Source organism: Pseudomonas sp. (assembly GCF_049301935.1).
Classification (GTDB): domain Bacteria; phylum Pseudomonadota; class Gammaproteobacteria; order Pseudomonadales; family Pseudomonadaceae; genus Aquipseudomonas.
Genome location: NZ_JBAQLP010000037.1, coordinates 1 through 57,136 on the forward strand (window position 1 = coordinate 1; position 57,136 = coordinate 57,136).

47 protein-coding genes and 1 tRNA gene are annotated in these 57,136 nt (G+C 63.5%); 24 read left to right on the forward strand and 24 right to left on the reverse strand.

Going from position 1 to position 57,136, the window contains the following annotated elements; genetic code table 11:
• Positions 1-191: 191 nt before the first annotated feature.
• The 3 genes from WA145_RS05110 to WA145_RS05120 all read left to right on the forward strand — a co-directional run bounded on the left by WA145_RS05110 (position 192) and on the right by WA145_RS05120 (position 3,041).
• Positions 192-1,217: a LysM peptidoglycan-binding domain-containing protein gene (locus WA145_RS05110; protein WP_422580525.1), complete on the forward strand. Its 1,026-nt coding sequence runs from the start codon at positions 192-194 to the stop codon at positions 1,215-1,217.
• A 96-nt stretch (positions 1,218-1,313) separates the two neighbouring features.
• Positions 1,314-2,429 (forward strand): DNA-processing protein DprA, encoded by a 1,116-nt coding sequence (gene dprA / locus WA145_RS05115; RefSeq protein WP_422580526.1) that lies wholly within the window; start codon positions 1,314-1,316, stop codon positions 2,427-2,429.
• A gap of 54 nt (positions 2,430-2,483) precedes the next feature.
• On the forward strand, positions 2,484-3,041 hold the full coding sequence (locus tag WA145_RS05120; RefSeq protein ID WP_422580527.1) for an L-threonylcarbamoyladenylate synthase: 558 nt from the start codon (positions 2,484-2,486) through the stop codon (positions 3,039-3,041).
• A gap of 4 nt (positions 3,042-3,045) precedes the next feature.
• Here WA145_RS05120 and WA145_RS05125 read toward each other — a convergent pair whose 3' ends face one another.
• A complete protein-coding gene (locus WA145_RS05125) occupies positions 3,046-4,023 on the reverse strand; it encodes an NADPH:quinone reductase (protein WP_422580528.1) in 978 nt (325 codons plus the stop codon).
• 276 nt (positions 4,024-4,299) lie between these two features.
• Here WA145_RS05125 and hemF point away from each other — a divergent pair, with 276 nt between their 5' ends.
• The 3 genes from hemF (at position 4,300) to WA145_RS05140 (ending at position 6,865) form a co-directional block, all read left to right on the forward strand.
• A complete protein-coding gene (gene hemF, locus WA145_RS05130) occupies positions 4,300-5,208 on the forward strand; it encodes an oxygen-dependent coproporphyrinogen oxidase (protein ID WP_422580529.1) in 909 nt (302 codons plus the stop codon).
• A 191-nt stretch (positions 5,209-5,399) separates the two neighbouring features.
• Entirely contained in the window at positions 5,400-6,224 is an 825-nt protein-coding gene (aroE, locus tag WA145_RS05135; protein ID WP_422580530.1) for a shikimate dehydrogenase, read from the forward strand.
• A gap of 5 nt (positions 6,225-6,229) precedes the next feature.
• On the forward strand, positions 6,230-6,865 hold the full coding sequence (locus tag WA145_RS05140; protein WP_422580531.1) for a class I SAM-dependent methyltransferase: 636 nt from the start codon (positions 6,230-6,232) through the stop codon (positions 6,863-6,865).
• A gap of 74 nt (positions 6,866-6,939) precedes the next feature.
• On the opposite strand, the gene WA145_RS05145 is transcribed toward WA145_RS05140, so the two are convergent.
• The gene (locus WA145_RS05145) at positions 6,940-11,010 is read right to left on the reverse strand and encodes a molybdopterin-dependent oxidoreductase (RefSeq protein ID WP_422580532.1); all 4,071 of its coding nucleotides are present in this window, start codon (positions 11,008-11,010) and stop codon (positions 6,940-6,942) included.
• Between the two features lie 545 nt (positions 11,011-11,555).
• Between WA145_RS05145 and nirB the strand changes: the two genes are divergently transcribed.
• The 6 genes from nirB (at position 11,556) to WA145_RS05175 (ending at position 18,287) form a co-directional block, all read left to right on the forward strand.
• The gene (gene nirB / locus WA145_RS05150) at positions 11,556-14,111 is read left to right on the forward strand and encodes a nitrite reductase large subunit NirB (protein WP_422580533.1); all 2,556 of its coding nucleotides are present in this window, start codon (positions 11,556-11,558) and stop codon (positions 14,109-14,111) included.
• A complete protein-coding gene (gene nirD / locus WA145_RS05155; protein ID WP_422580534.1) occupies positions 14,111-14,488 on the forward strand; it encodes a nitrite reductase small subunit NirD in 378 nt (125 codons plus the stop codon). Before nirB ends, nirD begins: the two co-directional genes overlap by 1 nt.
• 260 nt (positions 14,489-14,748) lie before the next feature.
• On the forward strand, positions 14,749-15,495 hold the full coding sequence (gene modA / locus WA145_RS05160; RefSeq protein ID WP_422580535.1) for a molybdate ABC transporter substrate-binding protein: 747 nt from the start codon (positions 14,749-14,751) through the stop codon (positions 15,493-15,495).
• 12 nt (positions 15,496-15,507) lie between these two features.
• Entirely contained in the window at positions 15,508-16,188 is a 681-nt protein-coding gene (gene modB / locus WA145_RS05165) for a molybdate ABC transporter permease subunit (protein WP_422580536.1), read from the forward strand.
• Entirely contained in the window at positions 16,185-17,327 is a 1,143-nt protein-coding gene (modC, locus tag WA145_RS05170) for a molybdenum ABC transporter ATP-binding protein (RefSeq protein ID WP_422580537.1), read from the forward strand. Before modB ends, modC begins: the two co-directional genes overlap by 4 nt.
• Positions 17,328-17,543: 216 nt before the next feature.
• The gene (locus WA145_RS05175; protein WP_422580538.1) at positions 17,544-18,287 is read left to right on the forward strand and encodes a hypothetical protein; all 744 of its coding nucleotides are present in this window, start codon (positions 17,544-17,546) and stop codon (positions 18,285-18,287) included.
• Between the two features lie 195 nt (positions 18,288-18,482).
• Here the strand turns inward: WA145_RS05175 and WA145_RS05180 are convergent, their stop codons facing one another.
• Positions 18,483-19,007, reverse strand: coding sequence for a DUF962 domain-containing protein (locus tag WA145_RS05180; protein ID WP_422580539.1), 525 nt, complete (start codon positions 19,005-19,007; stop codon positions 18,483-18,485).
• 89 nt (positions 19,008-19,096) lie between these two features.
• Here WA145_RS05180 and WA145_RS05185 point away from each other — a divergent pair, with 89 nt between their 5' ends.
• Both WA145_RS05185 and WA145_RS05190 read left to right on the forward strand, forming a co-directional pair.
• Entirely contained in the window at positions 19,097-19,780 is a 684-nt protein-coding gene (locus WA145_RS05185; RefSeq protein ID WP_422580540.1) for a Crp/Fnr family transcriptional regulator, read from the forward strand.
• A gap of 92 nt (positions 19,781-19,872) precedes the next feature.
• Positions 19,873-21,855 carry an alkaline phosphatase D family protein gene (locus tag WA145_RS05190; RefSeq protein WP_422580541.1) on the forward strand — a complete coding sequence of 661 codons (1,983 nt, stop codon included), beginning with the start codon at positions 19,873-19,875 and terminating at the stop codon, positions 21,853-21,855.
• A gap of 45 nt (positions 21,856-21,900) precedes the next feature.
• Here WA145_RS05190 and WA145_RS05195 read toward each other — a convergent pair whose 3' ends face one another.
• The 4 genes from WA145_RS05195 to WA145_RS05210 form a co-directional block, all read right to left on the reverse strand.
• A complete protein-coding gene (locus WA145_RS05195; protein ID WP_422580542.1) occupies positions 21,901-22,785 on the reverse strand; it encodes a serine hydrolase domain-containing protein in 885 nt (294 codons plus the stop codon).
• A gap of 186 nt (positions 22,786-22,971) precedes the next feature.
• Complete coding sequence (locus WA145_RS05200; protein ID WP_422580543.1) at positions 22,972-24,285, reverse strand: NAD(P)/FAD-dependent oxidoreductase; 1,314 nt, start codon at positions 24,283-24,285, stop codon at positions 22,972-22,974.
• Positions 24,286-24,324: 39 nt separating this feature from the next.
• The gene (locus WA145_RS05205) at positions 24,325-24,471 is read right to left on the reverse strand and encodes a hypothetical protein (protein ID WP_422580544.1); all 147 of its coding nucleotides are present in this window, start codon (positions 24,469-24,471) and stop codon (positions 24,325-24,327) included.
• Positions 24,472-24,560: 89 nt separating this feature from the next.
• Positions 24,561-24,965, reverse strand: a complete 405-nt coding sequence (locus WA145_RS05210; protein ID WP_422580545.1) for a MerR family transcriptional regulator — start codon at positions 24,963-24,965, stop codon at positions 24,561-24,563.
• A gap of 77 nt (positions 24,966-25,042) precedes the next feature.
• On the opposite strand from WA145_RS05210, the gene WA145_RS05215 reads away from it, so the two are divergent.
• On the forward strand, positions 25,043-26,272 hold the full coding sequence (locus WA145_RS05215; RefSeq protein WP_422580546.1) for an NADH:flavin oxidoreductase/NADH oxidase family protein: 1,230 nt from the start codon (positions 25,043-25,045) through the stop codon (positions 26,270-26,272).
• Here the strand turns inward: WA145_RS05215 and WA145_RS05220 are convergent.
• From WA145_RS05220 to WA145_RS05235, 4 genes are all read right to left on the reverse strand, one after another.
• Positions 26,269-26,925, reverse strand: coding sequence for a cupin domain-containing protein (locus WA145_RS05220; protein WP_422580547.1), 657 nt, complete (start codon positions 26,923-26,925; stop codon positions 26,269-26,271). The genes WA145_RS05215 and WA145_RS05220 overlap by 4 nt on opposite strands.
• Positions 26,926-27,005: 80 nt before the next feature.
• On the reverse strand, positions 27,006-28,736 hold the full coding sequence (locus WA145_RS05225) for a methyl-accepting chemotaxis protein (RefSeq protein WP_422580548.1): 1,731 nt from the start codon (positions 28,734-28,736) through the stop codon (positions 27,006-27,008).
• A gap of 98 nt (positions 28,737-28,834) precedes the next feature.
• The gene (locus tag WA145_RS05230) at positions 28,835-29,905 is read right to left on the reverse strand and encodes an FAD-dependent oxidoreductase (protein ID WP_422580549.1); all 1,071 of its coding nucleotides are present in this window, start codon (positions 29,903-29,905) and stop codon (positions 28,835-28,837) included.
• Positions 29,902-30,915 carry an AraC family transcriptional regulator gene (locus WA145_RS05235; protein WP_422580550.1) on the reverse strand — a complete coding sequence of 338 codons (1,014 nt, stop codon included), beginning with the start codon at positions 30,913-30,915 and terminating at the stop codon, positions 29,902-29,904. The genes WA145_RS05230 and WA145_RS05235 overlap by 4 nt, the downstream gene beginning before the upstream one ends.
• 99 nt (positions 30,916-31,014) lie before the next feature.
• Between WA145_RS05235 and WA145_RS05240 the strand changes: the two genes are divergently transcribed.
• On the forward strand, positions 31,015-32,085 hold the full coding sequence (locus WA145_RS05240; RefSeq protein ID WP_422580551.1) for a fatty acid desaturase: 1,071 nt from the start codon (positions 31,015-31,017) through the stop codon (positions 32,083-32,085).
• A 4-nt stretch (positions 32,086-32,089) separates the two neighbouring features.
• On the opposite strand, the gene WA145_RS05245 is transcribed toward WA145_RS05240, so the two are convergent.
• The 5 genes from WA145_RS05245 to arsS form a co-directional block, all read right to left on the reverse strand.
• Positions 32,090-32,800, reverse strand: coding sequence for a DUF3047 domain-containing protein (locus tag WA145_RS05245; protein WP_422580552.1), 711 nt, complete (start codon positions 32,798-32,800; stop codon positions 32,090-32,092).
• Positions 32,800-34,941, reverse strand: coding sequence for an FAD-dependent oxidoreductase (locus tag WA145_RS05250; RefSeq protein ID WP_422580553.1), 2,142 nt, complete (start codon positions 34,939-34,941; stop codon positions 32,800-32,802). Before WA145_RS05250 ends, WA145_RS05245 begins: the two co-directional genes overlap by 1 nt.
• The gene (locus WA145_RS05255) at positions 34,934-35,902 is read right to left on the reverse strand and encodes a hypothetical protein (protein WP_422580554.1); all 969 of its coding nucleotides are present in this window, start codon (positions 35,900-35,902) and stop codon (positions 34,934-34,936) included. The genes WA145_RS05250 and WA145_RS05255 overlap by 8 nt, the downstream gene beginning before the upstream one ends.
• On the reverse strand, positions 35,902-37,281 hold the full coding sequence (locus WA145_RS05260; protein ID WP_422580555.1) for a sodium:solute symporter: 1,380 nt from the start codon (positions 37,279-37,281) through the stop codon (positions 35,902-35,904). Before WA145_RS05260 ends, WA145_RS05255 begins: the two co-directional genes overlap by 1 nt.
• 146 nt (positions 37,282-37,427) lie before the next feature.
• Positions 37,428-38,402 (reverse strand): arsenosugar biosynthesis radical SAM (seleno)protein ArsS, encoded by a 975-nt coding sequence (gene arsS, locus WA145_RS05265; protein ID WP_422580585.1) that lies wholly within the window; start codon positions 38,400-38,402, stop codon positions 37,428-37,430.
• A gap of 187 nt (positions 38,403-38,589) precedes the next feature.
• Here arsS and WA145_RS05270 point away from each other — a divergent pair, with 187 nt between their 5' ends.
• From WA145_RS05270 to WA145_RS05280, 3 genes are all read left to right on the forward strand, one after another.
• Positions 38,590-39,006 carry a hypothetical protein gene (locus WA145_RS05270; protein WP_422580556.1) on the forward strand — a complete coding sequence of 139 codons (417 nt, stop codon included), beginning with the start codon at positions 38,590-38,592 and terminating at the stop codon, positions 39,004-39,006.
• A gap of 11 nt (positions 39,007-39,017) precedes the next feature.
• Positions 39,018-39,452 carry a BLUF domain-containing protein gene (locus WA145_RS05275; RefSeq protein WP_422580557.1) on the forward strand — a complete coding sequence of 145 codons (435 nt, stop codon included), beginning with the start codon at positions 39,018-39,020 and terminating at the stop codon, positions 39,450-39,452.
• Positions 39,453-39,536: 84 nt separating this feature from the next.
• A complete protein-coding gene (locus tag WA145_RS05280) occupies positions 39,537-42,428 on the forward strand; it encodes an EAL domain-containing protein (protein WP_422580558.1) in 2,892 nt (963 codons plus the stop codon).
• A gap of 6 nt (positions 42,429-42,434) precedes the next feature.
• Here WA145_RS05280 and WA145_RS05285 read toward each other — a convergent pair whose 3' ends face one another.
• From WA145_RS05285 to WA145_RS05295, 3 genes are all read right to left on the reverse strand, one after another.
• The gene (locus WA145_RS05285) at positions 42,435-42,932 is read right to left on the reverse strand and encodes a DUF4189 domain-containing protein (RefSeq protein WP_422580559.1); all 498 of its coding nucleotides are present in this window, start codon (positions 42,930-42,932) and stop codon (positions 42,435-42,437) included.
• A 104-nt stretch (positions 42,933-43,036) separates the two neighbouring features.
• The gene (locus WA145_RS05290) at positions 43,037-43,411 is read right to left on the reverse strand and encodes a hypothetical protein (RefSeq protein WP_422580560.1); all 375 of its coding nucleotides are present in this window, start codon (positions 43,409-43,411) and stop codon (positions 43,037-43,039) included.
• Positions 43,412-43,507: 96 nt separating this feature from the next.
• Positions 43,508-44,221 (reverse strand): class I SAM-dependent methyltransferase, encoded by a 714-nt coding sequence (locus tag WA145_RS05295; RefSeq protein ID WP_422580561.1) that lies wholly within the window; start codon positions 44,219-44,221, stop codon positions 43,508-43,510.
• Between the two features lie 101 nt (positions 44,222-44,322).
• Here WA145_RS05295 and WA145_RS05300 point away from each other — a divergent pair, with 101 nt between their 5' ends.
• Positions 44,323-45,207 (forward strand): LysR family transcriptional regulator, encoded by an 885-nt coding sequence (locus tag WA145_RS05300; protein WP_422580562.1) that lies wholly within the window; start codon positions 44,323-44,325, stop codon positions 45,205-45,207.
• A 65-nt stretch (positions 45,208-45,272) separates the two neighbouring features.
• Here the strand turns inward: WA145_RS05300 and gabT are convergent, their stop codons facing one another.
• Both gabT and gabD read right to left on the reverse strand, forming a co-directional pair.
• On the reverse strand, positions 45,273-46,553 hold the full coding sequence (gene gabT / locus WA145_RS05305; protein ID WP_422580563.1) for a 4-aminobutyrate--2-oxoglutarate transaminase: 1,281 nt from the start codon (positions 46,551-46,553) through the stop codon (positions 45,273-45,275).
• 261 nt (positions 46,554-46,814) lie between these two features.
• Complete coding sequence (gene gabD, locus WA145_RS05310) at positions 46,815-48,263, reverse strand: NADP-dependent succinate-semialdehyde dehydrogenase (RefSeq protein WP_422580564.1); 1,449 nt, start codon at positions 48,261-48,263, stop codon at positions 46,815-46,817.
• 337 nt (positions 48,264-48,600) lie between these two features.
• Between gabD and WA145_RS05315 the strand changes: the two genes are divergently transcribed.
• Positions 48,601-48,677, forward strand: a tRNA-Arg gene (locus tag WA145_RS05315).
• 690 nt (positions 48,678-49,367) lie between these two features.
• Positions 49,368-49,817 carry a DNA cytosine methyltransferase gene (locus tag WA145_RS05320; RefSeq protein ID WP_422580565.1) on the forward strand — a complete coding sequence of 150 codons (450 nt, stop codon included), beginning with the start codon at positions 49,368-49,370 and terminating at the stop codon, positions 49,815-49,817.
• A gap of 60 nt (positions 49,818-49,877) precedes the next feature.
• Here the strand turns inward: WA145_RS05320 and WA145_RS05325 are convergent, their stop codons facing one another.
• Positions 49,878-52,436 carry a TRAP transporter permease gene (locus tag WA145_RS05325; protein ID WP_422580566.1) on the reverse strand — a complete coding sequence of 853 codons (2,559 nt, stop codon included), beginning with the start codon at positions 52,434-52,436 and terminating at the stop codon, positions 49,878-49,880.
• 183 nt (positions 52,437-52,619) lie between these two features.
• Positions 52,620-53,591 carry a TAXI family TRAP transporter solute-binding subunit gene (locus WA145_RS05330; protein WP_422580567.1) on the reverse strand — a complete coding sequence of 324 codons (972 nt, stop codon included), beginning with the start codon at positions 53,589-53,591 and terminating at the stop codon, positions 52,620-52,622.
• A gap of 216 nt (positions 53,592-53,807) precedes the next feature.
• On the opposite strand from WA145_RS05330, the gene WA145_RS05335 reads away from it, so the two are divergent.
• On the forward strand, positions 53,808-54,833 hold the full coding sequence (locus WA145_RS05335; RefSeq protein ID WP_422580568.1) for an AraC family transcriptional regulator ligand-binding domain-containing protein: 1,026 nt from the start codon (positions 53,808-53,810) through the stop codon (positions 54,831-54,833).
• Here the strand turns inward: WA145_RS05335 and WA145_RS05340 are convergent.
• The gene (locus tag WA145_RS05340) at positions 54,830-55,780 is read right to left on the reverse strand and encodes an SDR family oxidoreductase (protein ID WP_422580569.1); all 951 of its coding nucleotides are present in this window, start codon (positions 55,778-55,780) and stop codon (positions 54,830-54,832) included. The two genes, WA145_RS05335 and WA145_RS05340, sit on opposite strands and share 4 nt — an antisense overlap.
• A gap of 253 nt (positions 55,781-56,033) precedes the next feature.
• On the opposite strand from WA145_RS05340, the gene WA145_RS05345 reads away from it, so the two are divergent.
• Complete coding sequence (locus WA145_RS05345; RefSeq protein WP_422580570.1) at positions 56,034-57,047, forward strand: DUF5924 family protein; 1,014 nt, start codon at positions 56,034-56,036, stop codon at positions 57,045-57,047.
• The last annotated feature ends 89 nt before the right edge of the window (positions 57,048-57,136 follow it).

The following is a 57,136-nucleotide window of genomic DNA, read 5'->3' on the forward strand; positions in this document are numbered from 1 at the left end:
GCGCGGATCGGGAAATTCGAGGATATTCAGGATCGCCATATGCGTTTGTGATGCACTTGTGGAATAAAGTCAAAATCCGCTGCTAAGATGATGAGCAGCATTGAAAAACGGCTTCACGCCGCAGCACGACTGGGTTTTGTCGCGGCGCTAGGGCGCTCCACGTGAAGACACATAATAAAGGGATTCACCGCATGAGGAAATCACTACTCGCCCTGCTGCTGCTTGCGGCAAGTGGCTTGGCCCAGGCCGAAGTGCAACTCAAAGACGGTCACCCAGACCGTTATACCGTGGTCAAGGGCGATACCCTGTGGGATATCTCCGGCAAATTTCTCAGCCAGCCGTGGAAGTGGCCAGAAATCTGGCACGCCAACCCACAGGTGGAAAACCCTCATCTGATCTATCCGGGCGACCTGCTCAGCCTGGTGTATATCGATGGCCAGCCACGTCTGATGCTTAACCGTGGCGAGTCGCGCGGCACCATCAAGCTGTCGCCGCAGGTACGCAGCACGCCGATGGCCGAAGCCATTCCGGCGATTCCGCTGGAGGCGATCAACAGCTTCCTGCTCTCCAACCGCATCGTGGATACCCCCGAGCAGTTCCAGGGCGCGCCCTATATCGTGGCCGGCAACGCCGAGCGCGTGGTCAGCGGCGCTGGTGATCGTGTGTATGCCCGTGGCAGCTTCGATGAGTCGGCGCCGGCTTATGGCATCTTCCGTCAGGGCAAAACCTACACCGACCCGGACACCCAGGAGTTTCTCGGGATCAACGCCGACGATATCGGCTCGGGTGAGATCGTTGCCGAAGAAGGCGATGTTGGCACCATGGCCCTGACCCGCTCCACTCAGGAAGTGCGTTTGGGGGATCGTTTGTTCCCCACCGAAGAGCGTTCGATCAACTCGACCTTTATGCCGAGTGAGCCGGCTGGCGAGATCAACGGGGTGATCCTTGATGTACCGCGTGGCGTGACCCAGATTGGTCAATTCGACGTGGTAACCATCAACAAGGGCGCCCGTGACGGCCTGAGCGAAGGTAACGTGTTGGCGATCTACAAGACCGGTGAAACCGTACGTGATCGTGTTACCGGCGAGTCGGTAAAGATTCCGGACGAGCGTTCGGGCCTGCTGATGGTGTTCCGCACCTACGACAAGCTCAGCTATGGCCTGGTGCTAGGAGCGTCTCGCTCGCTTGAATTGATGGACAAAGTGCGTAACCCGTAGCACCGAAAAGCCCCGCAAATGCGGGGCTTTTTATGGCGTGCCATCCCTGGCGCCACCCTGCCGCCCCTGTGGCGCGACCGATCAAGGATGATCCGGATGTCGCAACCTTCTGCTATTTCCCCCGCTGTCTCTCCAGCTGAACGCGAAGCCCGTCTGCGTCTGCACTGCTTGCCGGAGCTGGGCCCTCGGCGTTTTCGTAAACTCCTCAGTGCCTTCGACAGTGCGTCTGCCGCGCTTAGCGCGCCGGCCAGCGCCTGGCGCTCCCTGGGTTTGCCGCAGGTGTGCAGTGACGCGCGGCGCAGCGCCGAGGTGCGTGAGCGTGCGGCGCAGAGCTTGGCCTGGTTGGACGCCGATACCCACCACCTGCTGATGTGGGATGAGACGATGTATCCGGGTTTGCTGGCCGAGCTGGCGGATGCGCCGCCGCTGCTGTTTATTGACGGTGATCCAACGTTGCTGGAGCAGCCGCAGCTGGCCATGGTCGGCAGTCGGCGTGCCTCGCGGCCAGGGCTGGATACCGCGCAGCGTTTTGCTCGCAGCCTGGCCGGTGGTGGCTTTGTGATTACCAGCGGCCTGGCCCTGGGTATCGATGGCGCGGCCCATCAGGGCGCACTGGATGCCGGCGGCAAGACGGTGGCGGTGCTTGGCACCGGTTTGCGGTGCCTGTATCCGCCGCGGCACAAGCAACTTGCAGCGGATATCGTCGCCCGTGGTGGCGCGCTGGTCTCCGAGTTGCCGTTGGATTGTCCGCCCCAGGCGAGCAATTTTCCGCGGCGTAACCGAATCATCAGTGGCCTATCCGTGGGCGTGCTGGTGGTGGAAGCCAGCCCCTCCAGCGGTTCGCTGATCACCGCGCGCCTGGCCGCCGAACAGGGCCGTGAGGTGTATGCGATCCCCGGCTCGATCCACCATCCCGGCGCCCGTGGCTGCCATCAGTTGATCCGCGAAGGCGCCACCCTGGTGGAAAGTATCGAAGATATTCTGCAGGCCTTGCGCGGCTGGCAGGCGCAGCCACCGGCAAGCGTAACGCCTAAGCCAGAGGCGTCCAGCCACCCATTGCTGGCCCTGTTGCATGTCGCGCCGCATAGCAGCGAGGCACTGGTGGTCGCCAGTGGCTTGCCGTTGGCCGAAGTGTTGGCGGCGTTGACCGAGCTGGAGCTGGAAGGCCACATTGCCTGCGAAAATGGCCGCTGGGTGGGCCGTGCACCTTGAACAGGGTCTTGGCTTGGATACACTGCGCGTCAAGTGTTTAGCGGAGAGCAGTGAATGGTCAGCAACTGGCAGATACAGCAGGCCGCACGGGTGGTGCGCCATGGTGGGGTGATTGCCTATCCGACCGAAGCGGTATGGGGGCTGGGCTGTGATCCCTGGCATGACGAGGCGGTGGAGCGTTTACTGGCACTCAAGGATCGGCCCGTGCACAAGGGCCTGATTCTGGTAGCCGCCGATATCCAACAGTTCGACTTTCTCCTCGAAGACCTGCCGGAAATCTGGCTGGCGCGCCTGGCCGGCAGTTGGCCAGGCCCCAACACCTGGCTGGTGCCGCATCAAAACCGGCTGCCCGAGTGGATCAGCGGCCAGCACAGCAGCGTGGCCCTGCGCGTCAGCGATCATCCGCAGGTGCGGGCGCTGTGTCGCCTGACCGGGCCGCTGGTGTCGACCTCGGCCAATCCGGCAGGCCGTCCATCCGCGCGTTCACGCTTGCGTGTCGAGCAGTATTTTCCCGGTCAGCTGGATGCTGTGCTGGGCGGCGCCTTGGGCGGACGCAAGAACCCCAGCCTGATCCGTGATCTGGTCACGGGCGACGTGATTCGCCCGTCGTAGGGTTTTACGGCAACAAAATGGTCGAGCCGGTGGTCTGCCGGGCGCTCAAGGCGGTCTGCGCCAGCGCGGCGTCCTTGAGTGCATAGCGGTTGCTGATCTCCACCTGCAGCTGGCCACTGGCGATCATGGCGAACAGCTCGTCCGCCATCGCCTGCAGTCGGGAAGGCGTATCGGCGTAGCCCGCCAGGGTCGGACGGGTGACGAACAGCGAGCCCTTCTGCGCGAGGATGCCCAGGTTGACCCCGCTCACCGCGCCGGAGGCATTGCCGAAGCTGACCAACAGGCCGCGTGGGGCCACGCAGTCCAGCGAAGTTTCCCAGGTGTCCTTGCCGACACCGTCGTAGACCACCGGGCACTTCTGGCCATCAGTCAGTTCCAGCACGCGCTGCGCGACGTTTTCATGGCTGTAGTCGATGGTCGCCCAGGCGCCCTGTTCTTGGGCGCGCGCGGCTTTCTCGGCCGAGCTGACCGTGCCGATCAGCTTGACCCCCAGTGCCCTGGCCCACTGGCAGGCGAAGGAGCCGACTCCGCCGGCGGCGGCATGAAACAGAATGGTTTCGCCGCCCTGCAGCGCATAGGTCTGGCGCAACAGGTACTGCACCGTCAGGCCCTTGAGCATTACTGCGGCGGCCTGCTCGAAGCTGATTGCATCCGGCAGCTTGACCAGCTTTTCGGCCGGCAACATATGCAGTTCGCTGTAAGCGCCCAGCGGGCCAGTGGCATAGGCCACGCGGTCGCCCACCCGAAAGCCGCTGACCGCCGCACCCACCGCCTCAACGATACCCGCACCTTCAGTACCCAGGCTGGATGGCAACGCCGGCGGCACATACAGGCCGCTGCGAAAATAAGTGTCGATAAAGTTCAGGCCGATTGCCTGGTTGTGCACCCGCACTTCATGAGGACCCGGGGCGGCAGGGCTGTAGTCGGTGTAGTCGAGCACGTCCGGGCCGCCGTGGCGGTTGAACTGGATACGCATGGCCATTTTCAGAGTCTTCCGCAATTGAATGCCTGGATGATGCCCGCACGGGCAGAAAAGTGCCGTTATCCAATCGTCTGCATTGACCGCCGTCAACTGCGGCCGTGGGGTGGCCGCCATGGATGGCAGGCCATAAGAAATCGTCAGGAAAGATTTTTAACGTCGCGTAGCGACGGCCCGCAGGGTGGCCGCCATGGATGGCAGGCCATAATGTTATGCTGGCCGCCCATTTTTCCCTGCGGCCACATGCCGCCTGGCCTTACCCGTTTTCAAGGTGCCGCCGTGAGTGACCGTACTGAGGCCGTCAAGGCCTACCTGCTGGATCTGCAAGAGCGTATCTGCACAGCCCTGCAAGCCGAAGATGGCGGCGCCGAATTCTTCGAGGATGCCTGGCAGCGCCCCGCCGGCGGTGGCGGCCGCACGCGGGTGTTGGAGAACGGCGCGCTGATCGAAAAGGGCGGGGTGAATTTCTCCCATGTGTTCGGCGACAGCCTGCCGCCCTCGGCCAGCGCCCACCGTCCGGAACTGGCCGGGCGTGGCTTCGAGGCTCTTGGCGTGTCGCTGGTGATCCACCCGGAAAACCCCTATGTACCGACCTCCCACGCCAACGTGCGTTTCTTCAGTGCCGAGAAAGACGGTGAGGAGCCGGTCTGGTGGTTCGGCGGCGGCTTCGACCTGACGCCCTACTACGGCAATGAAGAAGACTGCCGGCATTGGCACCAGGTCGCCCATGATGCTTGCGCGCCCTTCGGTGCCGAGGTCTATCCGAAGTTCAAGGAGTGGTGTGATCGCTACTTCCACCTCAAGCACCGTGGCGAGCCGCGCGGCATTGGTGGGCTGTTCTTCGATGACCTCAACCAGTGGGATTTCGACACCAGCTTCGCCTTTATGCGTGCCATTGGCGATGCCTACCTGGCGGCCTATCTGCCCATCGTGCAGCGGCGCAAGCTGACTCCCTACGGCGAGCGCGAGCGCGAGTTTCAGGCCTTCCGCCGCGGCCGTTATGTCGAGTTCAACCTGGTGTTCGACCGCGGCACGCTGTTCGGCCTGCAGTCCGGCGGGCGCACCGAATCGATCCTCATGTCGTTGCCGCCGCAGGTGCGCTGGGGCTACGACTGGAAGCCCGAGCCGGGCAGCACTGAGGCGCGACTGACCGAGTATTTCCTCACCGACCGTGATTGGCTGAGCTAGGCCGTAGGATGGCTTAGCCGCCCACACAAACGCGCTTCAGACTGCGTTTTGTGCGCGGCGTAAGCCATCATTGCGTTGTGCCTGCTGACGTCCTGTTGGGTTACGCGGCGGCTGGTATTGTCGTCGCGCTGTAATGGGCATGCGCCGCTAATCCAACCTACGAATGTGTTTTGCAACAGGAAAGGATTTTTATGGACCGCTACGGCGTATTCGGCAACCCCATCGGCCACAGCAAGTCGCCGCTGATTCACCGCCTGTTTGCCCAGCAGACCGGTGAGCAGCTGAGCTATGACGCCCTGCTCGCGCCGCTGGACGACTTCCCCGGCTTCGCCCGCGCATTCTTTGCCGAAGGGTTGGGGGCCAATGTCACGGTGCCGTTCAAGGAGCAGGCGTTTGCTCTTGCCGATCAGCTCAGCGCCCGCGCTCAACGCGCCGGTGCGGTGAATACCCTGAAGAAGCTGGCCGACGGCAGCCTGTTCGGTGACAACACCGACGGCGCCGGCCTGGTGCGTGATCTGACGGTGAATGCCGGCGTGACGCTCAAAGGCCAACGCATCCTCCTGCTCGGCGCGGGCGGTGCGGTGCGTGGCGTGCTGGAGCCGTTGTTGGCCGAGCAGCCGGCGGCGCTGGTGATTGCCAACCGCACGGTGGAAAAGGCCGAGCAACTGGCCCGCGAGTTCGCCGACCTGGGCCCGGTGGTGGCCAGTGGTTATGACTGGATCGACGCGCCGGTGGACCTGATCATCAACGGCACCTCGGCCAGCCTGGCCGGTGAGCTGCCGCCGATTGCCCCCAGCCTGATCCAGGCCGGGCATACCCTGTGCTACGACATGATGTACGGCAAGCAGCAGACCGCCTTTAACCGCTGGGCCAGCGAGCAGGGTGCGGCGCGAACCCTGGATGGTTTGGGCATGCTGGTCGAGCAGGCCGCCGAAGCCTTCGCCCTGTGGCGTGGTGTGCGTCCGGACAGTGCGCCGGTACTGGCCGAGCTGCGCCGCCTGCTGGTAGAGGGCTGAGACGCGTGCCGTTGAGTGCGCAGGAGCTGGCGCAGATCAGCGCGCTGACCCTGCGCCATTATCAGGACTGCGCCGAAGACTTTCGCGACGGCACCCGCGATCATGATGTCAGCCAGAATATCGCCGCCCTGCTCGCGCATATCCAGGCCGCTGCGCCCTACCAGATTCTCGATTTCGGCTGCGGCCCGGGCCGCGATCTGCGCACCTTTAGCGCCATGGGCCACAGCGCCGTCGGTTTGGATGGTTGCCCGCGCTTTGTCGAAATGGCCCGCGCCGAGAGTGGCTGCGAGGCCTGGCAGCAGGACTTTCTCGCCCTCGATCTACCGCCTGAGCGCTTCGATGGGGTGTTTGCCAATGCCTCGCTGTTCCATATCCCCCGCCAGGAACTGCCACGGGTGCTGAAGCAGCTGCATGCCAGCCTTAAACCCGGCGGCGTGCTGTTTAGCTCCAACCCCCGTGGTGACAATCAGGAAGGCTGGAATGGCCAGCGCTACGGCGCCTATCACGACCTGGCCAACTGGCGCGTGCTGCTCAGCGCCGCCGGTTTTCGCGAGTTGCAGCATTACTACCGCCCGGCGGGCTTGCCGCGCGAGCAGCAGCCCTGGTTGGCCAGTGTCTGGCGCAAGTCTGGAAAGTTGTAGTCCGTGTCCGTAGGGTGGACGTCGCTTTTCACGTCCACCGCAATGGTGGATCGATGAAGCGTGATCCACCCTACTCAATACACATCACGCAGATAGCGTTTCTGTTCGGCCAGACGGCGGATATGTTCGGCGGCTTTTTCTTCGCTCAAACCGCCGTGCTCGCGCACTACATCCCGTAGCGCCTGTTCGACATCCTTGGCCATGCGGCTGGCATCGCCGCAGACATACAGCTGCGCCCCCTCTTCCAGCCAGCGCCAAAGCTCGGCGCCCTGTTCGCGAATACGGTCCTGTACGTAGATCTTCTGCGCCTGATCGCGGGAGAAGGCCAGGCTGAGGTGAGTCAGCAGGCCGTCGTGCTGCATCGCGGTCAGCTCGTCGCGGTAGTAGAAGTCGCTGGCCGCATGCTGCTCGCCGAAGAACAGCCAGTTCTTGCCGCTATCACCCCGCGCGCGGCGTTCATGGAGGAAGCCGCGAAACGGCGCCACGCCGGTGCCGGGGCCGATCATGATCATCGGTACGTCGCCATTTTGTGGCACGCGGAAGTATTTGTTGCTCTGCACAAACAGCGGCACCTCGACGTTATCCGCACGGTCGGCGAGAAAGGTCGAGGCCACGCCCTTGCGCTTGCCGTAGCGCACGGCGGACACGGTCAGGTGCACTTCGCCGGCATGCGCCTTGGGGCTTGAGGAGATGGAATACAGGCGCGGTTGCAGGCGCTTGAGGCTGCCCAGCAGCTCACCGGCCGAGTGTTCGGCCGGATAGGCCTGCAGCACGTCGGCCAGTTGGCGGCCCCATAGCCAGTCCTTTAGCTCGGCCTTGCGCTCGCCAAGCAGGCTGCGCAGCTCGCTGCTGGCGCTGCGTTCGGCGACCAGGGCGAGGGCCTCGTTGCTCGGTCGGGCGATTTCGAAATGGCTGGCCAGCGCCTCGCGCAGCGACAAGTCGCCGACTTTGGCCAGGTTGACCAGCTGCTCGCCGTCCAGGTGCGCCAGTTCGAGCACTTCCTCGACCAGCTGTGGGCAGTTGCGCGGCCACACGCCGAGGGCATCGCCGGCTTCGTAGGTCAGGCCGGAGTCGCCCAGGGCGAAGGCAAACTGCCGGGTGTCCTTGCTCGCGCCTGCGGTGTTCAGGCGCAGGTTCAGCGCCAGCCGCGCAGGCAGCGGCTGGGCCTTGCTCACAAGCTGTGTGCTGACGGGCTCAGTTGCGGCGGCGCTGGGTGCGGGAGCCGGCGTTGTGCCCGGGCGCAATAACGGCAGCAGCTCGCTGAGCCAGTTTGCGGCGGCGTCGTCGAAGTCGCTGTCGCAATCCAGGCAGGGCCGCAGTGGCGTGGCGCCAAGTTCGGCCAGGCGGCGGTCGAGGTTTTTGCCGTGCTGGCAGAACTGTTCGTAATTCGGGTCGCCAAGCGCCAGTACTGCATAACGCAGATTTTCCAGGCGCATCTCGCTGGTCTGCAGGGCGTTCCAGAAGGCCTGGCCGTTGTCCGGCGCATCGCCGTCGCCGAAGGTGCTGCTCAGCAGCAACACCGAGCCGGCGCTGGCCAGTTGCTCGGGCGAGTAATCGGCCATGCAGCTCAGGGCTACGTTTACCCCGGCCTCGCTCAGATTTGCGGCCAGGCGTTCGGCCAGCGCCTCGGCATTGCCGGTCTGCGAGGCCCACAGTAGGGTTACTGCAGGGTTTGCGGTCAAGGTTGCTGGTGTGGCTCGACTGAATATGCCGGCGAGCATGCCGTCGAGCCACAGGCGGGTCGGCTCGGCCAGGGGGGCCTGGCTTGGCAGGCTGGGTACGCCGCCGCCGGGGTTGCTGCGCAGGCCGCTGATATAGCCGGCCATATAGGTGCGCTCGCTGTCGCTGAGGGGCGGCGGCGCGCTGCTCGTGACGCCGACCAGGGCCGCAAAGGTTTCGATGCTCGACATCGCGAGTTCCTCGGGCAGGGTGCATAAACGCGGGCTGTCGACCGCTGCAGTGGCGGGTGTATCGAGGCGTTGATGGGCAATCAACTCGATACGCCGCAGGCTGACGGCGCAGAACTTGAGTTCCGGCTGCTGCGAAATCGGGTCGACGGCGTCGCTGGTCACCGCGTTGATCGCCAGGTTGTCGCCGTACACATCGTTCCAGTGGAAGGGGGCAAAGCAGCCGCCGGGCAGCACGCGGTCGCTGATCTGCACCGGCAGCACGGCATGCCCACGCCGCGAACGAACTTCCAGCTGGTCGCGGTCACGCACGCCGAGGGCGGCGGCGTCTTGCGGGTGCACTTCGATAAAGGGCCCGGGGTTGAGTTTGTTCAGCGTGGCGACCTTGCCGGTCTTGGTCAGGGTGTGCCACTGGTGCTGCAGGCGCCCGGTGTTGAGCACAAAGGGGAAGTCGGCATCGGGCATTTCCGCCGGGTCCAGGTGCGGGCGCGGGAAGAACTGCGCCTTGCCGCTGGGCGTGGCAAAGGCTAGGCGCGGCGTGCTGCCGTCTGCGTGGCTGTGCAGCGTCTGGCTGAGGCCGTCATTCTGATAGCGGATCGGCGCGCGGCCGTCGCCCGTCTCGTTGGCGCAGGGCCATTGCAGCGGCGCCTGGCGCAGGCGCGGGTAGCTGGCGCCGCGCAGGTCATAGCCGGTTTTGCGGTTGTGGAAGCCTTTGATTTCCTCGAACACCTGCTCGGCCGAGCTGTAGCTGAAGCCGTCGGCAAAGCCCATGGCGCAGGCCACCTCGGCGATGATGCGCCAGTCGGCCATGGCCTCACCAGGCGGTTCCACGGCTTGCGCCATTAGGGTCAGGTTGCGCTCGGAGTTGACCATCACCCCCTCGGCTTCGGCCCACAGCGCGCCGGGCAGGAGGATGTCGGCGTAGCGGTTGGTTTCGGTGTCGAGGAAGGCATCCTGAACGATCACCAGTTCGGCGGCCTTGAGCCCTTCGATCACCGTGGCACGGTTAGCCATGCTCGCCACCGGATTGGTGCAGATGATCCAGCAGGCCTTGACCTTGCCGGCTGCCAGGTCCTCGAACAACGCTACGCTGCCGCCGCCCAGGCGGGTATGCAGGGTGCCGGCGGGCACGCCCCAGACTTGCTCGACAAAGGCGCGGTCGTCGTCCACCAGCACGCTGCGCTGGCCCGGCAGGCCGGGGCCCATATAGCCCATCTCGCGGCCGCCCATGGCGTTGGGCTGGCCGGTGAGGGAGAACGGCCCGCTGCCGGGGCGGCAGATCTTGCCGGTGGCCAGGTGCAGGTTGCACAGTGCGTTGGTGCTCCAGGTGCCGTGGGTACTCTGGTTGAGGCCCATGGTCCAGCAGCTCATCCACTCGCCGGCCTCGCCGATCCAGCGTGCGGCCTGGCGGATATCCGCTTCGCTGAGTCCGGTGTGGGCGGCGACGTAGTCGGGGGTGTAGGTGGCGAGGAAGTCTGGCATGACCTCCCAGCCTTCGGTGAACTCGGCAATAAAGCCCGGATCGGTATGCCCGTTCTTATGCAGCAGGTGCAGCAGGCCGTTGAGCAACAGCAGGTCGCTCCCCGGTTTGATCTGCAGAAACAGGTCGGCCTTGTCCGCCGTGGCATTGCGCCGGGGGTCGACGACGATCAGCTTGGCGCCGGCCTTGACCCGCGCCATCATGCGTAAAAACAGAATCGGGTGACAGTCGGCCATATTCGCGCCGATGACGAAGAACACCTCGGCCCGTTCGAAATCCTGGTACGAGCCGGGCGGGCCGTCGGCGCCCAGCGACAGCTTGTAGCCGCTGCCGGCGCTGGCCATGCACAGGCGCGAGTTGGATTCGATCTGGTTGCTGCCCAGGTAGCCCTTGACCAGCTTGTTGGCCAGGTACTGCGCCTCCAGCGACATCTGCCCGGAGACATACAGGGCGATAGCGTCCGGGCCGTGTTCGTCGAGAATCGCGCGCAGGCGGCCGGCGGCGGCGCTGATGGCCGCCTCCATGGCGATTTGCCCGGGGTCGCGGCTGCGTTCGCTGCGCAGGTAGGCGTGCTGCATGCGGCCGGACTCGCTCAGCGGCTGGGCGCAGGTGCTGCCCTTGGTGCACAGGCGGCCGAAGTTGCTCGGATGCTGCGCATCGCCGCTGACCTTGGCGATCTTGCCGTTTTCCACCTGCATGACGATGCCGCAGCCGACGCCGCAATATGGACAGACACTCCGAACGGTTTTGTTCGCCACACCCCTCTCCTGCACCTGAAACGCAAAACGCCATGCAACCCTCCGTCGAAACGGGAGCGGCACGGCGTCTTTGTCGTGGATGAGCAATCGGCTTTGATTACTTACGCAGAGCTATAGCAAGGCACGCGCCAGGGTTTGCCAGGGCGCCTTGAATGCCCGCCGGGCAAGGCCTGGCGGGGTGTGTATGGGGGGTAAAGGCCTAGCGTGAAGCGACTCATAATGGGGCGCGCGATGCTTCGCTCGCCTCTTTTTGGGTCTTTATCGCGTGGCTGCGGTTGCCTCAATCAGCGCCTGCCGCCCGCTGCAATGCGGGCCGCAGGGCACTGCGGGGAAACTGGCACAGGCGCTGCATAAGCCCCAGCGAGCCCGCTACATTCGGGCCGCCCATTCGATCAATGGCGATCGCCAGCCTCTATAGGCAATGGGTAATCAGGTGCCACTCGCAGGCACCGCACAGAACAGGCAAAGGCGCCTGAAACCGCAAGGTTTCAGGCGCTTTTTTTATTGCCGCAGAAAAACCTGATGAGCTTCGGCCGGGAAATGCCATGAACAGCACAGATACCTCCACAGACCAGCAGCGGCTGATCATCATCGGCAACGGCATGGTCGGCCATCACTGCGTCGAACAACTGATCGAGCGCGGCGCACTCGCCCGCTATCAGGTTCATGTGTTCAGCGAAGAGCCGCTGCGCGCTTATGACCGCGTGCACCTCTCCGAGTATTTCACCGGCCGCGATGCCGAATCCCTGGCCCTCAGCGGTGCCGAGCTGTACCAGACGCCGGGCGTGACCCTGCACCTGGGCGTGGCGGTACTGGAGATCGACCGCGAACGCCGCGAAGTGATCACCGCCGAGGGCAGCTTCCCCTACGACCAGTTGGTGCTGGCCACCGGCTCCTATCCCTTCGTGCCGCCGATCGAAGGCGCCGCAGGCGATTCGCGCCTGGTCTACCGCACCCTGGCCGACCTCGACACCATCCAGGCCGCCGCCAAGAGCGCGCGCCGTGGCGTGGTGGTCGGTGGTGGCCTGCTCGGCCTGGAAGCGGCCAATGCCTTGAAGTCCCTGGGCCTGGAAGCCCATGTGGTGGAGTTCGCCCCACGCCTGATGCCGGTACAGCTGGACGATCACGGCGGCCTGGCGCTGAAGGCACAGATCGAAGCGCTGGGCGTCAGCGTGCACCTGTCGCGCGGCACCCAGTCGATCACCCCAGGCAGCGAATACCGCTACCGGATGAATTTCGCCGGCGATGAATTCCTGGAAACCGACCTGATCGTGTTCTCCGCCGGTATTCGCCCGCAGGACGCCATCGCCAAGCAGTGCGGCCTGGAACTCGGCCCGCGCGGCGGTGTGGCCATCGACAGCCAGTGCCGCAGCAGCGACCCGGCGATCTACGCCATCGGCGAGTGCGCGGCGTGGAACGGCGGCATCTTCGGCCTGGTTGCGCCGGGCTACCAGATGGCCCGCAGCGTCGCCACCCAGCTGTGCGGCGAAGACAGCGAACCTTTTATGGGCGCGGACATGTCGACCAAGCTCAAGCTGCTTGGCGTCGACGTCGGCTCCATCGGCGATGCCCACGGCGCCACCGCCGGCTCGCGCAGCTACCGTTTTATCGACGAAGCCACCTCCAGCTACCGCCGTCTGGTGGTGTCCGCCGACGGCAAGCAGGCCATCGGTGCCGTGCTGGTCGGCGACAACAGCTACTACGACACCCTGCTGCAGTACGTGCAGAACGGCATCAAGCTGCCAGCTGACCCGTCCTGCCTGATCCTGCCGCAAGGCGAAGGTGCCCCGGCGCTGGGTGCCGATGCCCTGCCGGACACCGCGACCATCTGCTCCTGCCACAACGTCAGCAAGGGCGCGATCTGCGCCGCCATCGACGGCGGCTGCGGCGACCTGGCCGGCCTCAAGGCCTGCACCAAGGCGGCCACCGGTTGCGGCGGCTGCTCGGCACTGCTCAAGCAGGTGTTCGAACACGAGCTGACTGCGCGCGGCGTGGTGGTGGACAAGAGCCTCTGTGAGCACTTCGCCTACACCCGCCAGGAGCTGTACAGCATCGTTCGCGTGGAAGGCATCGAAACCTTCGAAACCCTGCTGGCCAAGCACGGCCGTGGCCATGTCGGTTGCGACATCTGCAAGCCGGCGGTGGGCTCGATCCTCGCCTCCTGCTGGAACCGCTCGATCACCGATCCGGCGCTGGTGCCGCTGCAGGACACTAACGACACCTTTATGGCCAACATGCAGAAGAACGGCACCTACTCGGTGGTGCCGCGTATTCCCGGTGGTGAGATCACCCCGGACGGCCTGCTGGCCATCGGCGCGGTGGCGAAGAAGTACGACCTCTATACCAAGATCACCGGCGGCCAGCGTATCGACCTGTTCGGCGCGCAGCTGCACGAACTGCCGGACATCTGGGCCGAACTGATCGCCGCCGGCTTCGAGACCGGCCACGCCTATGGCAAGTCGCTGCGCACGGTGAAGAGCTGCGTCGGCAGCACCTGGTGCCGCTACGGCGTGCAGGATAGCGTGGCCATGGCGCTGCTGCTGGAGGACCGCTACAAGGGCCTGCGCTCGCCGCACAAGATCAAGTTTGCGGTCAGCGGCTGCACCCGCGAATGCGCCGAGGCGCAGAGCAAGGACGTCGGCGTGATCGCCACCGAGAACGGCTGGAACCTCTATGTGGCCGGCAACGGCGGCATGCGCCCACGCCACGCCGAGCTGTTCGCCACCGATCTGGATGATGAAACCCTGGTCCGCTACATCGACCGTTTCCTGATGTTCTACGTGCGCACCGCCGACCGCCTGCAACGCACCTCGGTGTGGCGCGAGTCGCTGGAAGGCGGCCTGGATTACCTCAAGGAAGTGATCATCGACGACAGCCTGGGTCTCGCCGCCGAACTGGAAGCGCAGATGCAGCTGGTAATCGACCGCTACGAGTGCGAATGGGCCAACGCCCTGAAGGACCCGGAGAAGCTCAAGCGCTTCCGCACCTTCGTCAACGAAAAGGGTGGCGACCCGGATATCCAGTTTGTCGAGGAACGCGGCCAGCGCCGGCCGATCAGCATCACTGAACTGCAACGAATTCCCGCCGAGGAGGTGGTCTGATGGGCCAGTCGAGCGCAACCGCAACAGTCGAACACACCCGCGTGCAGTGGCGCGCCCTCTGCAGCCGCGCCGATCTGGTGGCCAACTCCGGCGTGGTCGCCTGGGTCGACGGCGCCCAGGTGGCGCTGTTCTATCTGCCGGGCGAGGCCAGCGACAAGCAGCTGTATGCCGTGGATAACCGCGACCCCAAGTCCGGCGCCAACGTCATCGGCCGCGGCATTGTCGGCAGCCTGGCTGGCGATCTGGTGATCGCCGCGCCGTTGTACAAGCAGCACTACCGCCTGGAAGACGGCAGCTGCCTGGAATACCCGGAGCAGCAGCTGCGCACCTGGCCGGTACGCTTGCAGGGTGACACGGTGGAAATCGGCCTGAGCTAAAACCACTGGGCAAACCGGGCTGAATAGGGCGCTACTTGACTACTGGGTCAGTAATTGGCTTTATGCACCCTAAGCCTGCAGCGCTGATACCTGTGTAACAGGGTTGTCGATTCTTTCGGCAACCCTTTTTTGTTGCTCTGCCAGATGGTTTATTGTGCAAATCGCTATATCTCGCAAGATATAGCGATACTAGAGTAGCCAGGCAAATCAGCCTCGACAGAACAGCCGATTTCCCGCAGTCGCACACCCAGGAGTTATCCATGCACACGCGCATTGCGGCGCTTTTCGCTGCGTTGGTATTCAGCAGCCACACTTTGGCTGAACAGGTGCAGGTTGCGGTGGCTGCCAACTTCACCGCGCCACTGCAGGCGATTGCCGCCGAGTTCGAGAAAGACAGCGGGCACACAGTGGTCGCCTCTTTCGGTGCCACCGGGCAGCTGTATGCGCAGATTCAGCATGGCGCGCCGTTCGAGGTCTTGCTCAGCGCCGATGCCAGCACCGCGGCCAAGCTCGACAGCGAAGGCCTGGGCGTCAGCGGTTCGCGCTTTACCTATGCAGTCGGCAGCCTGGTGCTGTGGTCGGCCACGCCGGGTTATCTGGATGGCAGCGACGCGGTGCTCAAGGCCAATCAGTACCGGCACCTGGCGATTGCCAACCCAAAAACCGCACCCTATGGCTTGGCAGCAATCCAGGTGCTGAACACGCTCGGCTTGACCGAGGCCGTGCAAGACAAACTGGTGACTGGGCAAAGTATCGCCAAGGCACTGCACTTTATCGCCACCGGCAATGCCGAGCTGGGCTTTGTCGCGCTGTCGCAGGTGTACCAGAACGGCCAGCTCAGCAGCGGTTCGGCCTGGATAGTGCCGGATGACCTGCACACACCGATCAGGCAGGATGCGCTGATCCTCAAGAAGGGTGAGCACAACCCCGGCGCTGCGGCTTTTATGGATTACATGAAGGGCGAAAAAGCGGCCGCAATCATCAAGTCCTACGGCTACAGGCTGTAGAGGGCTGCTGCGATGCCACTGACTAAAGCCGATCTTGCTGCGGTTCTGCTGACCCTGGAGCTGGCATCGCTGACCACCCTGTTGCTGCTGCTGATCGGTACGCCGATTGCCTGGTGGCTGGCGCGCACTGAGTCGCGCTGGAAGCAGCCGATTGGCGCCATCGTCGCGCTGCCGCTGGTGCTGCCGCCGACGGTGATCGGCTTCTATCTGCTGGTGAGCATGGGCCCGCATGGCTTTATCGGCCAGCTGACCCAGAGCCTCGGTCTGGGCACCTTGACCTTTACTTTTACCGGGCTGGTGATCGGCTCGGTGTTCTACTCCCTACCCTTTGTCGTGCAGCCGCTGCAGAACGCCTTCGAGGCGATTGGCCGGGGTCCGCTGGAGGCCGCCGCTACCTTACGTGCCGGGCCTTGGGATGCGTTCTTTACGGTGGTGCTGCCGCTGGCCAAACCGGGCTTCGTCACCGCAGCGATTCTCGGCTTCGCGCATACCGTGGGCGAGTTCGGCGTGGTGCTGATGATTGGCGGCAATATCCCCGGCCAGACTCAGGTGGCGTCTGTGCAAATCTACAACCATGTGGAAACCATGCACTACGCCCAGGCCCACTGGCTGGCGGGCGGCATGCTGCTGTTCTCCTTTATCGTGCTGCTGGCACTGTATTCCGGGCGCAGCCGCTCTCGGGTGTGGCAATGATCTGGCCATTCTTGCGGCGTACTCCGACGATACGCACGGTCGCCGCACCGGGTGAAATCCAGGCGCGCTTTAAGGTGGCGCATGCGGGTTTCAGCCTGGATGTTGAGTTGAACCTTCCGGGTCGCGGCGTCAGCGCCCTGTTCGGTGATTCCGGCTCGGGCAAGACCAGTTGCCTGCGTTGCTTTGCCGGGTTGGATCAGCCGCGCCAAGGCTATCTGCAGGTCAATGGCGAGCTTTGGCAAGACAGCGCCCAGGGTATTTTCGTCCCGGCGCATCAGCGTGCCGTCGGTTATGTGTTTCAGGATGCCAAGCTGTTCGCCCACCTCACGGTGTGGCGCAATCTGCAGTACGGGCTGAAGCGCATCCCCGCAGCCCTGCGGCGAATTGCCCTGGAGCAGGCGGTGGAACTGCTCGGTATTGAGCATCTGCTGGAGCGCTTGCCAGGCAAGCTATCCGGCGGCGAACAGCAGCGCGTAGGCATTGCCCGCGCCCTGCTGACCAGCCCGCGTCTGCTGCTGCTGGACGAGCCGCTGGCGTCCCTCGATCTCAAGCGCAAACAGGAGGTGCTGCCCTATCTGGAGCGCTTGCATCAGGAGCTGGAGATTCCGATTGTTTACGTCAGCCATTCGCCGGATGAAGTGGCGCGCCTGGCCGATCACCTGGTGTTGCTGGAGGACGGCCAGGTCAGCGCCAGCGGCCCGTTGAAAGAAACCCTGCTGCGCGCCGACCTGCCGTTTGTCTTCGAGGACGATGCCGAAGCGGTGGTCGATGGCCTGGTCAGTGGCCATGATCCGGCCTACGGATTGCTCTCGTTGCAATTGCCCGGCAGCGCCATCCACCTGCGCTTGCCCCATGGGCCGTTGCCGTTGGGCCTGTCGGTGCGGATCAAGGTCAAGGCCCGCGATGTCAGCCTGAGCCTGCAGCAGGCCGAGGCCAGCAGCGTGCTCAACCTGTTGCCCGCGCGGGTAATCGACTGGATCAACGTCACCGAGCAGGCCCATGTGCTGGTGCGCGTGCAGGTCGGTGGTGAGCAACTGATCGCGCGCATCACCCGTTACTCCTTCGACCGCCTGCAGATCCAGCGCGAGCAAAGGCTGTGGGCGCAGGTCAAGTCGGTGTCACTGTTGAGTAGCTGCTGAGCCTCTACCCAGGCTCCGCTGCGCGCTGCCTGCATGGCTGTTGTGGTTTTTCAGGCGTGCGTGCTGTACAAGCTGGCCGAATAGGTGCATTTTTCCGACGAAATCACTCTTTATGCTACTTTTCTCTAATATTCAGTACAGTACCCTTTAGTACCAGAGCGAATAAGCTGATCTGGTTTAGCATTGCTCACAAAAATAATAAGGAGCACCCTCCGTATGCGTTCCACAACGCTGTTTCGCCCGCTGTTGCTCGCGGTCATCGGGTTGTTGGCCGGCCTTTCGCCGCTGACCTATGCCCAGGCTGTTACCCCCCATGAAGAAGTCCAGGTACAGGCCAGCCGTGTCACCAGCAGCCTGATGTTGTTACGCGGCGAGGGTTTCCAAAAGAAACACCAGGACGCCCTGGAAACCGATCTGCAAGCCCTTGCCGCAGCGATGCAGGCCCTGCCACAGAACAGCGATGCCCTGCGCAGCGCCCATCAGGAACTGGTGGTACAGATCCGCCGTGGCGTGGCCTTTGGCCCGAAAGAGGAAGACTTGCCCTGGCGCTACCCGGAAGAGCTGAGCAAAGCCCTGCTCAGCGTGCTCGAGGAAGCCCGCAAGCTGGCCGGCCCGGATGACAGCGAGCTGGCTGCCAAACTCGAATACCTCTCCGTGCAGTACCTCAGCCGCTCCTATCTTGGCTCTTTTGAAACCGCTCGCGAGCAGCCTGACACCTACCTTGGCCAGGACGAACGCAAGATCGTGCCATCGGTGGATGCGCAATTGGCCGCGTTGGATGGCAAGACCGATCCGCAGGTGGGCAAGCTGAAAACCCGCTGGGATTACCTCAAGGCCGCACTGGTCGACCTCAACAGCCAGAGCAGCGCCCTGCAGAGCGCCTCGGGCCGGCCGTTTGCGCCGATCACCGTGTATCGCCATACCCGCTCGCTGACCACGCAATGGATGGCGATGTATTGAGGTCTGTCTTGGATCTGCTGCGCGTCGGCGATACTGCGTTAAAAATGGCCTCGGGCTGCTCATTTACAGTCGTAAACTCCGCGCCCTCGGCTATTTTGACCAGCCGAAGGCTGTTACTAACGTAGCGCCTTGTCTCGCTCTAGCTCGCGAGATCCGGATCGGTTCTAGCAGGTCATCGATGTTGGTCTAGTAGCCTCAGGCCGTGGCTTTCTTCTCGCGAATACAGGTCGGGCCGGCGCGCTCGACTATGGCGTGTTCGACCTCTTTGCGCAGGCCCAGCAGGAAGGCCGCTTCGGCGGCGACGAACAGTGGGCCGATCACCAGGCCCATCACGTCATCGACAAACGCCGGTTTGCGCCCTTCGTAGTAATGACCGACAAACTGGATGATCCAGCCGATCACAAACAGGCCAATACCGCCGCTTAGCCACACCGCCGTCGATTGCACGGCCAGGCCCGCCGCCGCCCACAGGCTGAGCACCAGCAGCAGCGCCATCAGCAGGCCGAAACGCAGGTCCAGGCATAGGTAGAAGATCCCCGCCGCCAGGGCCACCAGCAGCGCCGGGGACAGCCACAGGCCGAGCAGCTCGAAGCCAGGACGCGACAGCAATACGGCGACCGCCACCACGATCAGTGGAATACCGATAAAGTGGCTGAGAATATTGCGGTGGTCGCGGTGATACGCCGCGTATTGAGCCAGATGATCGACCAGGGTTTTCATTATGGTGTTCCTTATGCAAGACCGGTGGCCAGCATGAACCCGCGCCCGCATCCCGCTCTGTCAGCTAGCCGACAAACAGGCCGCCAGCAATGAACAGCGCCGCCAGCTATCAGGCGCGCCTGCGTCAGGGGCACTGGTTCAGCGCCCTGCCCGCCGCCCTGCAGGAGGCGCTGCTGGCTTGCGCCCAGGTGCAGCAACTGGCGCCCGGGCAGGTGCTGTTTCGTCGTGGCGACAAACCCTGTGGCCTGTATGCGGTGGTCGAGGGCGGTATGCGCATCGGTGCGGTCAGCGCCACCGGCAAGGAAGCGCTGCTGACCCTGGTCGAGCCGCCCTACTGGTTTGGCGAAATCTCCCTGTTCGACGGCCAGCCGCGCACCCACGATGCCTTTGCCGAAGGCGCGACTACCCTGCTGCTGGTGCCGCAGGCGCGCCTGCTGGCGCTGCTCGAACAGCAACCGCAGTACTGGCGCGACTTCGCCCTGCTGATGAGCCAGAAACTGCGCCTGGCGTTTATCGCCCTGGAAGAGATGAGCCTGCTGCCCGCCGCTCCGCGCCTGGCTCGGCGGTTGCTGCTGATTGCCGAAAATTACGGTGAAGGCGAGCCGCGCCGCGTGCTGCACCTGCCGCAGGAGCAGCTGGCGCTGATGCTGGCGATCTCCCGGCAGACCACCAACCAGATCCTCAAGGAGCTGGAAAGCCAGGGCATCCTGCGCCTGACCTATGGCGAGATCGAACTCCTCGATCTGCCGCGCCTGCGCCAGGCGGCGCAGTAACGTTTTGCTACATGGCGGTCAGCACGCGGGGAATCTCTGCGGTCAGCGGCGCTCTATGATTGACCCCTATCTTTACTAGAGCTGCTGTCCGGATGCCGATACCCGCCACTGTTACCCACGCCGACCTGCCCCTGGTACTGGCCGGCCCGCTGCTGCGCCGCATGCAGCCGCAGCGCTTGGTGCTCTGGCTGGTCGGCAGTAGGCCGTTGACGTTGAGCCTGCAGCTGAACCATGGCGACGCGCCCGAGCCACAGCGCTTGCCGCTGAATGGCGACAGCTGCCAGGTTATCCAGGTCGGCGAGCAGGCATTTATCCACCTGATCGACCTGAAGCTGGAGACGCCGCTGCCCTGCGATATGCAGATCGACTACGACCTGCTGATCGAACAGCCCGGTCAGGCCGCGCTGGGCATCGCCGACTGGGCGCCGCACCTGCTGTATGACGGCGCGACCCAGGCCAATTTCGTCCTGCGTGCGCAGCTGGATCATCTGCTGCATGGCTCCTGCCGCAAGCCGCATCACCTGGCGGCCGATGGCCTGCTCTGCGCCGACCGCCTGTTGGCCGAAGGGCATCCACCCGAACAGCGCCCGGCGTTGCTGCTGATGAGCGGCGATCAGATCTACGCCGATGACGTCAGCGGACCGCTGCTGCGGGCGATTCATCAGGTGATCGAACGCCTCGGTTTGTTCGGCGAGCATCTGCAAGGTGCGGTGGTCGATGACAGCACCGCGCTGTACCAGCATCCGGCCAGTTACTACCAGCGTGCCGAGTTGCTGCCGGCGCTGAAAAGCAACGACACCCTGCGCGAGCGGTTTTTCGGCGGTGTGGAGAAGCCGGTGTTTACCACCAGCAGCGCCGACAACCACCTGGTCACCTGCGCCGAAGTGCTGGCCATGTACCTGCTGGTCTGGTCGCCCGTGCCCTGGACCTTGCTGGATGCCGCAATGCCGGCACTCAGCACCGAGGAAGTGCCGCGCTACCAGGCCGAGCGTGGGCGTATCGAGGCATTTCGCGGCGGCTTGGGCCAAGTCGCCCGTGCCCTCGCCCACCTGCCGACGCTGATGATCTTCGATGACCACGACATCACCGACGACTGGAACCTCTCCGCGCAGTGGGAAGAAACCGCCTACGGCCACCCGTTTTCCAAGCGCATCATCGGCAATGCGCTGATCGCCTACCTGCTGTGCCAGGGCTGGGGCAACAACCCGGAGGTGTTCGCCAAGCCGCTGCAGATGATCCGCGCGATGACCGAGGGGCGTGATGCCGCCAACCATATGCACAGCCCGCCACAGGATGCGCTGATCGACGAGCTGCTGGGCTTTCACCAGTGGCAATTCGTGCTGCCGAGCACCCCGGCGCTGCTGGTGCTGGACACCCGCACCCGGCGCTGGCGCAGCGAGCGCAACCGCAAGCGGCCATCCGGTTTGCTCGATTGGGAAGCGCTGTGCGAGTTGCAGCAGGCGCTGCTCGATCATCCGTCGGCGATCATCGTCTCGCCGGCGCCGATGTTTGGCGTCAAGCTGATCGAGACCATCCAGAAGGTGTTCAGCTGGGCCGGTCATCCGCTGATGGTCGATGCGGAAAACTGGATGGCCCACCGTGGTGCGGCGCAGGTGATGCTGAACATCTTCCGCCACTCACGCACGCCGGGTAACTACGTGATCCTCTCCGGCGATGTGCATTACTCGTTTGTCTACGAGGTGCTGATCCGCCAGCGCAAACGCGGCCCACAGCTCTGGCAGATCACCAGCAGCGGCCTGAAAAACGAATTCCCGCCGCGCCTGCTCGATTGGTTCGACCGCCTCAATCGTTGGCTCTACGCACCCTGGTCGCCACTCAACTGGCTGACCACACGCCGGCGCATGCAGGTCACACCGCGTATCCCCTCGCGCAGCAAGGCTGGCGAACGCCTGTGGAATGGCGCGGGGCTGGGTCAGGTGTGGTTCAACGAGCAAGGCCAGCCGCGCGCGATCTACCAGCTGAATGCCGATGGCTCGCCAGCGGTGGCCTTTGTCGATGAGCGTGAACAGCGCCTGCCGTGCGAAGTGCCCGGCGAAGTATCCGCCAATCGCTAACCAGCAATGCGAGGAGGTGGCCCGCACAAGGCCGGCTCAGGCTTCTCAGTTGACGTCCAAGATATCTAATAAGCGCTCTACAGCATCTGCCTCGGCAGCACCCTGGTCAGCGCCGTCGCGAAACACGGCACAAGTCGCCGTCTTACTGCGGTATACGCAGCGGTGGACTGCCACGACACTGCCGGGCCCACTTCCCGTATGGCCAGACACTGTCAGTCCGGATTCGATCGTGCCGTGCATGAGACCAAGGCCGTAGCCCGGAGCTGCCCAGGGGCGGCCGGGAATTGGTCCTCCGAGTTTGTGAGTCGCCTGCATTTCACTCAGCAGTTCTTTCGGCAGAAGGTGGCCAGCCAGCAGTCCATCCAGGAATAGGGCCGCCTCTGCAAGTGAACCGACAAGCAGCCCGTGATAGACCCAGCCGGGATCGTATTCGCGAGCTGCTCCCAGATAAACGCCGCCTAAGTCAGCTGTTTTGCGAGCCAGGCGAATGTGCGACAAGCCGAGTGGCACCAAGGCTCGTTGGGCCAATGCCTCTTCAAGAGGGAGGTTGGTCATCTGCTCAATCAAGTTCGCTACATACATGTAGCCCACATTGGAATAGCGCCAGCCCGTCCCCGGCGCGTAGCGCAATCTGGTCGCGTCAAGACGTTGCAGCATTTCAGATGCAGACCAAGGCGTTGCATTACCGGCCACGGCGGCATGATATTCGTCCAGCTCGCCATAGTCCGCCAGCCCAGCTTCATGCCGTAGTAGCTGGCGCAAGCTGAACGGGTCGCCTGGCAACTTGTCGTCGAGTCCGATCTTCCTGTCGCGCACCAGCGACAAGGCAACGGTGGCCAGCACCGTCTTGGTAAAGCTCCACCAGGGAATGATCAAGCCCGAGGGCTGAGAAGCATGCAGGCAACCATTCGAAACGACAGCGAGATTCATCGATGAAAGCTCGGGGAAGGGCAGGCGGACAGTGTCACCGCAGCAAGCAAGGGAAGCAAACCAGGCATTGGTGTTCCGCAAACTGGTCGCCGCTGCCGCCCGCTAGCCACCATTCTCCGCCCTGGCACCTGCCGACCTAGATTGGACAGCCATTATCGGCATCGGCACTTTTAGCGCGCGGCATACTCAGCGCAGTTTTTCCAGCATCTGGTAGTACCACATGCCGGCGGCCAGCATCGGGTTGCCGAACACATCGCCCAGCGGCACCTTGATGTGTTTGCAGGCGGCAAAGGTGTCGTAGTGGCCGAGGGTGCCGGTCAGGGCGTTGGCCATGATCTCGCCCATGATGTGGCTGGTGGCGATGCCATGGCCAGAGTAGCCCTGGCAGTACCAGACGTTGTCCGAGAGCTTGCCCAGCTGCGGGATGCGGTTGATCACGATGCCCATGGCGCAGCTCCACTGGAAGTCGATAGCGACGCCCTTGAGCTGGGGGAAGGTCTGTTCGATGCCGGGGCGCAGCTCGGCGGCGATATCCCGTGAATCACGCCCCGAGTAGTTGCAGCCGCCGCCGAACAGCAGGCGGCCGTCGGCGGTCAGGCGGTAGTAATCGAGGACGAAGCGGCAGTCGTCCACGGCCAGGTCCTGCGGGTTGATCTGCTTGGCCAGCTCACCCAGCGGCGCGGTGGTGACGATGCCGCCCATGGCCGGGAAGATCATGCCCTTGAGCTTTTTCGGCTCCAGCTTGTGGTACACGTCGCCGGCCAGCAGTACCTGCTTGGCGTTGATCCGCCCTTGTGCGGTGACCACTGCCGGGTTGGCGCCATGCACAATCTCCAGCACTTCGGAGTGCTCGAAAATCAGCGCGCCCAGGCTGGCGGCGGCGCGGGCCTCGCCGATGCACAGGTTGAGCGGGTGCAGGTGCATATTGCGGGTGTTCTTTAGCGCGCCGCTGTACAGGTCGCTGGCCAGGTGGCTGCGCACGCCGCCGCGATCGAGCAGGGTCACGTCAGCCGCCATACCGCGGCGTACCGCTTCGGCGTAGGTGGCCTCAAGCTCCTGCATATGCACGGGCTTCATCGCCGCGTGCAGATGGCCGTGCTTGAGGTCGCACTGAATGCCGTACTTCTCCACGCGCTGCTTGATGATGGCGTGGCCGCGCCAGCGCAGGTGCCAGATAAAGTCTTCAACCTCCTCGCCCAGGCTGTTGCGCATCTGTTTGGCCATCGCTGCATCGCCCGACAGGCTGCCGGTGACCTGGCCGCCGTTGCGCCCGGTGGCGCCCCAGCCGATCTTGTTGGCTTCGACAATCGCCACTTTCAGGCCGCGCTCGGCCAGCTCCACGGCAGACGCCACGCCGGTAAAGCCGCCGCCGATGATCACCACATCGACGCTGACCTCGCCCTGCAAGGTCGGGTAGTCGGTTTCTTCATTGAGGCTGGCGCTGTAGTAGGACGGGCAGCGCTCGGCGGCCGGGGTAACGGGGTTGAGGGCGGCATTCATAAGCAGCTTCCTGGTAGACGACGGGAGTGGGCAGAGCAGTCAGGGCTGAACGGTCCAGTCATCCGGCGGGCGCGCGTGACGGCAATGCCACAACGCCCAGAATGCCAGGGTGTGCGGCAGTTTGACCTGGTCACGCGGCGCGGCGGCGTGCAGGGGAGCGGGGGAAAACACACGGGAAGAGCGCATGGCCACAAGGTTCACACAGGGTCATGCGTTGGTTAAATGCGGTTTTTTACATGCTTGGTTGCTGTTGGGCTAAACATTACGCGCGTCCCTCAGTCACCGCGTAACTGCGCCATCACCCGCTCGGCGTTCTCGGCGCAGGGCATGCCGTCGGGTTTACTCTCGATGCTGGCGATAATGCCCAGCAGTTGCGCCTTGTTCTGCGCCAGGCGCTGTTGCATGGCCTCGATCTCACCGACCTTGCGCTGCAGGCTGGCCAGCAGTTCCGCGTGCGCCAGGCCCTGTGAGTCGCCCTGCGGCAGCAGCCGGCGGATTTCGTCGAGGCTGAAGCCGGCCTGCTGCGCGCAGCTGATAATGCCCAGGGTCTGCACGGCCTGCTCCGGGTAGCGGCGGTAGCCGTTGGCCTGACGTTGAGCGCTGATCAGCCCACTGGCCTCATAGAAACGAATGCGCGACGCCGCCAGCCCCGTGCGGCTGGCCAGTTCACCGATTTTCATTCTCTGCACTCCGGGCTATTGACCTTAAAGTTGACTTTAACCTTAGCCTTGCGCCATCTGCTACCTCGGAGTACGCCATGCCTGCCTTTCAACCGCTGCAACTGCCCAACGGCACCGTGATCACCAACCGTATCGCCAAGGCGGCGATGGAGGAGAACCTGGCCGACGCTAGCCAGGGCCCATCCGCCGAATTGCTGCGCCTGTACCAGGCCTGGGCCGAGGGCGGTGCCGGCTTGCTGCTGACCGGTAACGTGATGGTCGACCGCCGCGCCATGACCGGTCCTGGCGGCGTGGTGCTGGAAGATGCGCGCCAGCTGGATAAATTCCGCCAGTGGGCGCGGATCAGCCGCGCTCAAGGCGCGCAGGTCTGGATGCAGATCAACCACCCCGGCCGGCAGATGCAGGCCAACCTCGGTCAGCAAACCGTTGCACCGTCAGCGGTCGCGCTGGAGCTGGGCGGCCTGTCGAAGATGTTCCCGCTGCCCAAGGCACTGGATGAGGCGGAAATCCAGGCCCTTATTCAGCGCTTTGCGCGCACCGCTCAATTGGCTGAGCAGGCCGGCTTTACCGGCGTACAGGTTCATGCGGCGCACGGTTATCTGCTCAGCCAGTTCCTTTCGCCGCTCAGCAACAAGCGCACCGACCGCTGGGGCGGCACCCTGGAAAACCGCGCACGGCTGTTGCTGGAGGTGGTCAAGGCGGTACGGGCTGCAGTGGCGCCGAGCTTCTGCGTGGCGGTCAAACTCAACTCGGCGGACTTCCAGCGTGGCGGTTTCGACGCGGCCGATGCCAAGCAGGTGGTGCAACTGCTCAATGAGCAGGCGGTTGATCTGGTCGAGCTGTCCGGTGGTAGTTACGAAGCGCCGGCCATGCAGGGCGACGCCCGTGACGGCCGCACCCTGGCGCGCGAAGCCTACTTCCTGGAGTTCGCCGGTGAAATTGCCGCCGCGGCGACGATGCCGGTGATGGTCACCGGTGGCATTCGCCGTTTGCCAGTGGTCGAGCAAGTGCTGGCCAGCGGCGTGGCCATGGCCGGCATTGCCACGGCCTTGGCGATCAACCCGGCGCTACCCAAGCAGTGGCAGGCCGGCCAGCCCAGCAGCGCCGAGCTGCCGCCGATCCGCTGGAAGAACAAGGCGTTTGCCTCCCTGGCGTACATGGCGGTGGTGAAGTTTCAACTGCGCCAGCTCAGCTTGGGCAAACGCACCCATGTGCAGGTATCGCCACTGCGCGCCTTGCTGTTGGAACAACTCAAGGCCGCGCGGCGTACCCGGCTGTATAAGCGTCTGATGGTTGCTGGCAGCTAACCGGGAAGATGCCCGGTCTTCACCCAGATCAGGCAACCCTGTTCACTGAACGGGCTGTGCTCGGACAGGTGTGGGTTGCGTAGCCAGCTGCCGGCTGGGTAATCACCGAACTCATCCTGAAAGGTGCCTTCAAGCACCAGAATTTCCTCACCGCCCCAATGCCGATGGCGGTTGAAACGGCTGCCGGGTGCCCAACGTACCAGTGCCACATGCTCGCTGCCGTGTTGATGCAGCGGTAATACGCGCAGGCCAGGCACCAGGCCCGGCAGCCATTCGGCGTGCTTGCTGTCGATCAGCACGGGCTGATCATCGGCCGGATCAAACTGCATCAGTTTGACGAAGATCGTGCAGCCTTCCCGGCTGAACGGCGCATGCTGGCTGCCGATGGGGTTGCGCACATAGGTACCGGCCGGGTAGTCGCCGCGCTCATCGGAGAACACCCCGTCGAGTACCAGATACTCCTCGCCGCCCGGATGCTGATGCGCACTGAAGTGCGACCCCGCCGCATAGCGCACGATGCTGGTGGCCCGCGCCACTTCATCACCCATGCGATCGAGCATGCGCCGCTCAACGCCAGGCATAGGTGACGCCAGCCAAGGGCTGTCATCCGCAAGGATCACGGCACGCTGGCTAAAATCGGCGTTGAGTTGCATGGTCGGTAAACCTCCGGCGGTCTTGTAATCGCTGTGCACTGTGCGCGGCGCTAACCTGGTGTACAGATTAGCTGAGACGATCACGGTTCCGGCTTGTAACCCAGGCGTAAGCCGCCCCAATGGCGGCCCTGGAGCATGATCGGCACCGAGAGGTCGTGCATCAGCTCGCCGGTGTCGCGCATATAGGTCTGCAGCAGCAGCGGTTGCTGATGGCTGCCGCAGCGGATGCCGGTGCGGTCGTTGAACAGGCGCTTGCTGCGGCTCTTCAGGGTGTCGATGGCGCGGTCGCCGCAGGGCGGGTGGTTGAAGGCGTTGTTGTGTGTCGGCACATAGCCTTCGGCGGTGCAGGCGATGGCGAACACCAGGCCTTCGTGCTGGCTGAGCAACGGCTCCTGAATGGCCGGCAGCACCTGATCGGCATAGCTGTCGAAACGCGTCTTGTACTTGGCCGGGAAACTATTGGGGATCGGCTGATAGTGGCGGTCGAACAGGTCGTTGGCGCTGATCCGGCCGCCCTGGATATCCGCCTCGAACTGCGCGGCAATCTGCGCCGCCGCGCTGCGGGCGAGGTCGTAGATGCGCTGGTGGTAGTCATCCAGGCCGACTTCGGCGAGCTGTTCGCTGACGCTTTCGGCCTGCGCGACTAAACGTTCGGCGGCGCTGCTGAGCTGACGGGTCTGCCCTTCACTGTCGCCGACATCGCCGCGCAACTGGCCGACCGCCACCGACAGTTCGGCCAGACGCTCGTGGTTCTGCCGGGTGCCGCTGTCGATCTGGCTGACCTGGTTTTCCACGTCCACCGCCAGCTCGGCAATCCCCTGCAGCTGCTCGCCAGTGTGCTCGACCTGCTGCGCGGCCAGGGTCAGCTGTTCGGCCTGCTGCTGCATATGGCTGACCACCGCCGCGCTCTGCTGGCGAATATCGCTGACGATCTGCCCAACTTCTTCGGTAGCGCTGCTGGTGCGCCCGGCGAGGTTGCGCACCTCATCGGCAACCACGGCAAAACCACGACCGAGCTCACCGGCGCGGGCCGCTTCGATGGCGGCATTCAGCGCCAGCAGGTTGGTCTGGCTGGCAATCGACTGGATCACCTGGGTGACTTTCTCGATTTGCTCGGTGCGCGAACTGAGGCCATCGATCAGCTCGCGGCTGGTGGCGGTCTGCGCGCTCAGGTGCTGCATGGCGTCGATCGCGGCGCGCAGTTCCTGCTGCCCGCTGCTGCTGTTCTGCCGCACCTGCTGCGCCGCTTGCAGGGTTTGCTCGGCGCGCTGGGCGTTGGCCTGTTCGGTGTGGGTGATGGCCTCGGCAGCCTGGTTGATCTGCTCGGTGGCACTCAGCTGCGAGTGCAGTTTACCGGCCAGTTGCGCCGCCGCATGGGCCACTTCGGCGGCGGCCAGGGCGTTGTGGCAGGTCTGCCGCGACAGGCTCTGGCTCAGCGTGCTGAACCTGTTGTGCGGCGCATCGGCGGACGCTGGCTGCTCTTCATGCTGGCGCTGCCAGGGTCCCAGCCACGGCCACAGGGCCAGCAGCAGGAAGGACGGAATGCTGACAAACCACGGCAGCTGGATCTGCTGGTACGTCACCATCAACCCGGCCAACCCGATGGCATGCAGCAGGCAGGCCTTGGGATAGGTAATAAACGCGGAGCGCATGACAAACCTCATTATTTTTATTCTGGCCGAACCACCACCAGAAACTGCCTGTGGCGCGCCGCTTTGCAGTGGGCGGGCCATGCCTGCTGGAACCTGTGTGCGTGCAGCTGGAGATGCCTGGTAAGGCAATCGGCTGCTGTCGGCGAATCTATAGACCATAGCGGGTGAGGCTCCCTGCGGCCAATCTTTGTGGGAGGGTGATTCGAGCACCCATGGCGGTCTGAGGCCATGGCACTTTGGTCGCAGGTGATTCGTGTTTAGAGCCGGTGACGCTGGATAAAGCCCTTGTCGAGAAAATCCTTCCAGCGCCCGTAGAAGCGTCCGCCGGCACTGTGCCCGTGCCAGTCCAGCAACGCCCCACCGTCGCCCGTGGCGAGCAACGCCAGGCTCTGTCGTTGTGGGTGGTAGCGCTTGAGTGCCAGGCCGCGTAGCGCGGCGTTGAGGTTGGCGGCCAGCACCGGACCCTGGCGTACCGAATAGACCCCGCTCTTGCGCGCGCCGGGCAGGCTGGCGCAGTCGCCCACGGCGAAAATCGTCGGGTGGGTGTAGCTCTGCAGCGTCGGCGCAATCAGTACAAAGCCCTGTTCATCGCAGCCCAGCCCGCTGTGCGCCGGCCAGGCAAAGGCCTTGGCGCCGCTGGCCAGCAACAGCCGTTGACCACGCCAGACCGGCTCGTCGCCGCTGAACAGGCAGTCGTCCTCGATGCGGTTGATCGGGCAATCCTCGCGCACCCACACGCCGCGTTGGCGCAGATGGCCGAGGGCGCGCAGGCGCACGCCAGCGGACAAACCATCGAGCAGATGCCCGGCGCAGAACAGCGCCAGTTGCGGCACTTTTGCGGCCAAGGCCAATGCCAGCTCAACCCCCGCCGCGCCCCCGCCGAGAATCGCCAGGGGCTGCGGCTCGGCCTGCCAGCGCTGCCAACCGTCAAGAAATGTCGCGAAGGGTTTAACCGCCAACAGCTGCATGGCGTCGCCCTGCTGCGCAGGTGCAGAAACTTGCGCGCCGACATTTAGCGACAGCCAGCTGGCATTGAGGGTTTGCCCATCCGCCAGTTGCACTTGCTGCTGGGCGGCGGACAGGCTCTCCACTGGCGCGACGAGCAGTTCGACCTTGGCTGCGCGGCACAGCGCCTGCAGCTCGACCTGACAATCTTCCGGCCGATGCCGCCCGGCGAGCAGCCCCGGCAACATGCCGGAATACCAGGCCACCGGCCCGGCGCTGAGCAACGCAATCCGCCCCGGTGGCCGCTCAACCAGGGCCCAGCGGCGCAGCACGCCGAGGTGCGCGTGGCCAGCGCCGATCAATAGCAGGTCGTAATGTTTCATGGCTGTTTCAGTCCGTTGCGGTAATGGCTGGGCGCTTGCCCGGTCCAGCGTTTGAAGGCGCGGCTGAAGCTGCTGGTGTCGGCGAAGCCGAGCAGGTAGGCGATCTCGCTGATCGAGCAGCGTGGGTCGCGCATATGCTGCAGGGCGAGGCTGCGGCGGGTGTCGGCGAGCAGGCCTTCATAGTTGCCGCCTTCGTCGGCCAGGTGGCGTTGCAGGCTGCGCAGGCTCAGGTGCAGGGTCTGCGCGATGCGTTCGGCGGAGGGTTCGCCATCGGGTAATTGGGCCTCCAGGCAGGCGCGCACCTTGTGCGTCCAGGTGGCGTGCTGCAGCTGTTCGAGGGTGCGCTTGAGCACCGTTTCATTGTGCTCGGCCAGTTCCGGGTTGCCGTCGTCCAGGCGCTGCTCGAAGGCGGCGCGGGGAAAGCGCAGCAGGTTTTCCGCCGCGGCAAACAGCAGCGGCGCACGAAATACCGCATGCCAGGGCTGCGCATCCGCAGGCTCGGCGCGCTGCAGCTGCACCGCCAGCGGGGCGAAGTCGCGACCCAGGCGATTGCGGCAGCTGCGCACGTAGATCGCGGCAAAGGCATCCAGCGCCTCGGGGGCCGGTGGCGGGCTGTCGGGCGGTACGCGAAAGCAGAACTCGTAGCAGTCACCGGCCTCGCGCAACTCCAGCTGCAGGGCGTCGCTGACCACCCGGTGGTAACGCACGATGCGCTCGAACATTTCACGCAGGCTGCTGCTGGCGACCAGCGCGTAGCCGAGGGCGTGAAAGGTGGTCGGGCTGACGAACTGCGAGGTCTTCAGGCCCAGCGCCGGGTCGCCGCTGGCCTCGACCGCCAGTTGCCACAAGCGCGTAGTGATGGACAGCGGGCAGCGCGCGTTGGGGTCATCCAGCAGGCTTGGCTGCAGCCCGGCCGCCTGGCACAAGGCGGCACTGTCGAGGCCCAGGGCGTCGAGCTGCTTGCGCAGGGCACGGGTCCAACTGGCCAGGGTGGTGGGTTCGGCAGTCATGCAGATTGGCGGGTCCGGTCAACAGGTTGGCGTTCAGGGTCAGGCGCGGCTCTGGGCTTCACGGCACAGTGGCCACCTCATTAACAAGAGGATGTAGGCATGCCCCACTCCCCTGCAAGCACTGCTGCATTAAATGATGCGCAACGCGCCGCGCTGATCCGCCAACAGGTCATGGCCCACGGGGTCGAACTGCGTCAGCGCTTCCCCCTGCTCAAGCATCAGGACGCTCTCGGTGCCGGCATCCTGACCTTCGCCCTGGCCGGGATGATCGGCTCGGCGGCGTTGTATCTTGGCGACTATCTGGCCTGGTGGGCCTGTCTGTTGCTGAACGCCTTCTTCGCCTCGCTGACCCACGAGCTGGAGCACGACCTGATCCACTCGATGTATTTCCGCAAGCAGCGCGTGCCGCACAACCTGATGCTGGCGCTGGTCTGGCTGGCGCGGCCGAGCACCATCAACCCTTGGCTGCGTCGCCATTTGCACCTCAACCACCACAAGGTGTCGGGCAGCGAGCAGGACACGGAGGAGCGCGCCATCACCAACGGCGAGCCCTGGGGTTTTGCCCGCCTGCTGATGGTCGGCGACAACATGATGAGCTCGTTTATTCGCTGGCTGCGGGCGAGCAATCCCCAGCACCGCCGGCTGATTCTGAGCCGCACGCTGAAGGTCTTCGCGCCGTTGGGCCTGCTCAACTGGGGTACCTGGTATGGGTTTCTCGGCTTCCACCTGATCGACTTCGTGGCCAGCGCGCTGGGTGCGCCGGTGGCCTGGTCGGCGACCACTTTGCAGGTGATGGCGGTGGTCAATAGTGCCGTGGTGGTGCTGGTCGGCCCTAACGTGCTGCGCACCTTTTGTCTGCACTTTGTCAGCTCGAACATGCACTACTATGGCGATGTTGAGGCGGGTAACGTGATCCAGCAGACCCAGGTGCTCAACCCCTGGTGGCTGTGGCCGTTGCAGGCGTTCTGCTGCAACTTCGGCAGCAGCCACGCGATTCACCATTTCGTGGTCAAGGAGCCCTTCTATATCCGCCAGCTCAGCGTGCCGTTCGCCCATCAGGTGATGCGTGAGCACGGCGTGCGCTTCAACGATTTCGGCACTTTTGCCCGGGCCAATCGCTGGACGCGCCAGGCCGATAAGCGGCCTGCACAACAGACGCAAACGGCCTAAGGCTTTACTCGCCGCGCTGCAATTGTGGCGCGGCGAAATAGCTCTCGACCGATTCGCCGGTGTTGTCGCTGTCCGCTGCAAACACCACGCCGAGGATCTTGCGTGGCGCGCTGCCGAAGGCCGCGATGGCATCGGCGTTCAGGTCGCGGCTCTCGCTTAGCCATTGCCCCATGGGCGCTTCCGGGCCGCGCAGCACGTGCATTTCCACCGTCTCGGTGTAGGCGCTGCGGGCATGCCGGCCGGGCGCGGCGCGGTTGTCCCAGACGTAGCTGAGGGTCGCTGCCGGCAGGTCGGGGTCGAAGAAGGTGCGCGCCAGGCGCAGCTTCTGCCGGGTGACAAAGCTCAGCGAATCCAGCGGGTAATCCAGCAGCACATAGACCCGTGCGGCGTAGTCGTCGCCTTCACGGGTGGCGAAGCGCGCCTGCTTCAATGGCTGCTCGGTGCGCCACTGCCAGCTCAGTTGCCAGGGTTCTGCGCCATTTAAATTCAAGGGATGCAGCAGGCCGCCCGCCGCGGCGTCGGCCTGAATGCGCAGCACCTGTTGGCCGTCCTGCTCGACCAGCGTGCGCGTGGACGGTTTGAGTTTGGGGATATCCGCCAGGCGCCAGGGGGCCGACCATTCACCATTGGGCGGGCCGGCCGTCCAGGGTGTCAGTTGGTTCTCGGCCTGGGCCAGCGGCGTCAGCACCAGCAGGGCCAGCAGTAACCCGCGCATCAGCTGCGGCGCCAGGTATGGAAGCGCTCGACCAGGCGCAGCAGGCCTTGCGGGGCATGGGCGCGCTTCCATTCGCCGGCCGCGTATTTGTTGGCCTCGGCCATGGTCGGGTAGGTGTGGATGGTGCCGAGGATCTTGTTCAGGCCCAGGCCATGTTTCATCGCCAGTACGTATTCGGCGAGCAGTTCACCGGCGTGCTCGCCGACTATGCTCACGCCGAGAATCTGGTCCTTGCCCGGCACGGTCAGCACTTTGACAAAACCGAGGGCGGCCTCGTCGGCGATGGCCCGATCCAGGTCGTCGATGCCGTAGCGGGTCACCTCATAGGCGATGTTCTGCGCCTTGGCCTCGCCTTCAGAGAGACCGACGCGAGCGACCTCGGGATCGGTAAAGGTGCAGGCGGGGATGACTCGGTAATCCACCTTGAAGCGCTTAAAGCCGCTGAACAGCGCATTCACCGCGGCATACCAGGCCTGGTGCGCGGCCACATGGGTGAACTGGTACGGCCCGGTGACATCGCCCACCGCGTAGATATTGGGAAAGCGCGTGGCCAGGTATTCGTCGGTTTCCAGGGTGCCATTGGGTCGCAGAGTCAGGCCCAGTTCCTCGACGCCATAGCCGCTGACATTGGCCACCCGGCCGAGGGCCAGCAACAGGCCGTCGAAGGCGATGGTCACCTCCTCACCGGTGTCCACGCGGCGGGCGACCATGCGCTGCTCGCCATTGACCACTTCAAAGCGTTCGGCGCGGTGCTGCAGGCGCACATCGACGCCGTCGGCGCGCAGGCTACTAAGGACCAACTCGCTGGCGTCGGCATCCTCGCGGGGCAACAGGCGTTCGGCCAACTCCACCTGAATCACCTGGCTGCCGAGGCGCTGGAAGGCCTGGGCCAGCTCGCAGCCAATCGGCCCGCCACCCAGTACCAGCAGCCAACGCGGTTGTTCACGCAGGCTCCAGATGCTGTCCGAGGTATAGCTCTGCACCTGCTCCAGGCCGGGGATCTTCGGCACCAGCGGTCGCGCGCCGGCGGCGATGATCAGGTTGCGGCTGGTCAGGGTCTGGCCGTTCACTTCCACACTCCAGGGCGAGAGGATTTTCGCCTCGCCCTGGATCACATCCACGCCCAGGCCGCTGTAGCGCTCCACCGAGTCATGCGGTTCGATGTCGGCGATCACCCGCTGGATGCGCTGCATCACCGCCGGGAAATCCACCGTGCCCTGCACGCCGGTAAAGCCCAGGGCCGTGCCCTTTTTCAGTTCGTTGGCCAGCTTGGCCGAACGCAGCAGCGCCTTGGACGGCACACAGCCGGTGTTCAGGCAGTCGCCGCCCATCTGGTGTTTTTCGATCAGGCTGACCTTGGCCTTCACCGCTGCGGCGATATAGGCGCTGACCAGGCCGCCGGCACCCGCGCCGATCACCAGCAGGTTGCGCTCGAAGGTCTTGGGTTTGTGCCAGCCGGCATACACCCGTCGCGCCTGGATCAGGCCGAGCAGCTTGCGCGCAATCAGCGGGAACACCCCGAGCAGGACAAAGGCGCCCAGCAGTCCCGGTGAGAGGATGCCGGCCAGGGAGTCCAGCTGGCCCAGTTCACGCCCGGCATTCACATACACCAGGGTACCGGGCAGCATGCCGAGCTGGCTGACCCACCAGTAGGTGCGCACCGGCAGGCGGGTCAGGCCCATGGCCAGGTTGATCAGAAAGAACGGAAACAGTGGTACCAGACGCAGGGCGAACAGGTAGAACGCGCCTTCGCGCTCGACCCCGCTATTGATACCACTCAGGCGCTGACCAAAGCGGTTCTGCACCCAGTCGCGCAGCAGAAAGCGGCTGCTGAGCATGGCCAGGGTCGCGCCCAGCGTGGAGGCGAAGGACACCAGGACAAAGCCTTCGAGCAGGCCGAACAACGCGCCGGCCAGCAAGGTCATCAGCGCCGCGCCGGGTAGCGACAGGGCGGTCACCGCGACATAGGCGAGAAAGAACAGCCCGGCCGACTGCCAGGGGTTGCTCGCAACCTGGGCATTCAAGGCCGCCTGCTGCGCCTTAAGCGCGTCCAGGTTGAGGTACTGGCCAATATCGAAGACAAAGAAGCTGCCCAGCAGCGCGAGGATCAGACCCATCAGGGCGAGTTTGCGGCTATTCATCAGTCAGCGCCTCCAGGGCGCACAGGCTTTGGCACAGGCTGAAACCGGCCAGCAGGGCGTGTTCGGGGCGGTCGCTCAGTTGGCCGAGCACCCGTACATGGTAGGACAACGCCGCCGGGCTATGGGCAGGCCACTGGCGATCGAAGTCGGCGAGAAAAGCAGTGTGGTCGTAGTTCAGCGGCAGCGCTTCGATAAACAGGCCAGCGCGCTGGCAGCGGTACAGCGCCGCCGGGTGCGGCGTGCTGGCGATGCGGCTGAGCAGGCCATAACGGCCGCCGGCAAAGTTCGGCAATCCGGCCGCGCCGTTATTGATCAGCGCGCCGTGCTCAAGGTTCAACGCCACGGCCGAGCAAGTGTGGCTGGTGGCCAGAACCTGCACATTATTCGCGGCAAACCAGCTATCCAGTTGCTGCTGGCGCTGCGGGTCGCTGAGGGTTTCCCGCGAGCAGTTCCAGCCGGCCAGAGACTGCTCGTCGCCATGGCTGATCGCCACGCGCTGTCCGGCCACGCTGACCAGTGCGGTGCTTGGCCGGGCCGCCAGACGTGCAGCCATCCCCGGCAAGTCCTGCACGGTTCGGTTCAATTCCTGCTGAATGGCATTGGAGCGCTCGACCACCGCGTCATCCACTTCCATCGGGTAGGCACAGCCGCAGCCGGCGCCGCTGGCATCGGCACGGCCCAGTTCGGTTTCGACATTGCCGCGCAGGGCCAGATGGGCGGCGAGACCCTGCTCGATCTGCTGGAAAATTTGCGGTTCGCGGTCGAACCAGTGCGCGTCGCCGTTAAACACCACGCGCGCCTGCGGCTCGGCTGCCAGCCGTTGCTGCACGGCGGCCAGGGCCTGGCGATTGCCATACAGGCCGCCGACCACATAGAGCACGTCGCAGTCGAATAGCGGCTCGTCGGCAAAGGCATCCCGCGCCAGGCGGTAGTCCAGCGGGCAGTCGCGGCCGGCACGCATCAGGCGGCTCTCCGTAGCCAGCCGGGCAGCAGATAACCCAGCACACAGAGGCCCAGGCCATACAGGTTGGTGCCCAGCAGCAAGGCATATTTGCCCGTGCCGATGGCCCAGCTCTGCGGAATCCAGTTCAGGGTCAAGGCTACGCCAAGGCCCAGGCCGGTCCAGAAGCTCAGGTGAAAGCCCAGGCGAGTGGGCGTGGTCAGGCCGTGCAGAACGAATACCGGGGCCAGGCCAATCACCATGGTGCCGCTGATGGTGGTGGCCTTGAGAATATCGGTGCCGGCGATCATCGGCAGGTTGCCGAGCAGGGCGAACAGCACCATCACTGCCATGCCCACGCCAATGGCCTTCTGCCCCAGGTCGCGGCCGGCCAGTTTCGGCAGCTCGCGGCCGGCCAGCTTGGCCAGGCTGGAGAAGGTCGAGTCCAGGGTCGAGCCGGCGGCGGAGACCATCACCACGGTCATCACCAGCAGCGCGCCGATGCCCAGGCTCTTGGCCAGGGCCGCCGGTACGTTATCCGAGGCGGCCAGCCCGCTGAGCTGGGCGTGCACGCCGATCAGGCTAAAGGCCAGGATGGCGATAAAACCCAGCACCCCTGCGATTACGAAGGAGCGGCGCATGGCTTTCTCTTCGCTGATAAAGCCGCGATCGGTCAGCACCGGGTCATGGAAGCCGTAACTGAAGGCCTGCAGGCCGGCGACCAGCAGCAGGTCGACGCCGGCACTCAGCGCCCAATGGCTGGTGCTGGCCAGCTCGCTGGGCGAATGCTGCGGCAGCACCAGGCCGAGCACCCAGACCAGGGCGATGACGAAGATCGCCGCCTGCGCCGCGTCGGTGAGGATCGAGCTGCGCAGGCCGCCGCGCAGGCTGTAGGCCAGGGTCACGGCGGTAAACAGCAAGGCCGAGGCGATAAATTCGAAGCTGCCGGAGTCGCCGTAATAACCGCCGACCACCGCGGTGTTGCTCCACACCTCGTTGAACAGACGAATCAGAATCGCCGCCGAGAACGCCAGCGCCGCGCCACGGCCGTAATGGCTGCTCAAGAAGCTCACCAGACCGGTGGCGGCAAAGCGCCGACGCAGGCGGTAGATGACAAAGCCGGTGAGCGGGATCGACAGCCAGTACATGGCATAGGCCAGACCGCCGACCAGGCCGTAAGTGGCCCCCAGATTGGCGGCGTTGGTCACCGACTTGGCGAAGATCCAGCTGATAAAGATGCTCGAGGTGATCAGCCACGGGCTGGCGCTGCGGCCCTGGTTGTCCTCGCCATTGAAGAAGCCGCCGAGGGTTACGGCGCGCGGCGACAGCGCCAGCATCAGTGCGCCGTAAACCAGCAGAAAGCCCCAGAAGAACAGCCCGGTGAGACTGGTGGGTTGCATGCGAACTCCTTAATTGGTCAGGGCGTTTGAAAACGTAGCGAACGAAGGCTAGGCAAGGCGAAATCAGACGAGGGCGCGGAGTGTACGAGCTGTACATGAGCAGCCCGAGCCTGATTTCAACGCGGCATAGCCGAGTGCAGTAGTTTTTAAGCGTCTTGAGAAGTGAGGCTGCCGCCGCAGCTGGAACCCTGGCCGGCGGTACAGGCGTAGCAGTGGTCGCGAGTGACAATAGGGTTGCCGGCCAGCGTTGCACCGAGCAGATCGCGCAGGTGCGGCCGATCACGGCCGATCACCTCAGGCAGCTGCAACGGCAGATCGAGCATCTGGTTGAAGTCGCAATCGTACAGGTAGCCCTGCCAGTCGACGCTGACCAGGCTGCGACACATCAGCGGTTCGAGGTTTTCCGGGCGGTAGCTGTCGCGCAACAGCTGCATATAGCCGTTGAACTGGCCTTTGCTGACCAGGGTGCTGCCAAAGCGCGCAATCGGCTGGTTGGTGATGGTCAGCAGGTGGTTGAAGTGAATGCCGAAGTCCTCAACCAAATGGCGTTTGTAGTCGGCTTCCAGCGCCGCCTGCGGTGGCGGCAGGCTCGGCCCCTGCGGGTTGTACACCAGGTTGAGAACCAGGCCGCTGCCCGGCTGGCCATAGCCCAGGGCATTGAGCTGTTGCAGACCCTTGATGCTGGCATCAAACACGCCATCGCCGCGCTGCTTGTCGACGTTATCGCGCGAATAACAAGGCAGCGAGGCGCTGATTTCCACACCCTGCTCGGCGAGGAACTGCGCCAGGTCTTCATAGCCGGGTTCGCTCAAGATGGTCAGGTTGCAGCGGTCGATCACCCGCAGGCCTTCACGGCGCGCATGCAGGACGATCTCGCGAAAACGCGGGTGCATCTCCGGCGCGCCGCCAGTGAGGTCGAGGGTGTGCACCGGGTGGGCGTCGATCACCTGATGCAGCAGCGCCAGGCTCTCGTCGGTCATGGCCTCGGTGCGGGTCGGCCCGGCATTCACATGGCAATGCAGGCAGCGCTGATTGCAGCGGTAGGTCAGGTTGATTTGCAGCGCTTCCAGCTGGCCGCGGCGAATTGCCGGAAAGGCCAGTTGGTCGAGCAGGGGTAGCATGGCATGCACGGTTGGCTCCTTAGGCTGACCCGGTGGGCTGATCACTGGCAGCAACGATGTCGGCACTATAGAGAGTGCTCGAGGATATTTGTTACGAAGGCAGCGAGAAGAATGTTGCTAAATTAGTTATACAGGTCTTATACAAATAAGGCAGTATCAGTGTTTATCCTGAGCCTGAGGTTTGCCCATGTTGCGTCTTGGCCTGCTGTTTTTGGCGGGATTTCTGGCCGTGCCGTTTTTTCATCAACCGGTGCTGGGCGTGTTGCATGCCCTGGCAGTGGTGCCGTTTGCGCCGTTCAACCTGAGCCCGACGGCACCTTTTGGAGTGCCGGCATTGCTCTCGGCATCCTTCTGGGGCGGGATCTGGGCGGTGGTGATGCTGCTGGTACTGCGTTGGGATGCACACAAGCCGCAACCCTGGATCAAGGCCCTGCTGTTCGGCGGTATCGCCCTGACCACTGTCGCCCTGCTGGTGGTGTTTCCGCTCAAGGGCATGGGGTTTGATCCGGCGCAGTTGCCGGGCCGCTTTCTGATTGGCTTTCTGCTCAACGCCACCTGGGGCGTGGGTACCCTGATTCTGGCCCGGACCCTGCTGCCGCGCTAAAGGAGATCACTATGCTTGTTCGCCTCACCTATGCCAGCCGTGCCAGTTATAACGTGTCGTCCGAGTTGATCCGCGAGATTCTCGACAGTTCGCAGCGCAACAACCCGGGCAAAGGACTGACCGGGATACTCTGCTGCAACGCCGATATCTTTCTGCAGGCGCTGGAAGGCCCGCGTGCGGAGGTAAACGCGCTGTACAACCGCTTGGCGGATGACAGCCGGCACAAGGACCTGACCATTCTCGATTACGCGGAAATCAGCATGCGCCGTTACGGCAGCTGGAGCATGGGCTGGGCCGGGGCCAAACAGGCCAACCGCGAGCTGTTCCTGAAATATTCGGCGAGCGACCGTTTCGATCCCTTCAATATGAGTGCTGAGCAAATTACCGGCCTGCTGCTGGAGCTGAGTGAGACCGTCAGCGCAATCAAATCGCCCGTTCTCAGCTAGAATTTCCCAGCGTCAACTCGTCTAGCCGGCGAGCTGTGTTCACCCTGAGCCTTGGCGCACCTCGTAGTTTATTGAGGCGCCAGGATGTTTCGTCTGCTCAACCTTTGCCTGCTGGCTGCCATGCTCGGCGTTACCCTGGGCAGCGCACCGGTGTACGCCGAGCTGCCGTTGCTGGTGCTCAGCAGCGAGCAGCTCAAGCAACCAGTGGACGTATCGGCCAGCCTGCTACTGGAAGACCCCAGTGGCAACCTGACCGCCGCCGAGGTGCAGCAACGTATTGCCTCTGAGGGCAAACGAATCGATGGCACCCCGCATATGGGCTATTCAGCCAGCGCCTGGTGGTTGGCTTTTCGCCTGGATGCACCGGTTGCCGCGCGCCTTAACCTGATCATCGGCCACCCCTTTCTCGATGATCTGGAAGTCTGGCTATATGACCGCGAACGCTTGATCGCGCCCTATTACAGTGGTGACCATCGGCCCTTTGTCGAGCGTGGCGAACCCTATCCACACTTTATGCTGAGCCTGCAGCGCCTCGGCCAGGGGCCGCACACCCTGCTGTTGCGGGTGCAAAGCGGCTCGTCGATCAGTCTACCCATGCAGTTGATCGGCGCTGAGCAGAGCAGCCTGGTGCTGGCCCACGATTGGTTGCGGAGCGGCCTGCTGTTCGGTGCCCTGCTGAGCCTGGTGCTGTTCTACCTGATCAAGTTCAGCACCCTGCGTGAACCACAGCTGCTGTGGTTCTGCCTGACCCTGCTCGGTATAGCCCTGTACAACGCCGCGCAGCATGGCCTGGTGGCGCTGTGGCTGCCGCAATGGCCATGGCTGCCGATGCAGCTGGCCAACCTGACCAATCCGGCGATGATGATCTTTAGCAGCCTGTTTTTGATCAGTGCACTGAAGCTCGAACTGGGGGCGCTGGTTTATTTGCGCAATGGTTTTTTCGCCCTGATTCTGTTGGTCTGCGGCTGGACTATCGTCAGCTACGGCCACTATCGCGCCTACCAAGCGCTCAACCTGCTGATCCTGCTGACCGGCGCCGGCCAGCTCGGTTTGCTTCTGCTCGGCGTCCGGCAACGTCGACCCTATGCCGTCGGCTACCTGTGGTGCTGGAGCGCCGCGCTGTTGCTGCTGTTGCTGGTGCCCCTGGGGCGCGCCGGGCTGGTGCCGTTGATCCCCGGTTTCAATTATCTGCACCTGTACCTGCCGGCCGTCAGTTTGCTGCTGTTTGGCGTTCTGCTCGATAAACAGCTGGAACAGGTACGGCACGCCCTGTTGCACAGCCGAGCCCAGGCAATCAGCCATCTGCAGCAGTATCAGGCACTGTTCAGCAGCAGCGGCGAGGGGATTTTCCGCTGCACCCGCAGCGGCGTGCTGATTGAAACCAACCCGAGTTTTGCCGCGCTGCTGGGGCTTGCGCAGGACAGCCGCGAGCTGTCCATGCAGCAACTGTTGGGCGCCGAACAATGGGCCGCGCAGGTGGCGCAGTTGCACAACGCGCCGCCGGCAATCAGCCAGGAGTGCCAGATATCTGGGCTCGATGGGCAGAGCCATTGGATCTATCTGTCGCTGCACCTGCGTCCGGCCCAGGACTGCATCGAAGGCATCGTGGTCGACCTTAGCGAGCGCCGCGCCCTGGAAGAGCGCCTGCAATACCTGGCCGCCCATGACTCGCTCACCGGCTTGCTCAATCGCCGTGAGCTGGAGCGCCTGCTGCGCGAAAGCCTCAAGGGGCCCGGCCCGTCGCCTTTCAGCCATCTGCTGTGCCTGGATCTGGACCAGTTCAAGCAGGTCAACGACCTCTGCGGGCATTCGGCGGGTGATCAGCTGCTGCGCCAGCTCTCTAGCCACTTGTTGCACCAGCTGCCGCAGCATGCCGAACTGGCGCGCATCGGTGGCGACGAATTCGCCGTGCTGCTGTGTGAGACCAATAACGCAGCGGCCCTGGAGCATGCGGAAAGCCTGCGTCTGTGCGTCGAGCAATTTGTCTTTAGCTGGCAGGGTCGGCCGTTCCGCGTGCAGGCCAGCATCGGTCTGCTGGAGCTGGACAGCGGCGTCAGCGATTGGGAAACCGCACTGAACTGGGCCGACAGCGCCAGCCAGCTGGCCAAGCACCTGGGGCGCAATCGCGTGCAGCAGTTCAACCCCGCCGATGGCGTGCTGCTGGAGCATCAACGCCAGCTACAATGGATCACCCGCCTGCGCGAGGCTATCGAGCTGGGCCACTTCGAGCTGTTCTACCAGCCGGTAATGGCGCTGCAGGGCGCCAGCGACGGCCTGCGCTACGAAGTGCTGCTGCGCTACCACGACCCGCTCAGCGGCGAGTGGGTCAGCCCCGGGCAGTTTCTCGGCGCGGCGGAGCGCTACGGTTTTCTCGGCGCCATCGACCGCTGGGTGGTGCTGCGCCTGCTGCAATGGCTGGCGGATAACCCGCGGCATCTGCAGCAACTGGCCCAGGTGAACGTCAACCTGACCGCCAGCTCGCTGCTGAGCGCGCACTTCCACGAGATGCTCCACAGCGAACTGCTGCGCCTCAACCTGCCGGCGCACAAGCTGTGCATCGAGGTGACCGAAATGGTCGCCCTGGGCGAGCTGGGGGTGTCATCGCAGTGGATCAAGCAACTGCGCAGTCTGGGCCTGAAAGTGGCGCTGGACGACTTCGGCAGCGGCTTCGCCTCCTACGCCTACCTGCGCCATTTGCCGCTGGATATCGTGAAGATCGACGGCAGCTTTATCCGCGGCCTGGAGAGCGACCCGATCAACCAGGCCATGGTCGGCTCGATGCAACAGATTGCCCGCCAGCTGGGCCTGAGCACCGTGGCCGAGTTTGTCGAAACCCAGGCTACCCTGGATTGCGTGCGTGGGTTGGGGCTCGACTATGCCCAGGGCTACTTCCTCGGCCACCCGCAGCCGCTGACCCAGTTGGCCGATGGCGCTCAGGGTGAAGTGCAGATGCAGCTGGTTCTTGACCGCCCTTGATATGCATCACTGGATGCGTTCGGCATAACTGCAGGCGGAGTAGTAGAGGTCGCAGTTGGTTGTAGTCTTTTCACAATTACGCAGCGCCGTCTCTTCCGCATCCTTCAAATCGGGCGAGCGGGCCATGCGACTCCCGGCATCACCCCAGGCGACTGCAACGCACTGATTGTAATAGGCGATACGGACCTCACAGGCCTTGCCAGAGGAGTGAGCCTGGCATTCGGAAATCGCCTGCTGTTCAGCGCTTTCTTGGGATTCCTGTCCGACCGCAATGCCCATCGCTCCATCTGTAGTAGCGACCGCGCCCCAACGCGTTTCCCACTGAGGCTCCGGCTCCTCCGGCGGCCCTGTCCCAGAGTTTGGCCCCATCGGCGCGCAGCCTTCCCAACCAGCGCTACCGCCACCAATGGGAAAATAGCCATTCGGGCAACGCCCTTCAGCGCGGGCCTCTGTCTGTATCAGCAGAACAAACAGCAGAGGCAGATGAGCGAGCAGTTCTTTCATGGCATCAACATCCAAATAGTTGACCGCGCAAAGCATAAGTACGATCGAGCGCGCTTCCCGCTCAGCGCTTAGCTGCGCCAGGGCCGAGCGGGAAACCCTCGCACTCAGCAGCGTCCGGCTGCCTGCAGCAGGGCATTGCAGGAGCTGCCGGAATTATTGCTGCGTTGCCCGCTAGCGGCTGGCGTACCCGCCATGGCCGTGCAGATGGCGTCTGAATGCGGGGTCTGGCCAAAGCTCATGGCCTTCTGGAAGCCGGTGGCCGAGTACATGTAGCAGCGGTAAGTGCCGCCGTCTTTGGTTTTGACGCTGTAGTTGATGCGCCCACCGGTTTCCTCGCTGCGTTCGGAGATGCTGAACTGCCCGCTGGGTTGGCCGATGGCCTGGGCCGTGCGTTGTTCCAGGCCGCCTTGGTCGATGGTGGCGGCGCAGCCGGACAGCAGCAGAGCGGTGGTTAGGGCGGTGATTGGGCGAAGGTACATGGCAAGCTCCAATGTTTTTAGTGGGTGCAACAGTGGGACGGACCAGCAGGTCCGGGTGGTGAAAGTCGTCAGTTAGGGCGAGCTAGGCGGCGTTGATCAGGCCGCTAACGGCGGTGCATCGGGCTTGCGCGCCACGATAAACAACCGCCAATCTTTGTCCTTGCTGCCATGCCGCTCGACGGCAAGGATTTGCAGACCTTGCTCGGTCATGGCCGCTTGCAGTTGAGCCGCGTCGAAACACAGCACAGGAGGCGCTTTGCCGATGGCGCGCAGCAGCGGCAGGGCCAGCTTGGGTATCAGTGGGTTCATCTCATTCAGGCAGGGCGTCTTCGAGATCAGTAAGCCGCCTGGCTTCAGGGTATTGCTGGCCGAGCTCAGCGCCTGCGGCAGATCCGTCACGAGATGTAGCAGATTAAAGGCCAGCACGGCATCGTAGGCGCCCTGCTCGGCCACCGGCGCGTCGGCGTCGGCCAGCCTGAAGTGCAGTTGCGGCATCGGTTGGTTGGCGAGCTTCGCGCCTGCGATGGCAATCATCTGCTCGGCTATATCGGTGGCCACCAGCCGCCGCGTTGTGGGAGCCAGGCGCAGGGCGGTGGTGCCCGTGCCGCAGCCGATTTCCAGCACCTCATGCTCTGTAGACAGCAAGGCTTGCACGCGCTGCACCGTCCGTTCGTAACCGGCCAGGTCAGCAATCGGATCGTTCGCGTACTTATGCGCAATCCGGTTCCAGAAGCGTGCCTTGCTGGCCACGGCAGCAGAAGTTGCAGCTGCAGCGTGGTGCTCGCTGGCGGAGGTGATGGGTGAGTGCATGGTGCGCGTCCTGTGCATGGAAGTAAGGTGAAAGCCAACAACAGGGCGGATGCTATCCTTGCGAATCACCACGGGGTATTGCGATAAATTGCAGACAACATATGCGTTTACGTATGGATAAAGTCGACTGGAACCAGTTACGCGCCTTTCTCGAGACGGCAGAGACCGGCTCGCTGTCGGCGGCCGCCCGCAAGCTTGGGCAGTCGCAACCGACCCTCAGTCGCCAGGTCGCAGCCCTGGAGCTGGCGCTGGGGGTGACGCTGTTCGAGCGGGTCGGCAAGGCCATGGCGCTGACCACTACGGGGCAGGAGTTGTTGGGCCATGCCCGGGTAATGGGCGCGGCAGCGCATGAATTGGGGTTAGCAGCGACCGGCCGCTCGGAAGAGGTGGAGGGCGTGGTATCCGTGGCCACCAGCGACGCGGTGGCGGCGTACCTGATGCCGAAGATCCTGATGCGTATCCGCCAGGCGGCACCCGGCATTCTGGTCGAGGTGGTCGCCTCGGACGGCTGCAGCGATCTGCAGCGCCGAGAGGCCGATATTGCCATCCGCCATGTGCGTCCCGAACAACCGGAGCTGATTGGTCGTTTGATTGGGCAGAGCTGCGCCTACTTCTACGCATCCGAAAGCTGGGTGCGCGAACATGGCCTACCGCGTACCGCTGAAGAGGCGGTGCAGCACGATTTTGTCGGCCTGGACCGCGCCGGTCATTACCTGCAGCACCTGCACGGCCATGGCCTGCTGCTAAGCAACACGAATTTTCGCAGCTACGCCGACAACTCCGTGACCTACTGGGAAATGGTCCGTCAGGGCCTGGGCATCGGCGCAATCATGGAGGAGATCGCGCGGGAAACTCCGGGCATGGTTCGCGTGCTGGAGGATGTCGCCCCCTTCCAGCTGCCGATCTGGCTGGTCACCCACCGCGAACTGCGCACCGCGCGGCGTATCCGCATCGTCTTCGATCTGCTGGCTGAAATCCTGGCCTGAGCAGCGCCCAACGCAAAAGACCCGCCGAAGCGGGTCTTTGTTACTGCCGGGCTAACGCTGCGTGCTTAGGCCAGTTCGGCGAAGCATTCGGCGATAATCGCCAGGCCCTTGTCGAGCAGGGCGTCTTCGGCGGTCAGCGGCACCAGTACGCGCAACACGTTGCCGTAGGTACCGCAGGACAGCAGGATCAGGCCCTTGTCACGCGCCTTGGCCACGATCTGCCCGGTCAGGGCGGCGTTTGGTTTGTGCACATCACCGCCTTCGCACAGTTCCATGGCAATCATCGCACCGAGGGCGCGCACGTCACCGATGGCCTTGTGCTTGGCCTGGATGGCCTTGAGGCCAGTAACCAGGCGCTCGCCCACTGCCTTGCAGCGCTCCAGCAGCTGCTCTTCCTCGAACACCTCCATCACCGCCAGCGCCGCGGCGCAGGCAATCGGGCTGCCGGCATAGGTGCCGCCCAGGCCGCCTGGGGCGATGGCGTCCATATATTCCGCCTTGCCGCACACGCCGGCCACCGGGAAACCGCCGGCGATGGATTTGGCGAAGGTGGTCAGGTCGGCGGCGACGCCCATCTGCTCCATGGCGAAGAAGGTGCCGGTACGCCCGGCGCCGGTCTGCACTTCGTCGGCGATCAGCAGGATGCCGTGCTGATCACACAGGGCACGCAGGCGCTGCATAAAGTCTTTCGGCGCGACGTAGAAACCGCCTTCGCCCTGTACCGGCTCGATGATGATTGCGGCGATATCGCGCGGCTCGGCATCGTTCTTGAAGATGCGTTCGATGCTGGCGATCGCGTCATCCGTGCTGACGCCATGCAGTTCACAGGGGTACTGGGCGCGGAAGATGCCGCCGGGCATCAGGCCCATGCCTGCCGAGTAGGGCACCACTTTACCGGTCAGGCCCAGGGTCATCATGGTGCGGCCGTGGTAGCCACCGGTGAAGGCGATCACCCCGGCACGGCCGGTGGCAGCGCGGGCGATCTTGATCGAGTTTTCCACCGCTTCGGAGCCGGTGGTGACCAGCAGGGTCTTCTTGGCGAAGTCGCCCGGCACCTTGGCGTTGACCTTCTCGCACAGCTCGACGTAGGGCTCGTAGGCCAGCACCTGGAAGCAGGTGTGGGTCAGCTTGGTCAGCTGCTGCTGCACCGCTGCCACCACTTTGGGGTGCAAGTGGCCGGTGTTGAGCACTGCGATACCGCCGGCGAAGTCGATAAACTCGCGGCCTTCCACGTCGGTCACGGTGGCGTTCGCAGCCTTGTCGGCGAAGATCGGGTGGATCTGGCCCACGCCGCGCGGAACGGCGGCGGTGCGGCGTTGCATCAGGGATTCGTTGGTCTTGCTCATAAGGTCCTCATTCGCCGCTCATCGGTCGGCGTGATTCAAGGATGAAATGACCGGGTTAGCGCTGTCGCAGCATACGATGATCGACTGCTACAGCCCTCCCGATCACAGGGAATAATTCTTTTGCCTTACTGACTCAACACTCTAATGGAGCGTAGCGAGCGAAGGTCAGGGCCGCACCCGCTCCTGCGGGTAGCGGCATTTCCCACATCCATGTGGGTCACAAGGGCTAACGCAGCATCACCGAAGCGCAGTAGCGACTACCTAGATGCCCAGGCAGAGGTACTTGATTTCCAGGTAATCCTCAATGCCGTACTTCGAGCCTTCACGGCCCAGGCCCGAGGCTTTGACGCCGCCGAAGGGTGCCACTTCATTGGAGATCAGCCCGGTGTTGACGCCGACCATGCCATATTCCAGGGCTTCCGCTACACGGAACACCCGGCCCAGGTCGCGGGCGTAGAAATACGAGGCCAGGCCGAACTCGGTGTCGTTGGCCATGGCGATCACGTCAGCCTCGTCCTTGAAGCGGAACAGCGGCGCCAGCGGGCCGAAGGTTTCTTCCTTGGCCACGGCGGCGCTCGATGGCACGTCGACCAGAATGGTCGGCTCGAAGAAGCTGCCGCCCAGGGCGTGCGGCTTGCCGCCGGCGAGCAGGCGTGCGCCTTTGCTCAGGGCATCGGCGATGTGTTCCTGGACCTTGGCCACGGCCTTGTCGTCGATCAGCGGGCCGGTGGTGGTCCCTTCATCCAGCCCGTTGCCGATCTGCAGCTTGGCCACGGCGGCGGCCAGCTTCTCGGCGAAGGCGTCGTACACGCCGTCCTGGATATACAGACGGTTGGCGCACACGCAGGTCTGGCCGTTGTTGCGGTATTTGGAGATCAGCGCGCCTTCCACCGCCTTGTCCAGGTCGGCATCATCGAACACGATAAACGGTGCGTTGCCGCCCAGCTCCAGGGAGACCTTCTTGATGTCCTTGGCGCATTCGGCCATCAGCTGGCGACCGATTTCGGTGGAGCCAGTGAAGCTCAGCTTGCGCACGATCGGGTTGCTGGTCAGCTCGCCGCCGACTTCGCCGGCGCTACCCGTCACCACGCTGAGCACGCCCTTCGGAATGCCGGCGCGCTCGGCCAGGGCGACCAGGGCCAGGGCAGAGAACGGCGTCTGCGAAGCCGGCTTGATCACCATGGTGCAACCGGCGGCCAGGGCCGGGCCGGCTTTGCGGGTGATCATCGCCGCGGGGAAGTTCCACGGGGTGATCGCGGCGGTTACGCCGATGGGTTGTTTAATGACGATCAGGCGTTTGTCCGGCTGGTGGCCCGGGATCACATCGCCATACACGCGCTTGGCTTCTTCGGCGAACCACTCGATAAAGGAGGCGGCGTAGACAATCTCGCCCTTGGCCTCGGCCAGCGGCTTGCCCTGCTCCAGGGTCATCAGGCGGCCGAGGTCGTCCTGGTTCTCGATCAGCAGTTCAAACCAGCGGCGCAGCTTGTTCGAGCGCTCCTTGGCGGTCAGCGCACGCCAGGCCGGCAGCGCACGGTCGGCCGCTTCGATGGCGCGACGGGTTTCCGCGGCGCCCATCTTCGGCACGCTGCCGATAATCTCGCCGGTGGCCGGGTTGTTGACCTTGATGGTCTGGCCGCTGTCGGCGTCCAGCCAGGTACCGTCGATATACGCCTGCTGACGGAACAGCTGGGTGTCTTTCAATTGCATGGCAGTCTCCTAAATTCCGACACCCTGGTATCGGTACGTGTCATCGAATGTGCCGAACTGCAGCGCAGCTAGGCCTAATCTGTGGGGCTCGTGCTGGCGATTGGCGGGCGCAGGGTTCGCCACGCACGATTTCAGCAAGAGCGTTTGAAATCTCAAACGAATCCTAGGGTCAAGAGGGGTAAAGGGCAAGAGTCTGTTCGAAAAAATTAACGGATTATTGCCCTTATCAAAGGGACTGACACGAATAGGCAGCTTGCGGTGGTTTTGCGTGCAGAATCACGAACAAAGCAGCAGCATGGACGCCTGCCAGCGACATGCGTATGATTGCGCCCGCGCTGCACCAGTAGCTCAGCTGGATAGAGTACTGCCCTCCGAAGGCAGGGGTCGTGGGTTCGAATCCCGCCTGGTGCGCCATATAAATCAAGCACTTACAGAAAAAGCACACATGAGATAAGTAATCCATGGGTGCATAGTGGGTGCAGCAAGAATATAAAAGCCCCGGACTGAAATACTCAGGCGGGGCTTTTTTGTGCCCTGACGTGGGCGAGTCAAGTAGGAAGCAGGCACCCGTAACGCGACCTTCGTAGATTTGACTCACACCCGAGTCTTTGAGTGAGGATCACTTTTCTACGCAGTTGGCGGCTTAGGGCATGCCCCAAGGGATCTGGTGCGCTCGTGGTCTAGGTTGACAATTTAAGGGGTAAATGTAACGTTAGAACCTAAGCAGATAATGTTAATTGGCGCATCGATTAACGATAAACGATGTCTGAGACGATAGAGCGTGATTATAAAAGAACCCATGCTTCGCGAGCTGGCAATGGCCAAGGTAATCAAGAACGCATGCTTGGCGGGTGTGGCAGGCGGGTACACGATTACTGTTATGCAAGGCGCTGAACTTAGGACTCTGATCAGTGCTCGCGGCAACCCTAGACTTTTCACTCTTGCTAATGCTGCTAAGTATCTGTCAGCGCTAGGGGTGCAGCGTTTCGAGGTCGATGCAACATGCTTTGTGCCGGGTCGCATCCGAAAAGCCCGTCCAGATAGAGCCGCCGCGTTAAAGAATACGCAGGCAAAGCTTCAACAACCTCCTTTAGATCAGAAAAAATGACTAAAACCCCCACATGCATTGATTTGTTTTCCGGCGCGGGCGGCCTCAGCTTGGGTCTCAAAATGGCTGGCTGGAAAACGTTGGTCGCGTCCGACTATGACCAAGCCGCTTGCGCTACGTTTAGACGTAATTTTGAAAGCGTAGAGGTGATTGCAGGGGATGTTAGAGCCGCTGAATGGAGCCATTTAAAGGGGAAGGTCGATTTAGTCGCAGGAGGCCCTCTGACCTTGCGCCGACACCCAGAATTATTCGCGATGCAATTTTCGGAAAATTCATCATTCGCTATTCAGCCCACACAGAAACCGTCGTCATTCTTCGCATATGGCATCACAACGAAGACCGAGCGCAAAGCATCTAACCCTGTGTTCTCCTGCGCAAAAATCGAGCAGAAGCAGTTGCACATCTGGGTCAGTTTTCGGTCAGCGGCAACAATGGCCCGCAGCTAACAAATTAAAACAGCCCGCTGCGCAATAAACTGCGCAGCAGGCTGGCTCCTTAGGCTTGGCTCAAGCCATGCCGTTAGCCCGGCGGCGACGCTGCAACCAGACCACCAGAGCGAACAGCAGGAAGCCAGGAATCCACATCAGCTCCTTGCTCCAACGATCCGTTGGCGCCCGCACCCTGAGGATTTGCTGATCGAACTCCAGGCCGGCTTCGGCCGCCGGGCTGCCGAAGGTGACGCTGTCGACCAGCACCTTGCCGCCCTCTTCATAGGTCAACAGGCCGAGTTTCTCCAGGCGCTCTTCGCCGCTTTCACCTTCCGGTACGGGTAGCAACAGGCTGAACTCGCGGGCATCGCCGACTGCATCTTCGCCTTTGATGCGCAGGCGCAGCTGGCTGCCGTCGGCCACATCACCCAGAGCCTGAGCCAGTTGCGCCGGCGGGATGTCGCGGTAAGGGTCGTGCACGATGTCCATCCAGAAACCCGGACGGAACAGGGTGAAAGCCACTAGTAACAGCAGTACGTTCTCGTACCAGCGGCTGCGTACCAGGAAGTAACCCTGGCTGCCGGCGGCGAAGATCAGCATGGCGATGGTGGCGATGATAAAGATCAGCACGCCGTGCCAGAAATCCACGTCGATCAGCAGCAGGTCGGTGTTGAAAATAAACAGGAACGGCAACACCGCCGTGCGTAGGCTGTAGTAGAAGGCCTCCAGACCGGTCTTGATCGGGTCGCCCTTGGACACCGCCGCAGCGGCGAACGAGGCCAGGCCCACCGGCGGTGTCACGTCGGCCATGATGCCGAAGTAGAAGACGAACAGGTGCACCGCGATCAGCGGCACGATCAGGCCGTTCTGCTGGCCGAGGGTGACGATCACCGGCACCAGCAGGCTGGACACCACGATGTAGTTGGCGGTGGTCGGCAAGCCCATGCCCAGCACCAGGCTGAAGATCGCCGTGAGCACCAGCATCAGCAGCAGGTTGCCCATCGACAGCAGTTCGACCAGATCGGCCAGCACCAGGCCAACCCCGGTTTGCGACACCGCGCCGACAATAATGCCCGCCGCCGCCGTGGCAATGCCGATGCCGATCATATTGCGCGCGCCAGCAATCAGGCCTTCGCGCAGATCGATCACACCATCCATAAACGAGCCGTGGGCGTGCGTGCCATCGGTGCGCAGCCAAGTCAGCAGTGGGCGCTGGGTGAGCAGGATAATCACCAGCATCACGCTGCCCCAGAAGGCCGACAGCCCCGGAGACAGACGCTCGATCATCAGGCACCAGACCAGCACCACCACCGGCAGCAGAAAGTGCAGGCCGGAGAGCAATACGGCGCGGGTTTGCGGCAGTTTGTCGAGCGGCGCGTCCGGATCTTCGGCGGGCAATACCGGTACGCTGGCAGCGATTTTCAGCAGGCCCAGATAAACCAGCGCCAGCAGCGCGCCGATACCTGGCAGGGCGTATTCACCCAGCGCCGGCTTGAGCCAGCCCAGGCCGTAATACACCGCCAGCGACAGGCCGCTGATCAGCGCCGCACCGAAGGCGAAGCCAGTCAGGCGGCGCAACCAGGGCTTGGGCTGATGCCCGCCCACCGGCTGCAGGCCGAGCTTGAGCGCTTCCAGATGGACGATATACAGCAAGGCGATATAGGAAATCGCCGCCGGCAGGAAAGCGTGCTTGATGATCTCGACATAGGGCATGCCGATGTACTCGACCATCAGAAAGGCCGCCGCGCCCATCACCGGCGGCATGATCTGGCCATTCACCGACGACGCCACTTCCACTGCGCCGGCCTTCTCGGCCGAGAAGCCAGTGCGCTTCATCATCGGAATGGTGAAGGTGCCGGTGGTCACCACGTTAGCGATCGACGAGCCGGAAATCAGCCCGGTCAAACCCGACGCCACCACCGCCGCCTTGGCCGGGCCACCGCGGAAGTGGCCAAGCATGCTGAAGGCCAGCTGAATAAAGTAATGCCCCGCGCCCGCACGCTCGAGCAAGGCGCCAAACAGCACGAAGAGAAACACAAAGCTGGTGGACACGCCGAGGGCGATGCCGAACACCCCTTCGGTGGTGATCCACTGGTGGTTGGCCATGGCATTGAAGCTGACCCCACGGTGCGCCAGCATCCCCGGCATATAGGGCCCGGCCAGGCTGTAAACGAGGAACAGCAGAGCGATGATCGCCAGCGGCGGGCCGAGCACTCGGCGGGTGGCCTCCAGCAGCAACGGGATGCCGATACAGGCGGTCAGCATGTCCGCCGTGGTCAGGCTGCCAGGGCGTAACGCCAGCTGCTGGTAGAAAATAAACAGGTAGGCGGCGCTGGCGGCAGCGACCAGACCCAGGGCGATATCCAGCAGCGGCACGCGATCACGCGGCGAGCGCTTGAACGCCGGGTAGGCGAGAAACGCCAGCAACAAGGCAAACGCCAGGTGGATAGCGCGGGTTTCGGTGTCGTTGAACACACCGCTGCCGAACACGAACGGCAGCGGCGAGGCGATCCACAGTTGAAACAGCGACCAGAGCAGAGCCAGGCCGGTAATCACCTGAGCCATGAACCCCAGGGGCAAGCGAGCGCCGACATCCTGGGCGATCAGTTCTTCGGTGGACAGTTGCTTGTCATGCATGGGTTGAACCTGCACTCGAGAATACGGAAAACGGCAAAACCCGCGGCTTCGCAGCTGCGGGTTTGCTTATCTGGAGACACTAGCCCGTTTGCGCGGGCAGTCACGTAGCCGAATCCGCCTAGGCGCAATCCGGGTAACGCGATCCCGGATTGCGCTGGCGCTTATCCGGGCTACATCACAGGCTTAGAGCCAGCCGCGCTCTTTGTAGTAACGCACGGCGCCTTCATGCAGCGGTGCGCTGAGGCCGACTTTGATCATGTCTGCTTCTTTCAGGTCGGCAAAGGCAGGGTGCAGACGCTTGAAGCGATCAATGTTGTCGAATACCGACTTAACCAGCTGGTAGACCACATCCGGGCTGGCCTTGGCCGAGGTGGAAAGCACCGCCTTGCCGCCGATCGACGGGGTTGGCGCGTCGTTGCCCTTGTACACGCCGCCCGGGATATCGGCCTTGGTGTAGTAGCTCTTCGCAGCCAGCAGCTTGTCGATTTCCGCACCGGTCACCGGCACCAATACTGCGTCGGTGGTGGTGGTGGCTTCCTGGATCGCGCCATTCGGATGGCCCACAAAGTAGGTCATCGCATCGATATTGTTGTCGCCCAGGGCAGACGCCTGCTCGGCCGGCTTCAGCTCGGCGGCCAGGGCGAAGGCCGAGCGGTCCCAGCCCTTGACCTGCATGATCTCTTCCAGGGTGTCGCGCTGACCGGAACCTGGGTTGCCGATGTTGACGCGCTTGCCTTTGAGGTCATCGAAGCTGGCGATATTGGCGTCACGGCGGGCGAGGATGGTGAACACCTCGCTCTGCAGCGAGAACACCGCACGGATATCCTCCATCGCGCCTTCCTGCTCGAATGGCGCGACGCCGTTCATGGCCTTGAACTGGTGGTCCGACTGCATGATGCCGAAATTGAATTCGCCACTGCGGATGCCGTTGACGTTGGCCACGCCGCCACCGCTGGCCGGGGCGTTGCACTTGATGCCGTGTTCAGCCGCACCACGATTGAGGAAGCGGCAGATCGATTGACCGGCAACGTAATACACGCCGGTTTGACCACCGGTGCCGATGGTGACGAATTTCTCTTCGGCCTGTACGGCGCTGCTCAGGGTAATACCTGCGAGTGCAGCCGACAGGGCCCATGCCAGGGATTTACCTTTCATGGGAGTTCTCCTTTTCTGTTTATTGTTGAACCGAACGCACCTTTTGAGTGCATCCAGAGGGCAAGAGTCTAACCGCTCAGCTGCAGGTTGCACGGAGTAATACCCGCGCACCTGGTAACCAAGTGTTAGAGAGGGTCTTTAGCCGTTTCGTTTGCGACGGCATGACTAGACGTCTTAACGCTACCTTCAGGCCACAGCTTTGGGCAGAATCAGGCCATGTCCAAGCACACACTCGACTCGCCACACACCTCGGTCAGCGCCAGCATCACCCTCGCGGTGCTGCATGCTGCCAGCCGCCTGGGCGTTGATCGCGGCCAATTGATGAAGGCCTGCGAACTCAGCGACAACCTGCTTAGCGACCCCGATGCGCGCGTGCCCTTCGCCACCCAGGAGCAACTGTGGCAGCAGCTGAGTCGCATCGAACATGCCGAACCCGGCCTGGCCCTGGGTTGCAACCTCGCCCCCGGCCCGTTCAGCGTGCTCGGTTACCTGCTGCAAAGTAGCCCGACCCTCGGCGACGCGCTGGCTGCCGGGCTGCGTTATCAGCGGCTAGTCGGTGAGGGCGGCGAGGTGCAATTGCGCGAACAGGGCGATGAGCTGCAGCTGCTGTATCGCCCACTGCACCCCGAACTGCCGGCCACCCGCACCCGCGTACTGGCACTGATGGCCTGCTGGGTGCAGATGCTGCATCCGTTGCTGGATAACTGGCAGTTGCTGCGCGCGCAGTTTGTTCACCCAGAGCCGTCGACGCTGGACAGCTACAGCGCGACCTTTGCTTGCCCGCTGCAGTTTGCCGCCAGCGATTACGGCATCGTGCTGCCGCGCAGCCTGGCCAGCGCAGCGCTGATCCAGGCCAACCCGCCGTTACAGCACCTGCTGCGCCAGCATGCCGAAGCCCTGCTCGCCCGCCTGCCCAGCGAGGGACTGAGCGCCCGCGTGGTGGCCTTGCTCGGTGAACAACTGGCGCGTGGCGAGCCGGACCGCAGCGAACTGGCGCGCCAGCTGCACCTCAGCGAACGCACCCTGCAACGACGCCTGGCCGATGAAGGCTGCAACTACCAGCAACTGCTCAATGACACCCGCCAGCAACTGGCCGAGCAACACCTGAGCAGCGGCAATTTACCCGCCGCCGAAATCGCCCTGCTGCTGGGCTACTCGGAACCCAGCGTATTTTTTCGCGCGTTTCGCCAATGGACGGGGTTAACGCCGGGGGAATATCGGGCGCGGCAGGCAGGTAGTTAGATGCCCTGCGCCCGTAAAAACGCTAGAAACGCCTCACGCGAGCTATAGCGTGGGCTAAAGCCGAACTCCTGTTTCAGCCGGTGGTTACTGAGTACCGGGCGATAGCGCAGAAAATCCACCTGCTCCGGGCCGTAGGGGCTGAGGCCCAGGGGTTTGAGGACGCGCAGCGCGGCGCGGATCAGCCAGGCTGGCAGGGCGCGGTAGGGTTTGCCGAGCAGTTCGGCGATCTCCTTGAGTGACAGCGCGCCATCGCCGGCCAGGTTGAAAATGCCGGTGCTCTGCTGGCGCAGGCCGCGGCAGATGATGTCCAGCACATCCTGATCCCAGATAAATACAAAGCGGCTGTCGCTGCCGCGAATGCCCAGCACCACCGGCTTTTTGAACAGTTCGCTGATCTGGTTGTTCACCTGTTTACCGAGGATGGTGCCGGGGCGCAGCACCAGTTGCTTGAGTTGCGGGTGCTGCGCGCGCGCCTCGGCCAGCAACAGTTCCACTTCGCGCTTGTGCCTGGCGTAGGCGAACTGCGCATGGCCGCGCAACGGCTGATCCTCATCCAGCCACTCGACATTTTGCGGGTCATAGCCGTAGGCGGCGCCCGAGCTGGTAATGATCAACTGCTCGACGCCATGGGCCACAGCCGCCTGGATCAGCGCCTGGGTGCCACCGACATCGATGGCATGCAGCTGTGCTTCGCTCATACCGGGCGGCGGCGTGACCACCGAGGCCAGATGGACAATCGCCTGCGGCTGCCAGGTGGCCACGCAGTCTTCCACGGCGGCCGGCTGGCTGATATCGAGCAACACCGGCTGGATATTCAGCGCCATCCCCGCGCGGTTCTGCGGGCGGATATCGGCGGCAATCAGCAGCCACTGCGGCTGCTCAATGGCCAGTTGGTTAAGCAGTTGCTGGCCGATATAACCGGCCGCCCCGGTGATCAAGACACGCATGACCCTCTCCATACGCAGCGCGGCCTGGTGGCGCAGAGGCTGCGTTTCTAACCACGGTGATTACCCATTGCAGGCTATCCAGCGGGTTGCGTGGAGGCAGTGGCAAGGCTGGCCAAACAACGTGGCCATAGGCGACAGATACATGTGCCCCGCTAGGCCGGGCGCGTTATGCTCTGCGCCCGGCCATTCGCCCAGGCATGCTGATACGCGCCTGGCGAGCAGCACCTGCGTAACGCCTTATCGAGTTCCATTTATGCCTGTGTGGAAACACTACCTGTTTAAGCTGGTCGCGCTGATTCAACGCAACCCCGGGCTGGTTGCGCTCTTTGGTTTCGCCTCCGGGCTGGCGAGCTTTCTGCTGGTTGAACGCCAGGCGGAACTGGCGCAAGTGCTCGCCCTGGTGATGCTGGTCAGCTGGCTATGGCTGATTCTGGAAAACATCCTGCGCGAGCGCATCGCCCAGTGGTTTGGCTTCGAGTTGCCACCGCCGCTGTTGCGCTATGCCACGCAGATGATCCACCAGGAGAGCCTGTTCTTCGTTCTGCCGTTCTTTTTTATCACCACCACCTGGAACAGCGGCCAGCTGCTGTTCAGCGGCCTGCTGGCCAGCGCGGCGCTGATCTCGATTATCGACCCGCTGTACTACAAGTGGCTGGCGCCCAAGCGCTGGCTGTTTCTCGCCTATCACACCCTGGCGCTGTTCGCCGTGCTGCTTACGGCGCTGCCGATCATCTTCAAACTGACCACCCCGCAGAGCTACCAGCTGGCGCTGGCGGCGGCGGTGCTGCTGTCGTTCCCCTCGCTGTTCACCATCATCACCGTACAACGCTGGTGGCGTGGCTTGCTGCTGGTCGGCCTGACTCTGGCCATCGGCGCAGGCGGCTGGCTGGCGCGCACCTGGGTGCCGCCGGCCACCCTGTGGCTGACCGACGTGGCGGTGACCAGCGAATTTGATAACCAGAACCGCGCCCCGGGTGCAAGCCTCAAGCAATTGAGTGTCGCGCAGCTGCGCAGTCAGGGCCTGTATGCCTACACCGCGATCAATGCACCGCGCGGGCTGAATGAGCGGATTTATCACGCCTGGCGCCGCGATGGCGGCGAAGTCGAGCGCATCGCCCTGGATATCCAGGGCGGGCGTAAAGAAGGCTACCGCGCCTGGACCCACAAACAGAACTTCCCCGACGACGCGGTAGGCCGCTGGCAGGTGCAGGTGCTGACCGAAGCCGGGCAGATGATTGGTGTGCTGCGGTTCCGCGTGGTGGAGTAGCCGTAGCTAAACCAATTTGAGATCTCGCGAGCTAGAGCCCTGCAAGGCGCTACGCCAGTAACAGCCTTCAGCTGGTCAAAACAGGCAAG

Bases quoted from the DNA above. Each gene is read 5' to 3' on its own strand.
- WA145_RS05110 (WP_422580525.1), top strand. From the start codon at position 192: ATGAGGAAATCACTACTCGCCCTGCTGCTGCTTGCGGCAAGTGGCTTG.
- modC (WP_422580537.1), top strand. From the start codon at position 16,185: ATGATCTGGCCATTCTTGCGGCGTACTCCGACGATACGCACGGTCGCC.
- WA145_RS05275 (WP_422580557.1), top strand. From the start codon at position 39,018: ATGCTTGTTCGCCTCACCTATGCCAGCCGTGCCAGTTATAACGTGTCG.
- WA145_RS05320 (WP_422580565.1), top strand. From the start codon at position 49,368: ATGACTAAAACCCCCACATGCATTGATTTGTTTTCCGGCGCGGGCGGC.
- arsS (WP_422580585.1), bottom strand. From the start codon at position 38,402: ATGCTACCCCTGCTCGACCAACTGGCCTTTCCGGCAATTCGCCGCGGC.
- WA145_RS05180 (WP_422580539.1), bottom strand. From the start codon at position 19,007: ATGAAAACCCTGGTCGATCATCTGGCTCAATACGCGGCGTATCACCGC.
- dprA (WP_422580526.1), top strand. From the start codon at position 1,314: ATGTCGCAACCTTCTGCTATTTCCCCCGCTGTCTCTCCAGCTGAACGC.
- WA145_RS05260 (WP_422580555.1), bottom strand. From the start codon at position 37,281: ATGCAACCCACCAGTCTCACCGGGCTGTTCTTCTGGGGCTTTCTGCTG.
- aroE (WP_422580530.1), top strand. From the start codon at position 5,400: ATGGACCGCTACGGCGTATTCGGCAACCCCATCGGCCACAGCAAGTCG.
- WA145_RS05205 (WP_422580544.1), bottom strand. From the start codon at position 24,471: ATGCGCTCTTCCCGTGTGTTTTCCCCCGCTCCCCTGCACGCCGCCGCG.
- WA145_RS05250 (WP_422580553.1), bottom strand. From the start codon at position 34,941: ATGAATAGCCGCAAACTCGCCCTGATGGGTCTGATCCTCGCGCTGCTG.
- WA145_RS05280 (WP_422580558.1), top strand. From the start codon at position 39,537: ATGTTTCGTCTGCTCAACCTTTGCCTGCTGGCTGCCATGCTCGGCGTT.
- WA145_RS05245 (WP_422580552.1), bottom strand. From the start codon at position 32,800: ATGCGCGGGTTACTGCTGGCCCTGCTGGTGCTGACGCCGCTGGCCCAG.
- WA145_RS05330 (WP_422580567.1), bottom strand. From the start codon at position 53,591: ATGAAAGGTAAATCCCTGGCATGGGCCCTGTCGGCTGCACTCGCAGGT.
- WA145_RS05210 (WP_422580545.1), bottom strand. From the start codon at position 24,965: ATGAAAATCGGTGAACTGGCCAGCCGCACGGGGCTGGCGGCGTCGCGC.
- WA145_RS05340 (WP_422580569.1), bottom strand. From the start codon at position 55,780: ATGCGTGTCTTGATCACCGGGGCGGCCGGTTATATCGGCCAGCAACTG.
- WA145_RS05125 (WP_422580528.1), bottom strand. From the start codon at position 4,023: ATGGCCATGCGTATCCAGTTCAACCGCCACGGCGGCCCGGACGTGCTC.
- WA145_RS05185 (WP_422580540.1), top strand. From the start codon at position 19,097: ATGAACAGCGCCGCCAGCTATCAGGCGCGCCTGCGTCAGGGGCACTGG.
- WA145_RS05240 (WP_422580551.1), top strand. From the start codon at position 31,015: ATGCCCCACTCCCCTGCAAGCACTGCTGCATTAAATGATGCGCAACGC.
- nirD (WP_422580534.1), top strand. From the start codon at position 14,111: ATGGGCCAGTCGAGCGCAACCGCAACAGTCGAACACACCCGCGTGCAG.
- gabD (WP_422580564.1), bottom strand. From the start codon at position 48,263: ATGCAATTGAAAGACACCCAGCTGTTCCGTCAGCAGGCGTATATCGAC.
- WA145_RS05300 (WP_422580562.1), top strand. From the start codon at position 44,323: ATGCGTTTACGTATGGATAAAGTCGACTGGAACCAGTTACGCGCCTTT.
- WA145_RS05225 (WP_422580548.1), bottom strand. From the start codon at position 28,736: ATGGTCTATAGATTCGCCGACAGCAGCCGATTGCCTTACCAGGCATCT.
- WA145_RS05175 (WP_422580538.1), top strand. From the start codon at position 17,544: ATGCGTTCCACAACGCTGTTTCGCCCGCTGTTGCTCGCGGTCATCGGG.
- WA145_RS05215 (WP_422580546.1), top strand. From the start codon at position 25,043: ATGCCTGCCTTTCAACCGCTGCAACTGCCCAACGGCACCGTGATCACC.
- WA145_RS05345 (WP_422580570.1), top strand. From the start codon at position 56,034: ATGCCTGTGTGGAAACACTACCTGTTTAAGCTGGTCGCGCTGATTCAA.
- WA145_RS05290 (WP_422580560.1), bottom strand. From the start codon at position 43,411: ATGTACCTTCGCCCAATCACCGCCCTAACCACCGCTCTGCTGCTGTCC.
- WA145_RS05190 (WP_422580541.1), top strand. From the start codon at position 19,873: ATGCCGATACCCGCCACTGTTACCCACGCCGACCTGCCCCTGGTACTG.
- WA145_RS05120 (WP_422580527.1), top strand. From the start codon at position 2,484: ATGGTCAGCAACTGGCAGATACAGCAGGCCGCACGGGTGGTGCGCCAT.
- WA145_RS05325 (WP_422580566.1), bottom strand. From the start codon at position 52,436: ATGCATGACAAGCAACTGTCCACCGAAGAACTGATCGCCCAGGATGTC.
- WA145_RS05335 (WP_422580568.1), top strand. From the start codon at position 53,808: ATGTCCAAGCACACACTCGACTCGCCACACACCTCGGTCAGCGCCAGC.
- WA145_RS05295 (WP_422580561.1), bottom strand. From the start codon at position 44,221: ATGCACTCACCCATCACCTCCGCCAGCGAGCACCACGCTGCAGCTGCA.
- modA (WP_422580535.1), top strand. From the start codon at position 14,749: ATGCACACGCGCATTGCGGCGCTTTTCGCTGCGTTGGTATTCAGCAGC.
- nirB (WP_422580533.1), top strand. From the start codon at position 11,556: ATGAACAGCACAGATACCTCCACAGACCAGCAGCGGCTGATCATCATC.
- modB (WP_422580536.1), top strand. From the start codon at position 15,508: ATGCCACTGACTAAAGCCGATCTTGCTGCGGTTCTGCTGACCCTGGAG.
- WA145_RS05285 (WP_422580559.1), bottom strand. From the start codon at position 42,932: ATGAAAGAACTGCTCGCTCATCTGCCTCTGCTGTTTGTTCTGCTGATA.
- gabT (WP_422580563.1), bottom strand. From the start codon at position 46,553: ATGAGCAAGACCAACGAATCCCTGATGCAACGCCGCACCGCCGCCGTT.
- WA145_RS05235 (WP_422580550.1), bottom strand. From the start codon at position 30,915: ATGACTGCCGAACCCACCACCCTGGCCAGTTGGACCCGTGCCCTGCGC.
- WA145_RS05220 (WP_422580547.1), bottom strand. From the start codon at position 26,925: ATGCAACTCAACGCCGATTTTAGCCAGCGTGCCGTGATCCTTGCGGAT.
- WA145_RS05230 (WP_422580549.1), bottom strand. From the start codon at position 29,905: ATGAAACATTACGACCTGCTATTGATCGGCGCTGGCCACGCGCACCTC.
- WA145_RS05200 (WP_422580543.1), bottom strand. From the start codon at position 24,285: ATGAATGCCGCCCTCAACCCCGTTACCCCGGCCGCCGAGCGCTGCCCG.
- WA145_RS05270 (WP_422580556.1), top strand. From the start codon at position 38,590: ATGTTGCGTCTTGGCCTGCTGTTTTTGGCGGGATTTCTGGCCGTGCCG.
- WA145_RS05255 (WP_422580554.1), bottom strand. From the start codon at position 35,902: ATGCGTGCCGGCCGCGACTGCCCGCTGGACTACCGCCTGGCGCGGGAT.
- WA145_RS05195 (WP_422580542.1), bottom strand. From the start codon at position 22,785: ATGAATCTCGCTGTCGTTTCGAATGGTTGCCTGCATGCTTCTCAGCCC.